This is a genomic window from Pseudoalteromonas distincta (assembly GCF_005877035.1).
Lineage (GTDB): Bacteria > Pseudomonadota > Gammaproteobacteria > Enterobacterales > Alteromonadaceae > Pseudoalteromonas > Pseudoalteromonas distincta.
This window is the reverse complement of the sequence record NZ_CP040559.1, coordinates 692056-749726: the sequence shown is the minus strand read 5'-3', so window position 1 is coordinate 749726 and position 57671 is coordinate 692056. Positions and strand designations below refer to the sequence as shown.

45 protein-coding genes (2 of these 45 only partly in view) are annotated in these 57671 nt (G+C 38.0%); 10 read left to right on the top strand and 35 right to left on the bottom strand.

Annotated elements, in window-relative coordinates; translation table 11 throughout:
* The 3 genes from FFU37_RS20045 to fdxA form a co-directional block, all read right to left on the bottom strand.
* Nucleotides 1-1342 carry the 5' portion of a putative bifunctional diguanylate cyclase/phosphodiesterase gene (locus FFU37_RS20045; RefSeq protein WP_138490426.1) on the bottom strand. 569 nt of this gene lie to the left of the window's left edge, so 1342 of the gene's 1911 nt are visible here — the first part of the coding sequence; it begins with the start codon at nucleotides 1340-1342; its stop codon lies beyond the left edge, outside the window.
* A gap of 411 nt (nucleotides 1343-1753) precedes the next feature.
* Nucleotides 1754-3997: a carbohydrate binding family 9 domain-containing protein gene (locus FFU37_RS20040; RefSeq protein WP_138490425.1), complete on the bottom strand. Its 2244-nt coding sequence runs from the start codon at nucleotides 3995-3997 to the stop codon at nucleotides 1754-1756.
* Nucleotides 3998-4133: 136 nt separating this feature from the next.
* A complete protein-coding gene (gene fdxA, locus FFU37_RS20035) occupies nucleotides 4134-4457 on the bottom strand; it encodes a ferredoxin FdxA (RefSeq protein WP_002958626.1) in 324 nt (107 codons plus the stop codon).
* Between the two features lie 194 nt (nucleotides 4458-4651).
* On the opposite strand from fdxA, the gene FFU37_RS20030 reads away from it, so the two are divergent.
* The gene (locus FFU37_RS20030; RefSeq protein ID WP_002958627.1) at nucleotides 4652-6259 is read left to right on the top strand and encodes an NAD(P)/FAD-dependent oxidoreductase; all 1608 of its coding nucleotides are present in this window, start codon (nucleotides 4652-4654) and stop codon (nucleotides 6257-6259) included.
* 95 nt (nucleotides 6260-6354) lie between these two features.
* Nucleotides 6355-7854: an amidase family protein gene (locus FFU37_RS20025; RefSeq protein ID WP_138490424.1), complete on the top strand. Its 1500-nt coding sequence runs from the start codon at nucleotides 6355-6357 to the stop codon at nucleotides 7852-7854.
* A 30-nt stretch (nucleotides 7855-7884) separates the two neighbouring features.
* Here FFU37_RS20025 and FFU37_RS20020 read toward each other — a convergent pair whose 3' ends face one another.
* Together FFU37_RS20020 and dapA are read right to left on the bottom strand one after the other, a co-directional pair.
* Nucleotides 7885-9189 (bottom strand): DEAD/DEAH box helicase, encoded by a 1305-nt coding sequence (locus FFU37_RS20020; protein WP_002958629.1) that lies wholly within the window; start codon nucleotides 9187-9189, stop codon nucleotides 7885-7887.
* Nucleotides 9190-9318: 129 nt separating this feature from the next.
* Nucleotides 9319-10236, bottom strand: coding sequence for a 4-hydroxy-tetrahydrodipicolinate synthase (gene dapA, locus FFU37_RS20015; RefSeq protein ID WP_138490423.1), 918 nt, complete (start codon nucleotides 10234-10236; stop codon nucleotides 9319-9321).
* Nucleotides 10237-10407: 171 nt separating this feature from the next.
* Between dapA and FFU37_RS20010 the strand changes: the two genes are divergently transcribed.
* Together FFU37_RS20010 and FFU37_RS20005 are read left to right on the top strand one after the other, a co-directional pair.
* Nucleotides 10408-11061: a DUF6058 family natural product biosynthesis protein gene (locus FFU37_RS20010; RefSeq protein WP_138490422.1), complete on the top strand. Its 654-nt coding sequence runs from the start codon at nucleotides 10408-10410 to the stop codon at nucleotides 11059-11061.
* Nucleotides 11062-11157: 96 nt separating this feature from the next.
* The gene (locus FFU37_RS20005; protein WP_138490421.1) at nucleotides 11158-12018 is read left to right on the top strand and encodes a delta-class carbonic anhydrase; all 861 of its coding nucleotides are present in this window, start codon (nucleotides 11158-11160) and stop codon (nucleotides 12016-12018) included.
* Nucleotides 12019-12095: 77 nt separating this feature from the next.
* Here the strand turns inward: FFU37_RS20005 and FFU37_RS20000 are convergent, their stop codons facing one another.
* The 7 genes from FFU37_RS20000 to FFU37_RS19965 form a co-directional block, all read right to left on the bottom strand.
* Entirely contained in the window at nucleotides 12096-12860 is a 765-nt protein-coding gene (locus tag FFU37_RS20000; RefSeq protein ID WP_138490420.1) for a 2-keto-4-pentenoate hydratase, read from the bottom strand.
* 138 nt (nucleotides 12861-12998) lie between these two features.
* On the bottom strand, nucleotides 12999-13403 hold the full coding sequence (locus FFU37_RS19995) for a hypothetical protein (protein ID WP_002958658.1): 405 nt from the start codon (nucleotides 13401-13403) through the stop codon (nucleotides 12999-13001).
* Between the two features lie 294 nt (nucleotides 13404-13697).
* Nucleotides 13698-14042: a hypothetical protein gene (locus FFU37_RS19990; protein WP_138490419.1), complete on the bottom strand. Its 345-nt coding sequence runs from the start codon at nucleotides 14040-14042 to the stop codon at nucleotides 13698-13700.
* Nucleotides 14043-14136: 94 nt separating this feature from the next.
* A complete protein-coding gene (locus tag FFU37_RS19985) occupies nucleotides 14137-14358 on the bottom strand; it encodes a hypothetical protein (protein ID WP_039487563.1) in 222 nt (73 codons plus the stop codon).
* A gap of 450 nt (nucleotides 14359-14808) precedes the next feature.
* Complete coding sequence (locus FFU37_RS19980) at nucleotides 14809-15096, bottom strand: putative quinol monooxygenase (protein WP_024605502.1); 288 nt, start codon at nucleotides 15094-15096, stop codon at nucleotides 14809-14811.
* A gap of 79 nt (nucleotides 15097-15175) precedes the next feature.
* Complete coding sequence (gene dkgB, locus FFU37_RS19975; protein ID WP_024591732.1) at nucleotides 15176-15991, bottom strand: 2,5-didehydrogluconate reductase DkgB; 816 nt, start codon at nucleotides 15989-15991, stop codon at nucleotides 15176-15178.
* A gap of 424 nt (nucleotides 15992-16415) precedes the next feature.
* Nucleotides 16416-17588, bottom strand: coding sequence for an MFS transporter (locus FFU37_RS19965; RefSeq protein ID WP_024593033.1), 1173 nt, complete (start codon nucleotides 17586-17588; stop codon nucleotides 16416-16418).
* A gap of 116 nt (nucleotides 17589-17704) precedes the next feature.
* On the opposite strand from FFU37_RS19965, the gene FFU37_RS19960 reads away from it, so the two are divergent.
* Together FFU37_RS19960 and FFU37_RS19955 are read left to right on the top strand one after the other, a co-directional pair.
* Nucleotides 17705-18592, top strand: coding sequence for a LysR family transcriptional regulator (locus tag FFU37_RS19960; RefSeq protein ID WP_039487554.1), 888 nt, complete (start codon nucleotides 17705-17707; stop codon nucleotides 18590-18592).
* A 107-nt stretch (nucleotides 18593-18699) separates the two neighbouring features.
* Nucleotides 18700-19740, top strand: coding sequence for a metal-dependent hydrolase (locus FFU37_RS19955; RefSeq protein ID WP_138490418.1), 1041 nt, complete (start codon nucleotides 18700-18702; stop codon nucleotides 19738-19740).
* A 74-nt stretch (nucleotides 19741-19814) separates the two neighbouring features.
* On the opposite strand, the gene FFU37_RS19950 is transcribed toward FFU37_RS19955, so the two are convergent.
* Together FFU37_RS19950 and FFU37_RS19945 are read right to left on the bottom strand one after the other, a co-directional pair.
* Nucleotides 19815-20777 carry a sensor domain-containing diguanylate cyclase gene (locus tag FFU37_RS19950; RefSeq protein ID WP_138490417.1) on the bottom strand — a complete coding sequence of 321 codons (963 nt, stop codon included), beginning with the start codon at nucleotides 20775-20777 and terminating at the stop codon, nucleotides 19815-19817.
* A 324-nt stretch (nucleotides 20778-21101) separates the two neighbouring features.
* On the bottom strand, nucleotides 21102-21371 hold the full coding sequence (locus FFU37_RS19945; protein ID WP_039487544.1) for a hypothetical protein: 270 nt from the start codon (nucleotides 21369-21371) through the stop codon (nucleotides 21102-21104).
* 242 nt (nucleotides 21372-21613) lie between these two features.
* Here FFU37_RS19945 and FFU37_RS19940 point away from each other — a divergent pair, with 242 nt between their 5' ends.
* Together FFU37_RS19940 and ykgO are read left to right on the top strand one after the other, a co-directional pair.
* Nucleotides 21614-21880, top strand: a complete 267-nt coding sequence (locus tag FFU37_RS19940; protein ID WP_138490416.1) for a type B 50S ribosomal protein L31 — start codon at nucleotides 21614-21616, stop codon at nucleotides 21878-21880.
* The gene (gene ykgO / locus FFU37_RS19935; RefSeq protein WP_138490415.1) at nucleotides 21877-22011 is read left to right on the top strand and encodes a type B 50S ribosomal protein L36; all 135 of its coding nucleotides are present in this window, start codon (nucleotides 21877-21879) and stop codon (nucleotides 22009-22011) included. The genes FFU37_RS19940 and ykgO overlap by 4 nt, the downstream gene beginning before the upstream one ends.
* A gap of 63 nt (nucleotides 22012-22074) precedes the next feature.
* Here ykgO and FFU37_RS19930 read toward each other — a convergent pair whose 3' ends face one another.
* Both FFU37_RS19930 and FFU37_RS19925 read right to left on the bottom strand, forming a co-directional pair.
* On the bottom strand, nucleotides 22075-22461 hold the full coding sequence (locus FFU37_RS19930; RefSeq protein ID WP_002958670.1) for an OsmC family protein: 387 nt from the start codon (nucleotides 22459-22461) through the stop codon (nucleotides 22075-22077).
* 83 nt (nucleotides 22462-22544) lie between these two features.
* Nucleotides 22545-22934, bottom strand: a complete 390-nt coding sequence (locus tag FFU37_RS19925; RefSeq protein WP_039487539.1) for a cytochrome b562 — start codon at nucleotides 22932-22934, stop codon at nucleotides 22545-22547.
* Nucleotides 22935-23547: 613 nt separating this feature from the next.
* Between FFU37_RS19925 and FFU37_RS19920 the strand changes: the two genes are divergently transcribed.
* The gene (locus tag FFU37_RS19920) at nucleotides 23548-26388 is read left to right on the top strand and encodes a TonB-dependent receptor domain-containing protein (protein WP_138490414.1); all 2841 of its coding nucleotides are present in this window, start codon (nucleotides 23548-23550) and stop codon (nucleotides 26386-26388) included.
* A gap of 327 nt (nucleotides 26389-26715) precedes the next feature.
* Here the strand turns inward: FFU37_RS19920 and FFU37_RS19915 are convergent, their stop codons facing one another.
* From FFU37_RS19915 to FFU37_RS19845, 15 genes are all read right to left on the bottom strand, one after another.
* Nucleotides 26716-28494, bottom strand: a complete 1779-nt coding sequence (locus tag FFU37_RS19915; RefSeq protein WP_138490413.1) for a sugar phosphorylase — start codon at nucleotides 28492-28494, stop codon at nucleotides 26716-26718.
* A 55-nt stretch (nucleotides 28495-28549) separates the two neighbouring features.
* Nucleotides 28550-29770 (bottom strand): glycosyltransferase family protein, encoded by a 1221-nt coding sequence (locus FFU37_RS19910; RefSeq protein WP_002958673.1) that lies wholly within the window; start codon nucleotides 29768-29770, stop codon nucleotides 28550-28552.
* A complete protein-coding gene (locus FFU37_RS19905; protein WP_138490412.1) occupies nucleotides 29763-31508 on the bottom strand; it encodes an HAD-IIB family hydrolase in 1746 nt (581 codons plus the stop codon). Before FFU37_RS19905 ends, FFU37_RS19910 begins: the two co-directional genes overlap by 8 nt.
* Before the next feature lie 145 nt (nucleotides 31509-31653).
* The gene (locus FFU37_RS19900) at nucleotides 31654-32892 is read right to left on the bottom strand and encodes a uracil-xanthine permease family protein (RefSeq protein ID WP_138490411.1); all 1239 of its coding nucleotides are present in this window, start codon (nucleotides 32890-32892) and stop codon (nucleotides 31654-31656) included.
* Nucleotides 32893-32902: 10 nt separating this feature from the next.
* Complete coding sequence (gene upp / locus FFU37_RS19895) at nucleotides 32903-33532, bottom strand: uracil phosphoribosyltransferase (RefSeq protein WP_002958676.1); 630 nt, start codon at nucleotides 33530-33532, stop codon at nucleotides 32903-32905.
* A 146-nt stretch (nucleotides 33533-33678) separates the two neighbouring features.
* The gene (locus FFU37_RS19890; protein ID WP_138490410.1) at nucleotides 33679-34635 is read right to left on the bottom strand and encodes a phosphotransferase; all 957 of its coding nucleotides are present in this window, start codon (nucleotides 34633-34635) and stop codon (nucleotides 33679-33681) included.
* 177 nt (nucleotides 34636-34812) lie between these two features.
* On the bottom strand, nucleotides 34813-37986 hold the full coding sequence (locus FFU37_RS19885) for an AAA family ATPase (protein ID WP_138490409.1): 3174 nt from the start codon (nucleotides 37984-37986) through the stop codon (nucleotides 34813-34815).
* Entirely contained in the window at nucleotides 37976-38509 is a 534-nt protein-coding gene (locus FFU37_RS19880) for an ABC-three component system middle component 1 (RefSeq protein ID WP_138490408.1), read from the bottom strand. Before FFU37_RS19880 ends, FFU37_RS19885 begins: the two co-directional genes overlap by 11 nt.
* A gap of 7 nt (nucleotides 38510-38516) precedes the next feature.
* Nucleotides 38517-39857 carry an ABC-three component system protein gene (locus FFU37_RS19875; RefSeq protein WP_138490407.1) on the bottom strand — a complete coding sequence of 447 codons (1341 nt, stop codon included), beginning with the start codon at nucleotides 39855-39857 and terminating at the stop codon, nucleotides 38517-38519.
* The gene (locus FFU37_RS19870; protein ID WP_024596794.1) at nucleotides 39854-40906 is read right to left on the bottom strand and encodes a ComEC/Rec2 family competence protein; all 1053 of its coding nucleotides are present in this window, start codon (nucleotides 40904-40906) and stop codon (nucleotides 39854-39856) included. The genes FFU37_RS19875 and FFU37_RS19870 overlap by 4 nt, the downstream gene beginning before the upstream one ends.
* Before the next feature lie 935 nt (nucleotides 40907-41841).
* Nucleotides 41842-44097, bottom strand: a complete 2256-nt coding sequence (locus tag FFU37_RS19865; RefSeq protein WP_138490406.1) for an acyl-CoA dehydrogenase — start codon at nucleotides 44095-44097, stop codon at nucleotides 41842-41844.
* Between the two features lie 605 nt (nucleotides 44098-44702).
* The gene (locus FFU37_RS19860) at nucleotides 44703-45731 is read right to left on the bottom strand and encodes a zinc-binding dehydrogenase (protein WP_138490405.1); all 1029 of its coding nucleotides are present in this window, start codon (nucleotides 45729-45731) and stop codon (nucleotides 44703-44705) included.
* Nucleotides 45732-45741: 10 nt separating this feature from the next.
* Entirely contained in the window at nucleotides 45742-47154 is a 1413-nt protein-coding gene (locus tag FFU37_RS19855) for a TolC family protein (RefSeq protein ID WP_138490404.1), read from the bottom strand.
* Nucleotides 47147-50299 carry an efflux RND transporter permease subunit gene (locus FFU37_RS19850; RefSeq protein ID WP_138490403.1) on the bottom strand — a complete coding sequence of 1051 codons (3153 nt, stop codon included), beginning with the start codon at nucleotides 50297-50299 and terminating at the stop codon, nucleotides 47147-47149. Before FFU37_RS19850 ends, FFU37_RS19855 begins: the two co-directional genes overlap by 8 nt.
* Nucleotides 50300-50308: 9 nt before the next feature.
* Entirely contained in the window at nucleotides 50309-51478 is a 1170-nt protein-coding gene (locus FFU37_RS19845; protein WP_002958689.1) for an efflux RND transporter periplasmic adaptor subunit, read from the bottom strand.
* A 119-nt stretch (nucleotides 51479-51597) separates the two neighbouring features.
* Between FFU37_RS19845 and FFU37_RS19840 the strand changes: the two genes are divergently transcribed.
* Nucleotides 51598-52536, top strand: coding sequence for a LysR family transcriptional regulator (locus tag FFU37_RS19840; protein ID WP_002958690.1), 939 nt, complete (start codon nucleotides 51598-51600; stop codon nucleotides 52534-52536).
* A 10-nt stretch (nucleotides 52537-52546) separates the two neighbouring features.
* Here the strand turns inward: FFU37_RS19840 and FFU37_RS19835 are convergent, their stop codons facing one another.
* From FFU37_RS19835 to FFU37_RS19820, 4 genes are all read right to left on the bottom strand, one after another.
* Nucleotides 52547-53584: a GGDEF domain-containing protein gene (locus FFU37_RS19835; protein WP_002958691.1), complete on the bottom strand. Its 1038-nt coding sequence runs from the start codon at nucleotides 53582-53584 to the stop codon at nucleotides 52547-52549.
* A 147-nt stretch (nucleotides 53585-53731) separates the two neighbouring features.
* Nucleotides 53732-54703, bottom strand: a complete 972-nt coding sequence (moaA, locus tag FFU37_RS19830; protein WP_007582018.1) for a GTP 3',8-cyclase MoaA — start codon at nucleotides 54701-54703, stop codon at nucleotides 53732-53734.
* A gap of 185 nt (nucleotides 54704-54888) precedes the next feature.
* Nucleotides 54889-57180: a xanthine dehydrogenase family protein molybdopterin-binding subunit gene (locus FFU37_RS19825; RefSeq protein WP_138490402.1), complete on the bottom strand. Its 2292-nt coding sequence runs from the start codon at nucleotides 57178-57180 to the stop codon at nucleotides 54889-54891.
* A gap of 12 nt (nucleotides 57181-57192) precedes the next feature.
* Nucleotides 57193-57671, bottom strand: partial view of a (2Fe-2S)-binding protein gene (locus FFU37_RS19820; protein ID WP_007582016.1) — the 3' portion only. It continues 10 nt past the right edge of the window; 479 of the gene's 489 nt are visible here — the last part of the coding sequence; its start codon lies beyond the right edge, outside the window; its stop codon occupies nucleotides 57193-57195.

The window sequence follows — 57671 nt, the reverse complement described above, 5'->3', positions numbered from 1 at the left end:
GCCATGCGGCCATTTGCCGACAGGATTCAAGCATAATCCAATCGCCAAGCTCTAATATTAAATTCGACTCTTCTGCTATTGGAATAAATTCTGAAGGTGGGATCATACCTTCAACCGGGTGGTCCCAGCGTGTAAGCGCTTCAAAATAATCAATCATACAATCTTCAACATGCACAATTGGTTGAAAAGATAAGTAAAAATCTTTACACGCGAGCGCTAAACGCAATTCTTCGAGTAAATAATGATAGCGGCGCATTTTGTTACCCATTTCTGGCGAGTAAACTTTAAATATTCCTTTACCATCACTCTTAGCTCTGTACATAGCAACATCAGCTAATTGTAAAAGTGCTTGTGGGGTTGACGCACTTTCTGGGTAAGCTGCAATACCAATACTGGCACTAATTTTTACTATTTTATTGCCAAGCACAAAATCTTTTTCAAGCTCACTTAGCACGTGTTTTGCAATTTCAACAACTCTGTCGCTATCATCAAGTAATTCTATAAATATTGAGAATTCATCTCCACCTAATCTTGATAAGTTTTGCTCTAATTGGTTAGTGCTATTAATATTACTTAACTTATGGTGACGTAAAACATTTGCAAGTCGACTGGCCACTTGAACTAATATTTCATCACCAAAACTGTGGCCAAACGAGTCATTTACTTGTTTAAAGCCATCCAAGTCGATAAATAGAAGCGCACACTTGAGATCTTCCTGATTCGCATGATTTATTTGTCTGTCTATGTGTTCAATATATGCATGGCGGTCAATTAACAGCGTCAGTTTGTCTTGACAAATACTTGTTTGAGTTTGTTTTACATAATTAACTACGTGTGAATTTAAGCTATTTATAGATTGGCTTAAGCTGCTTACACCTAAAGGGTTCTCTGCCGGTTTAACTTGTAAATTAAATGCAGTAAGTAAGCTATTGGCTTGGCGGTTGAGTTCCGCGATTTGATTTTTATAATGACGTTTTCTACGTTCTCTACGTAAGTAGATACCTGAGCCAAATATCAATATACATAAAAATAAAAAGTTCATGGGTGATGCGAGCGTCATCATGATTAACTTATTAGAATCAGCGGCTACAAATTGGGTATCAGTGGTTTTAATAAGTAAAAAATCAGCTGTTGGCTGCTTAATTATATAATGGCCATTTAAAATGGGATTATACCAAGGAGCCATATCAAGGGAGGTATTCGTGATCTCGAAACTTCGTATATCAATATTAGTCTGAAATAGATTTATACGGTTAATCTGATTAGTTAACTCTATGTTTATGCAGAAACAAAATAGAACTATGATTGAGAAAATAAAACCGAGCGGCTTAAGTTTATTCATAAAAAAAATCCATCTATTTTGCTTCTCCTATCAAACCTATTACCAAAAGCGGATTATATAGCTTGCATTTAGTACTACGCAAGCATTGATATAATCCTAAGCCATTAGAATAACAAAAAATTGTAACGATAATGGATTAACTAACTATATCTACATATAGTATAGGTGGGATTAATAAAAATAAACAAAAACGTTTCAATTGTTTAAAATTTAATACATTAGGTATATAAGCTTTGTCGTTTTTTTGCCGCATTAATCTATGCCTCTCCACTACAGCTTTAAGTACTTATATTTACTCAACCTTTATCGCATTTGCTCCGCTGTCGTACATCATTTAAAAATTATTCTTGCGCATTATGCATTGCTACTCAAACTGGTAGGAATTATCGCCAATAAAGTTATTATTAATATTTAAAGCTGCCATGCATAGCTAACTTTTGTAAATAAGGTACGTTGATCCCGCTCAATATTTTTAAGTGAATCGTCTTGGTAACCTCTATCTGAGTAACCCAAATAAAACAGTGTTTGCGCATTAATTTTATATGAGTAAACAAGCTGACTACCATAGTCTTTGTTAATTTGACTCACTTGGTAAAAGTAGGCATTTTCGTCTCTATCAATATCTTCAAATTGTAAAATGAGCTTAAGAATTGAACGCATACTAAATTTATAATGAAGCCTAAAATCAACTAAGTTAGCTGTAAATACACGCTCTCCTTGTGGGTTATCTAATTGGCTATAGTTATGTTTTACATCGAGCTGCCAATGGTCGTTAATGTCCCACACCATTTGGGTTTGGGTGTCAAACGCATCGCCTAATTGCTCATTTGCATAATCAATGCGGCTAGCGTATTCAACATATAGTGATAACTTTAAATCTTTAGTGGGTTTAAAGCCTGTATAAATGTAACCAATATTTTGGTTATAAAAATTGTCATTATAATTTTCATAACGGTGTACTAAACCAATTTCAAAAATAGATTGTTTTTGGCCTTTAAAACTCAAAAAGCCTTCGTATTCTTCTTCAAGTAAGTCGCCATTTTGCGCCCACGTTTTATCCCAGTCAGCTTCGTATGACCATGAGGTAAGTAAATCAGACTCATCTCTGTACCATGTTTGTCCGCCACCAAAGCCTACTTTTTCATAATCGACTTTAGCTTGATAACCTAAATCAGTGCGGTAGTCCTGCCCAATATTTTCATAAGATGAAAATAATTTGTAATCACGTTTATCGCGGGTAAATTCTAGAGCATAAGCTTCATCTGATTGAGTTTCGGATAGATTATAATTTTGAATTAAAAATTCAGAGTTACGAGTATCAGCAGATGATACTTGATACAAAAGAGTATCCGATTGATTAAACCAGTAGCTACCATCCACTGATAATACAGTGTTGTGATAGTCATCACTTTCTCTGTGCGTGCTTGAAATACCAATAGTACCTTGCTGACCTAAGTCATATTGATAACGCCCTGCGGCTGCATTCGTTTTTTCGTTTAAGCTTGCAAAGCCAGAGCCCTGATTCGTTGGCAGTAAAATATTACTATTGTCGTCATCAGCTAGCATTAGCGCATAACTATGATCACCCGTTTTACCCGTCAGCTTTGCACCTAAAGTAGGCTCTGCAATTGTACGTGTATATAAAAGCTCAAATAAGCTACTTTTAAAGTAAGAAGCACCATCTAAAAAGAAAGGACGTTTTTCAGCGTAATAAATTGAAAAGGTTGTATTTACATCAAGCTCTAAAGAGTCAGTTTCTACTTGCGAAAAATCAGGATTAATTGTCGCGTTTAAAACAGCATCTTTTGTTAAACCCCAGCGTAAATCTAAACCCACTTCAGTATCTATATCACCCTTATCCCAATCACCTGGCAACGCAGATTTATTATCGTTACGCAGTGTGGTTAATGTAGGTGTTAATTGGATATTTTTACTTGATTCAATGTCACTAAAGCCAACTAACTTATCAAACTGGCAAAGGCTGCATTTCACATTTCTATCAAACCCCATATTTGATAGCTGATATAGCACATCACGTTGGTAGTTTCTCATTACAGAAAAACCCCACGTTAGCTCATTTTTATTTTCAGGAAAACGCAGTGCTTTAAAAGGAATACGCATTTCAACAACATAACCTTTGTCGTTAATTTGTCCTGCGCTATCCCAAATAGCATTCCATGAGGTATCAGAACTCCACCCATCGGTGTCGGTCATTCGTATATCGCCTTGCGCGCCCAGCGGGTTCACATGGAATTCATAACCACTGCGTTCATCATTAAATGTATCAATAACAAGAATAACTACGTCGTCTTCCCATAGCGTATCGCGGTCACGAAGTGATGCACGAATTTGCTCAGGGTTAGGATCCTCAGCAATAAAACCAACATATAAGTTAGTGCCATCTTCGTAAATAAAGGCATCAGTTTTTACAGGAGGAGTGCCTTTTTCGTTAGGCTCATCTTGGTAGAGTAAAGATACACGTGTTGCATTTTGCCAGTGCGCCTCATCCATAACACCATCAACGGTGATATTTGAATCAATACGGGATAAGGATACTTGCTGTTTTTTAGCCGCTACATCAAGGCTTGAAAGTAATAAAGCAAAACTTAAAAATAGGAAGGTAAACTTTTTTATTATAGTTATAAAGTACTGCATAAACATCCATTTAGACTGTAATTACTCATAAGGAGCAACTTAAGCTGAGGATTGTAATTTATCCAGGTACATTTGTTAATACTTTGAAATGAAAAATTAACTATTTAATGATAAAGGAGTAACTAATTGTTATACATTACGTTTCGAGTAGTTTAAGCTTATCGTCTATGCCATTCCATACATCAGCGTCCTCTGGAGCAGGTTTAACCTCTGTAATGCGCGGCCAGACCAGTGCAAGTTCAGCATTTAATTCAGTAAACTCTTTTTGAGACTCTGGTAGCTCATCTTCTTGGTATATCGCATCAGCTGAACACTCAGGGACACATAAACCACAATCGATACAATCAATCGGGCTAATTGCTAAAAAATTAGGGCCTTCAAAAAATGCATCTGCTGGGCACACTGATACGCAATCGGTGTACTTACATTTTATACAATTTTCGGTGACAACAAACGCCATACTATTTTAATACCTAAGATTTTGAACAACAGTTGTGGATCATACCCATCCACTCCAAAAATACAATAAATAAGTGCCATATCAGGCTATTTTAACGTAAAATGTGCGCCTAATGTTTGCACACTCGTTGTGCCCTGCATCCCCTTATTGTGAGCGGTAATAATACCCCGCTATGACACCTAAAAGAGATATAAATGATACGTTTAACCGAAATAAAGCTGCCACTTGATCATGACGAAGACGCAATTGGTCAAGCAATTGTAAATAAACTCAAAATCCAACCTGAACAATTGCACAGTTTTAATGTGTTTAAACGTGGTTATGATGCACGTAAAAAATCAGCTATTTTACTTATTTATACACTCGATATAGAAGTTGATAACGAAGCCGAGCTACTCGCAGCATTTGAAAAAGACCAACATGTAAAAGTAGCACCAGACACAAGTTATAAATTTGTAGCCCAAGCTAACAATAATATCAAAGAGCGCCCTGTCGTGATTGGTTTTGGTCCTTGTGGTTTATTTGCGGGCTTATTACTTGCTCAAATGGGCTTTAAACCCATTATATTAGAGCGCGGTAAAGAAGTACGTGAACGTACAAAAGACACGTTTGGCTTTTGGCGTAAACGCACACTTAATACAGAATCAAATGTACAATTTGGTGAAGGTGGCGCAGGTACATTCTCAGACGGTAAGTTATACAGCCAAGTAAAAGATCCAAAGCATTATGGCCGAAAAGTCATTACTGAATTTGTAGAAGCAGGCGCACCCGATGAAATTTTATACGTAAGTAAGCCACACATTGGTACGTTTAAACTTGTCACCATGATTGAAAAAATGCGCGCTCGTATAATAGAGCTTGGCGGCGAAATTCGCTTTAGCACACGTGTTGACGATATTCATTTAGACGACGGGCAAGTAACAGGTTTAACGCTTTCAAATGGCGAGCAACTAAACACTCGACATGTTGTATTAGCCGTTGGCCATAGCGCACGTGACACGTTTGATATGATCCACAAAAAAGGGATTTATGTTGAAGCAAAGCCATTCTCAGTCGGTTTTAGAATCGAACATAAACAATCAATGATCGATGAATGTCGTTTTGGCACAAATGCAGGAAACCCAATTTTGGGCTCTGCCGATTATAAACTTGTCCATCACTGTGACAATGGCCGTACAGTTTACAGCTTTTGTATGTGCCCAGGTGGCACAGTAGTCGCTGCAACCTCTGAAGAAGGTCGCGTTGTTACCAATGGTATGAGCCAATATTCACGAAGTGAGCGCAACGCTAACAGCGCTATTGTGGTAGGTATATCACCAGAGCAAGACTTCCCTGGTAATCCACTTGCTGGAATAGACTTACAACGCAAACTTGAAGAGCAAGCGTATGAGCTTGGTGGTAGCAACTACGATGCACCAGCACAGTTAATTGGAGATTTCTTAAAAGGTAAATCATCTGCAGATTTAGGAGAAGTACAACCCTCTTACACACCTGGTATTAAGTTAACTGACTTGAGTAAAGTGTTACCACAATTTGCAATTGATGCCCTTCGCGAAGCGATACCAGCGTTTAATAAACAAATTCGTGGTTTTTCAACTAACGACGGTTTATTAACCGGTGTGGAAACACGTACTTCGTCGCCTATTAGTATTAAGCGTGATAAAACATTCCAAAGTATTAACACCAAAGGGCTTTACCCTGCTGGTGAAGGCGCAGGTTACGCTGGCGGTATTTTATCAGCGGGTATTGATGGTATTAAAGCAGCTGAAGCAGTCGCACTGTCTATGTTAGAAAACGCTTAAACCTCTTTTTTAAGCTGTTTATCGAAAAGCCTCACTTTGTGAGGTTTTTTTGTGCTAAATGTATAGAAAATAATGACAACTCAAGCACCTCAACAATGATCAAAACATTTACCTTTTCGTTGCTTAGTGTATTAGCAATTTTTAATGCTAAAGCACAAGAGCTAAAAACCATCGATGAAATCCACACTGCATATAAAAATAATTCTATTAATGCACAGCAACTCACCCAAAATTATATAGACCGAATTAATAAACTTAATCCACACTATAATGCGGTTATTAGTTTAGAGCCTACAGCTATTGCTCAAGCTAAAACGTTAGATGAACTTGCCGCCAAAGGCTCTTGGGCAGGTCCATTACACGGCATACCTGTACTTCTTAAAGATAATATAGAAACGAAAGGCACACTTCCCACAACGGCTGGCTCTTTAGCACTTAAAAATAACGTTACTAATAATGATGCTTTTGTTGTTAAACAACTACGTAATGCGGGCGCTATAATTTTAGGCAAAGCTAATTTAAGTGAATGGGCAAATTTTCGTTCATCCTATTCATCGTCAGGCTGGAGTGCCGTAGGCGGACAAACACATAATGCGCACGATGTAACACGTAATCCATGTGGTTCTAGTGCAGGCTCTGCTGTGGCAGTCGCACTTAACTTTGCGCCCATAGCATTAGGGACTGAAACAGACGGTTCAATTACGTGCCCTGCCTCAGTAAATGGAGTTTATGCAATAAAACCGAGTATGGGCCAAGTATCACGCTCAGGTGTAGTGCCTCTTTCTAGCAGTCAAGATTCAGTAGGGCCGATGGCGCATTCACTTAAAGATGCACTGCTGGTTTTATCAGTTTTGCAAGGTGAGGACTCCCTTGATGCAACAACTACAGGGTTTGAATTAAAAGCAGGTAATCTAAAATCAAAATCGTCACTTATTATTGGTGCGCTACCTAGCGATAAGTTTACAATTGAAACGCAGCGCCTTTATGCCAAGCAGTTACAAGCATTAAAACAGGCTGGGCACACTGTTATTAATGTAGATATTACTGATAACTTAGATACGCTATTTGTTGATGAATACTATATTTTACTTTACGACTTTAAAGCCGAAATTAATCACTACCTCGCAAGCACTCCCGCACAAGTAGCTGTTAAAAGCCTAAAAGCACTTATTAATTTTAATATTCAAAATAAAAATACAGAAATGCCCCACTTTGAGCAAGATATCCTAGTTCAATCGCAGGCTATTGATTTAACAAACAAACAAAAATACCAAGAGACTAAAGAACGCTATCGCACTTTAGCAACGACAGCCATTGTTAATGTATATAAAAACAACAAGCTTGATATTGTTATAGCGCCTACAGTATCACCCGCCTGGAAAATAGACTTAGTTAATGGTGATAATTTTAATGGCAGTAGTAGTTCGTTATCTGCTATTGCAGGCACAACGCACATAACTCTGCCTGTCGGAAAAGTAAGTGGTTTACCGGTTGGTTTGTCCATAATAGCAAATAAAGAGGGCGAGCAAGCGGCTTATTTATACGCAAATATTATTGATGAGGTGTTATCACCAGCCACAAAAAAACCTGAGTAAACTCAGGTTTTTTAAACTAAACGGCGTTAACTATGACTTTTTAAGTGACAGTTTTTCGCCTTTTAAGCTTTTACGAACGCTTGAAATACGTGAGCGATTTACTGCTCTCGCTTCACCGGTTGCTTGTCCTGATAACTTGTTAGAACGTGTACGGCGTAAATGCGCTGGTTTTTTACCAATTTTATCAATGAGTACTTCACGGTTACTTACTTCGTAACCTTCTAAATATACACGTTTGATTTTTTGACCGATTAACGTTTCAATTTCAAACAAAGTGTTTTCTTCTTCGCGGCTAACAAATGAGATTGCTTGACCTTGGCGACCAGCACGACCTGTACGGCCAATACGGTGAACGTAATCTTCTGCAAGCCAAGGTAAATCAATATTAATTACACGAGGTAAACCATCAATATCAATACCGCGAGCAGCCACTTCTGTAGCTACTAATACACGTACTTTGCCTTCTTTAAATTCACGAAGTGCACGACGACGGTTACCTTGAGATTTGTCACCGTGGCAAACGCCTGCCGGAATACCATCAAGGTTAAGCTCTTTAACAAGCTCATCAGCTGTTTCTTTCATGTTTACGAAGACAAGCACTTGTTGCCAGTTTTTCTTACCAATCAATTCAGAAAGTAGTTCTTGCTTACGACGTTCTTCAACAGGGTAAACAACATGCTCAACAGTACTTGCTGTACTGTTAGTTTGATCAACACGCACTATTTCAGCTTGTTTTAATACTTTAGATGCAAATTGTTTAATTGCTGCAGGGAAAGTAGCTGAGAAAAGTAAAATCTGGCGCTCTTCTGCACAGCTTTTAATCACGTTTTGCATGTCTTCAATAAAGCCCATATCAAGCATACGGTCGGCTTCATCAAGAACAAGGTGCTTAACACTTGCAAGGCTTAAGTTACCTAAGCGAATATGATCAAATAAACGACCTGGTGTTGCAACAACAATATCTACACCTTCTTTTAAAGCATTTGCTTGGCCGGCGGTACTAACACCACCGAATAAACTAACGACTTTAAGTGATGTATGCTTTGCAAAATCTCTAAAATTATTTGCAATTTGTTCTGCAAGTTCACGCGTTGGAGCAAGTACTAACGCATGAGGTGCATTCGTTGTGCTGAGTTCAGACTCAACCAATTTTTGGATGATAGGTAAAGCAAACGCGGCAGTTTTGCCGGTACCAGTTTGTGCACTGGCTAAAACGTCTTTACCTTTACGAACAGCAGGGATTGCTGCGCGCTGAATGGGCGTAAGAGTGTGATAGTTAAGTTCGTCCAACGCCTGGATGATTTCAGGAGCGAAACTAAAAGATTTAAAATTCATGCTGTATAACCTACGGCCACATTATCAAGGGTCGCAAATTATACAGCAAAAACGAGTCAACAGTTAGCTTTAAACTGGATTAAAAGCTAAAAATTAGTTTGTTAAGTCATTAAAATATTGATTATCAACTCAAGAAAGCGTTAATACCTCATTTTGTTTTAATAACTGTGCTTTACCACCGACAACTTCACGTTCGTTAAGCTCATTTATTAATGGCAAACCTACTTTTTGTTGCTCATCACTAAGCGGTAAATACGGTAATCTAAATACTGGATTTACTGCACCTGTCATCATCATCGCAGTGTTAATAGCAATAGGGTTTGGCTCACAGAACAACCAGCTCATTAATGGTTGTAATGACGTATTTAACTCATCATTTTTAGTATCCATTAATTGGCGAAACAACCCAGGAATAAGGTTAGAAGTAACCGAAATAACACCGTGAGCTTTGTGTACATGACGAGCGTCGTGTGATTCATCGTCGTTACCAGACCAACACGCAATGCCTTGCTGCTCATAGCGTGCAATACGCTCATTGCCGCCACATTCTTTAATACCAATTAGGTTCGAGTGCTGTGCTAATGGTTCAATAATATCAGGTGTTAGGTCTTGACCTGTGCGACCGGCTACGTTGTAAATAAAGGCAGGTCCAATATCAAGTACGCGTTTAAAGTGCTCTTTAACACCCGCGATTGACGTACGTCCGTAATATGGGTTAATTTGCAGTGCTGCATCCATACCGCTGGCAAAGCCATATTTAGTTGCTTTAATCGCTTCACGGGTGTTGTTACTACCGGTATTACCAACAATAACCAGTTTGTCACCATATTTGTTTGCACTGTGCGCTATAAGCATTAAATGCTCTTCCCAGTTCATTAACTGGCCTTCGCCTGTTGTGCCACCAACTACAATGCCATCAACGCCCGCTGCAATTTGTATTTCAACGAGTTCATCGTACTTTGCGAGATCAATTTCACCGTTTGCTAAGTATGGCGTTTTAATAGCTGTAATAAGGCTTGCTTGTTTAATTTGGTCTAGGGTGCGCATAAAAATTCATTATTTATAAAACTTGCGCTATTTGTAACATACTTGCCAGTATTTTTGGAGGTATAAGCGCACATTTAATTATAAAATCGCTTGTGTTATTGAGTTTGGTAATACAAAATGAATAACTGTATATAAAAACAGTATTTTATTTTTAACGATACCAGAGGCTTTATGCGTTTATCTGACTACTTAGCAACTCATTTTTATAACACCGATGAACTGTGCCAAGCATTAAACATAGATGCAGATACACTTTTAGCTTGGCAAGAGCGAAGTGTGTTCCCCAAACCAAGTTACTGTATTAAAAGTCAACTTAGCTGCAGCTCATATTCGGGTTTGTATGAATGCGAAGAATATGACGACTATTATCCGCGCGGCTGTGTTAATTGGGGGCAAGGTCTTTTAAAACAAAAAATAGAATCATCAAGCCATGCTTTTAATTATTTTGCGCAGCAATATACTGCAAGCCTAACTAAACTCGCTCAGCAAGGATTTACGTTTAGCGAAGAGCTATTTGGCTGTGAAATAGACGAGCACTTACAGCAAGTTTGGCAACAGTTTTTATGCAGTAAATATGGCGTACTTACTCAAAATGGATTAATAGACGAAATAGTCTCGGTAGACATTGGCAGGCTGTTAGTTGACGACATTACAGAACTGCGCAGTAAAGCGAGTTTAAACCAAGAAGAAAGAGCGCTACTACACCCCGCCATAAAGCTTTTAAACAAAGCGTTAGGGCATGGCGCCGATCATGAAAAACAACATACATTACGCACCCGCTATATAGATGCACTTATTTTAAAATACGATTTATCTATTAAATAGTTTTGCATTAGTCTAATTATTTTAGGATTATTTGACGAAAAACAAGAGCTGTTAACTTAATTGTTACGCAAAAAATAATTTAAAGGCACTGACTCAATGACAATCAAAACACAAATAAGTGTAATTTCTGCTGTAATCACTATCCTATCTTTTAATACACTAGCTAAAGCTAACCACGAAATAGTAAATGACGACATAATAAAAATACAGCGTGCAGCGCTTGCTAAAAACACCGCTAATAAAGGTTTTGGGCCACAATCTCCACGCAATATTGATAATTATAAAGGCGAAAACACGGCAGTTTTCTCTCATGCCCCAACTTCATCAAATATGAACTTATGTAATATACACTTTCATAAAAATGCTGAACATGCCGGTGGCGAATTTAGCAAATATGCAGGAAATGGTAATGGAAAAGGTTTTCAAAGTGGCTACTTATATTCAGGCTCTTTAACTAAAAGTGAAAGTAAACCAGCAAAAATTGAAATTTGTCCAAGCGATCACGGCGCGCTATTAGTTGGCGATACCATTGAGGTTCATAACGTTCATACGTCAGCAATTGTAAAACCAGGCCCTACCTTGGGGAGTTGTTTAAGTGATTCGATTAAAAATCCGCAACTACGTGTTGAAGCTCAAGTATATGTATTAGTAAACGATGCTAACGCACTTGATTTTGCTCAAATAAGCGCCGTGTCATCTGTTAATGGTTACTATCAAGCTATTGCTACACCTACAAATACGGGTAAACCTGTTGTTTATAGCGGTTCAACTACTGGCCCGAGTTACAACGAAGCAGGCTCTCCTTTTCAAGTAACATGGTCAGTTAAACCAAAAGTAGCAAAGGTTGATATAAACAGTGTTGGTAAATGGTGTGAAAGTAACACCTTTGATGAAGATCATGCCCACGGCGTACGAAATCTCATAATAAACCCTGCATTACTCTCTAAAATCAAATAATTAAAATTTAGCCAAATAAAAACAACCCACTAATTAGTGGGTTGTTTTTATTATGACCGTTAAAATGAGTACTTCGCTTAATGGGATAAAAATGTCACATTAAATGTATTTAAATCTTCATATGTAATACATGTTTGCTCATTAGTATTAAGCTCAACAACACCACAGTAAGAACCAGTTATAAACACTTGCCCTGCTTTTAAATTAATTCCCTTTGCTGATAAGTAATTAACTGCCCAATAAAGAGGAAGCTGCGCAAGTTCTGCAGGGTGCACACCTGCCAAGTTTAACTCCAGCTCAGTTTGCTTAACGTTAATATTTACAGTACTTGCGTTATACGCTTTGGTTTTATCTATTTGCGGGCCTAAATACACGCCTTGATTGGATAGGCCATCGGCCAGTTTTTCAATGTGAGTGCTTGGAGTGTCTTCATCAAACCTTTTTTGGATAAGCTCAAGTGCCAAGTGGGCGCTGGCAAATGCAGTATCTACGTCTTCATTTGTATAGGTTTTATTACTTGGTAAATCGCTTTGTAAAATAAATGCAATTTCTGGTTCTATCAGCGCTTTATTGTTTGTTGTACACAGTGGGCAATTTTCAGCTTGTTTTATAGGTGCATGTAAAAGAGGCGCTAATATAATTGAGCCATCATCTAAAGGCAGCATACACTTCCAGCCATATACAGTTTGCTCATTTAAATAAATCATCAACTTTTGTACTTCTATTGCATCGTCAGTCGAGTCTAGTACTAACTCTTTAGGAAAGTTTGAACGCGCTGGGTTTTCTTCTCTTTGTGCTAATAAGTGAGTAGCAATTAGTTTTAGCTGTATTGAGTTGTTCACATAAATCTCTTTAAAATACGTTACTGGTTAAACAGTAAATAGGAAGGATTACATTATTAATGTATTAGCTTAGGCATTAGAACATCATGTTAAATGCCTATAATTAAAATTGTATTTAAAACAAAGCGTGGTAATTATTTAAGTATCAATAGATTTAAGCGAACGTAAAAATAGCCCTAAGCCGCCAAATGCTAAAATTATAATAACAATCAAATCAAACGACGTCATAGTTCGCATACTAAATCGAACACTCGATATAACACCAAATATTAGTGCGGTTAACGAGCCAAGAGATAGCACCCAGCCTAAAATATTTTTAGAATTATAAAAAATCAGACCCACACCAAAAATAAACGGGATCATAACCATGCCGCCTGTAACGCCAAAGCCACCTAAAGCATTAACACTATAAATGCGAGAACTTAGTCCAAAATTAGAGGTCACCGAAATTGCGTTTAGCAGCATATAAAAGCCACCGCACATCATAATTAAACCAATAAAAAAATGCCCAATACCACCAGAGCTTCCACCCGCACCTTTCATTATTAATTATTCCTTTTATATTTTTAACTTAATTGTTTTAGATGGTAATTGCTCGAGTATTAACATTGACCGCAATCTACATAATCAATCAGTGCACACGCGAAAACACTTATCGCGTGATTACATGCCAAATAACATAAAACCAAGACAAAAAACCGTGCAAAATTGCCCATAACACAGACTCATTAGCACTCCATGAAATAGCAATTGCTAGGGCCGTACCAAAAGAGACTCCATATTTTACTATCTCATTTCTTGAGTTTCTCATTAATTATATTCCTAGTTTTTAAATTATTAGCTGCTTGATTTGCTTACTAAAACTGACAGTTCTTTACCATCAATATTAATACTTGCTTCTTTACCTAGTTCAACAACTAAAGAGGGAGCCATATGTTTTCCACCTAGTTTTAGGTCAGTTGCTAAACTAACAGTAAAATCATCAATTGGCGTTACTGTAAGAGCAAAACTATACGAATTATCAACTGAAACTGACGCCTCTTCATTTGAATTGACTACTAAAACAGGTGAACCAATTAAGTTTTTATTATCATAAAATTTAGCATTAACTACAAAACTATCATTAGCTTGTGCAAATGAAACAAAGCCTAAAAACGCTACTATTGCGATTAATTTTTTCATTATTATCTCCATATAAATTATACAGTTTAAAGCTGTTAAGGCTTTATTGGCTGTGATTTTTTAGCTAGCAATTTACCAGCTAATGATTAAAAACTTATGTTTTAGCTCTGATGACATAACCAACGCCCAGCGAACTAATATAGAACAACACTCCAAATACACTAATATCAATGAGTAGCTTTAGAATGTCAAAAGTATCTGTAAACACAAGATACTCAAAAGAAAATAAATGAAATATAACTTTTGATCCAAAATACGCAGTTAATAAAGGAATTACAAAAATAAGAATAGATTGATTAGATTTATTAATTTCCATACCCATGTCTCCATTATTAGTTTAATTAACTCAGCTCTAAAAATATAACACAAAAAAATATATAAATAGTTTGCTATTTTGAGTCTCTTATTAAGTACCACTCGAACTATTTACGGCTGACTAAAATGCCATATTATATTTCTATATTTACACCAGAGAATTTTAATGTAAACAACAAATTAAATAGGCTATTTATTAGAGTGGATTGTGATACCAAAACGACTTTTAATAATGTTATGAACCTCTTTTGATTTCGACGCACTACGCATTAACAAAAAAGAGTCCTAATAGGTTTCATTGGTATATTGGGGAAGTAGAGTATTTAGGCAGGTTAGAGTGTAAGAATAAAAGGTGATGTAGGTTAACAGCACCTATTTGAGTATTTACTTGGTGATATGTAATTTAGCTAAGTATTTTAATACGTACCATAAAAGGCACTGTAAAAAGAATTTAACCAATTGATTTATATACATCAATACTACTATTGGTTAAAAGCCCAGTAACTTGCGTACCAAACGCTTTAAAGTGTGGCTCATTTTTATGCGCTTCAAAGTGCTCGTCAGACGCCCACTGTTCGCTAACAACGTAATCGGTATGTTCATTATCACTTTTTACCGATAGTTCATAACGTAAGCACCCTACTTCTTGGCGCGATGACTTTTGTAAGTTTTCAAGTGCTGTAAGCATCACATCTGCATCAATATTTTTGCACGACAGTGCAGCTATAACCGTTAACATGTGTATTCCTTTTTAAAAGTTAAGGTGTAGATAATCTACACCTTAAAATATTTAGTTTAACTTTGCGTTTGAGGTAAGTTTACTGATCCCACTGCGGCGCAAATTCTGGTGTTGCTTGGCGGTCGCCACAATCTAGGCCATCAATGCGGGCTATGTCTTCATCATCTAATTTAACGTGGTCGTTAAAGTTATCTTCTAAGTTTTTACGCTTGGTTGATGATGGAATTGTCGTCATACCGCTGGCGTTAACCCATGCTAAAACAACTTGTGCTGGACTTGCATCGTGCTTTTTAGCAATGTCGATAATGGTTTGATCTTTTAGTACTTTACCTACTACAAATGGCATGTATGCTGTTACATGAATGTCGTGCTGAGCACAAAATGCGCGTAATTTAGTATTAGTTAAATATGGGTGAACCTCAACCTGATTGGTAAATATTTCACGCGAGTCGAGTGTTTGCATTGCTTCATTTAAGTTTGCAATGGTGAAGTTTGATACACCAATGTGCTTAGTCAAACCAAGCTGCTTCGCTTTTAGTAATTCAGTGAGGTATTCACTCATTGGCTCGTCGTTAGCAGGCGATGGCCAATGAATTAGCAGTAAGTCGACCGAATCAACCTGTAGCTTTTCAAGTGACTTTTTAACGCTTGGGATAAAGTCGCTTTTATTTAATTTGTTATTCCACACTTTGGTAGTTAAGAATATTTCACTGCGCGGAATATTACTATCTTTTATGGCTTGGCCTACTTGCTCTTCGTTGCCATAAATTTGTGCAGTATCAATATGGCGAAACCCAACTTCGAGCGCCATTTTTACTGAGTTATAGGCAGTGTCGCCCTCCAAACGGAATGTTCCCATACCTAGTTCTGGCATTTCTATTACACGTTTTGTCATGGTTTATCCTTATAAAATAATCGGTTTGAAATACAAACTTCACTAGGGCGTGTTGTTCTTTGTGGATTGAAATTTGTTCAATCTAGGGGCGATTTAATCGCGGCGCGAGGTTTGTAACCTAGTGGGCTAAGTAAAAACCGAGCAACAAAGAGTTAATCGCTCCTAGAAAGAACCCAACGGGCAGTGTATGTTTGGTTTTTATGCTGCGTTATCGCCTATTTATGGGGAACAACCACACTACATAGGCTCTGCCTTGCCTAAAAACCAAACTTACTACTGCAAATTCAACAACCAAAGAGCAACACGCCCTATAGTTTTACGAAATACACCTTTTACTTCTTATTACTACTGTCACTTAAAATTCTATGACCTCATAACAGGTATGAGGTCATTAATTTTAGTTTCAAGGTTAACAGAAGATACTTTATGCTTGCTGAATTTCACGTTTATCAAGCATACCGCTGTAGCGTGTAACACCAAGTGCTAAAACAGAGATAACAGCGCCTATCCATGCTGTATCTTGCAGGGTCATGTTCTCTACTACGCTACCGCCAATAATTGAGCCAAGTGCAATACCAATATTAAATGCGGCTATGTTCAAACCTGATGCAACATCTACCGCATTTGGCGTGTGCTTTTGTGCTTGCTTTACTACATAAAGTTGCAAGCCTGGCACATTACCAAAAGCAAATGCGCCCCAGACTAAAATAGTAAGTACAGCAGCAATTTTTGATTCCATCGTAAAGGTAAATATCAGTAAAATAATACTCAAAGCGCTGAATATAATGCTCAGGGCACTAATTGGGCCGCGTTTGTCGGCCAACTTTCCACCCCAAATATTACCTATCGCTACCGATACGCCGTAAACAAGCATTATTAAGGCAATAGCCGAAGGCGCAAAACCTGTTTGTTGCTCTAAAATAGGTGCTAAATAAGTAAACGCTGTAAACGTGCCGCCGTAGCCCAGTATCGTCATTAAATATACGAGTAATAAACGCGGTTTTACGATTACTTGTAGTTGTTCTTTAAACGTGGCTGGTATTGATTGTTTTAAGTTTTTTGGCACTAAAATAGAGCTGCCGATTAATGCAATTAAACCTAATACCGACACAACTAAAAACGTTGCACGCCAACCAAAGTGTTGTCCAATCCATGTACCTAGTGGCACACCAGTTACGAGTGCTACAGTAAGCCCGGTAAACATAATGGCTATTGCACTGGCTTCTTTGTCTTTGCTTACTAGGCTAGTGGCAATCATCGATCCGATTGAAAAAAACACACCGTGGGCAAGCCCCGTTAAAATGCGCGCAAGTATTAATGTTTCGTAACTTGGCGCTTGCCATGCAAGTAAGTTACCTAAAACAAATAAGCCCATTAAGCTTATTAGTACCACTTTACGATTCCAGCGACCCGTTAAAGCCGTTAGCACCGGCGCACCGATGGCAACGCCAACCGCATATAAACTTACAAGCAAACCTGCTGAAGGTAGGCTTACGCCTAAGTCGTTTGCAATGGTGGGTACTAATCCCACTATTACAAACTCAGTTGTTCCTATTGCAAATGCGCTTAAGGTAAGCGCCCACAAAGCCAATGGCATAGTTATATCCTCATTAATATTTGAAGAATGTAGTTTGGCTAAAATATCGTTTGCAAAAAATAGCATTAGTGACAAAATACTTTTGTTAATAATGCAAAGATGGTGTTGGTATATTTATGGCTGTTCATTCAAAAACTGAAGATTTAGAAACGTTTATAACGGTAGTAGATTGCGGAAGCTTTTCGGGGGCGGCTAATTTGCTCGATCAACAGGTGGCTAAAGTGTCGCGAGCTGTATCACGCCTTGAAAATACACTGCAATGCACTTTGCTAAACAGAACAACACGCCGATTAGAGCTTACCGAAGAAGGCCATACTTTTATAAAATATGCGCGCGAAGGGTTAAATACGCTTTATACCGGTGAAGAAGCCATAAAGCTTTTAAAACAAGCGCCAAGTGGCAAGCTGCGAATAGATGCGGCAAGCCCTTTTGTATTGCACCAACTTACGCCTTTAATTGGCGAATTTGCCAAGCAATACCCCCACATAACGCTTGATATAACCTCACACGACAGCATTATTGATTTACTTGAACATAAAACCGATTTAGCCATACGTATTGGTGATTTAAAAGACTCAAATTTACATGTTCGTAAACTTGGCAGCAGCCAGTTACGTATTGTAGCCAGCCCAGAATATATAAAAAACAACGCAGCAATTACACAAATAGATGACTTACAAAATCACAAGATAATTGGTTTTAGTGACTTCCCTAAATTAAACAATTGGCCGTTAGTAAAGCCCGCTTTATTTACGTTTTCGCTTAGCGCAAGCAGCGGCGAAACAGTGCGCCAACTATGTATTGCAAACCAAGGTGTGGCGCTACTTTCTCACTTTATGATTGGCAATGACCTAAAAACAGGTAAATTAGTTGAAGTGTTACCCAGTGCAGTTAGCTCACCTAATAACCGAGAGGTTGTACAAGCCGTGTATTATAAAAATAGTGCTGTATCGTCTCGCATTACAGCATTTTTAGATTTTATAAAACCTAGGCTTAGTTTATAAATTTTAGGCATTGATGTGCTTATCAAATATTTCACATTATTTTTTGACGCTTTTTAATAATCAAAAAGTATAAATAATAAAAGTAGTAATTAAAGGTATTAATCAAAATGGATTCTTTAACGCAGATAGCATTAGGCAGTGCTGTAGGTTATGCGGTATTAGGCAATAAAATAGGTCGAAAAGCCGTTTTATGGGGAGCAATTTTAGGCACACTCCCTGATTTAGATGTATTTTTGCCATATGGTGGCTCTGTAGAAGCATTTACTTATCACCGTAGCTTTAGTCATTCGTTATTAATACATTTATTAATTAGCCCTCTCATTGTATGGCTAATATTAAAAATACACGCGGGAATGCAAATTTATAAAGTACGCTGGTTTTGGCTCGTATTTTTAAGTTTATCTACACATGCCCTATTAGACAGCCTAACGGTATACGGTACACAACTACTCTGGCCTTTTACTGAGTACCCCTTTGCGGTTTCTAGTGTGTTTATTATTGACCCCGCTTACACGCTTCCTTTATTAATTGGCGTAATATGTACGCTAATACCCAAAATAAAAGCAGCAACGGCTTATCGTATAAATGCAGCGACTTTAGTTTTAAGTAGTCTATATTTATTTTGCGCTTTAATTTTAAAAGTAAGTATTGATGACAAGGTAAAAACGGCTCTCAACAACAGACAAATACCAGTAAATGCGTATGTTAGTACGCCTGCTCCGCTAACCACTTTGCTGTGGCGTATTGTTGTGATGTCTGACGGACAATACTACGAAGGTTATGCATCAGTATTTGACGCGCCCAACGATGTTACATTAACGGCTTATCAAACAACGCCTTCACTGTTAAATAATATTAGCGATGAATGGGCTATAAAACGCTTGCAGTGGTTTACTAAAGGGTTGTATTCGGTGCGCCAACAGCAAAGCAATATTGTACTTTCTGATTTACGTATGGGCATGGAATGCAACTATGTGTTTAATTTTGTAGTGGGTCAAAAAAATGATTCAGAGGTGAGCATTGGTAACTTTGAAAAAATAAGTCAAAGACCAAACTTAAACAATTTTCATAAAATATGGGACAGGATTTGGCAACCAAATGTGTCTTTAGCATCACCCTCTGCAAAAAATGACTGCAATAGCGAATAACTGCCTATTATAAGATTCGTACTAGCATGAGGAAGTTAAGTGAAGTTCAAGCAGCAATTAAACTAAATAGCTCACTAAATTGATTGCTGCTTTTTTTGCTGATACATTGCAACATCAGCATCTTGAATCATATCCTCAACCGATTTACCTGTATCGTATTTAAAGTGTGTTACCCCTACACTGTAATCGATTTTATAAGGCTTATTTAAGGTATTATTGGCATGCGCAATTGCATCCGCAAACCTTTGTAAAACAAACTCAGCTTTTGTTTCATCTAAATCACTTAGCATTACTACAAACTCATCTCCGCCAAGTCGACCTATTACTTCACAATCACAAAATGAACTAAGCATAATTTGCGCAAATTTATTCAATACAAAATCGCCTTCGTGGTGTCCATAAACATCATTAATTTGTTTAAACTTATTAAGATCAAACAATATAAACGACATTGATACTTTGTTTCGCCTACATACATTTAGCGTATGCTCAGCAAGGTTCAAAAAGCCACGCCGGTTAGAGATTCTTGTTAACTCGTCAATTGTGGCTAGTTGAATTGATTGAATCTCTTGCTCAACCAACGTGCCTAAATCTCTTAGTAATTGTTTTTCTCCATCATTAAGGTATCTAGGTTTATTATCGGCAAGGCATAAAGTGCCTATAATAACCCCTTGCCTTAATTTTAAAGGAAAGCCAGCATAAAAGCGTACTTTAGGATCGCCTGTAACAAAAGGGTTATCAAAAAACCTTTTATCTTGGACTGTATCTGGGATTATTAAGAGCTCGTCTTGATTTATGGTATGGCCACAAAATGAGGTTTCGCGAGGAAGCTCAGGCGCATCAAGCCCCTGTCTTGATTTAAACCATTGGCGGTCTTCGTCAATCAAAGTAACCAATGAAATAGAAACATTAAACATACGCTTGGCAATACGAGTAACACGATCAAAGCGCTCTTCATGCGACGTATCTAGAATTTTTAATGTTTTTAACGCATGTAATCGCTCTGCTTCGTTACTTGGGATCTCAGGTTTAATCATTAAAGCTCAATTAATTTTAAGTGTTTTATGAATTACGAAATGGGAGCGAATATTTTCGAATATATAATCCGATAAACTTATCTAAACTATAAACAGCATACCAATTAAAACTAGAACATTACTTAAAAATAGCAATAAATGAATACTGATAAATATCAGTAACTAGTGCCTAAATAAAGATAATATTAAATCCGAACTTATGGTGTAAACACGTGGGGTTGTGATCAATAAAGCAGCGCTACTGTTTAATACAAAAAGCAGTAGTGGTTATTTAGTTTTATTTAAATAGCCACTGAACTTGGTATACGTACAAAAATACATACTCTAATTTTGGTGCTCATATTGTCCACGGTAAACTTCAAATACTTTTAAAACAGTATGTTGCTCTTTAGTTAGGTTATCAAACCAAGTATCAAACAATTCATCATCTTCTTGCTCACTTAGTGCCATATACCTTGCTAGTAACTCTACAATATCATTATGGTTGCAGGTTAACGGGTTTACTTGCTGCGCTAAGGTGCTGTGGTCGCGCTCTCTTAGGGTTTCCATCACCCCTTGGTCAATTTGTTCTTGTTGTTGTGTTGCGTCACTCATACATAACCTCTGTAATAACTTTATAACCGTATTTGTTAACGTTTTTAACTCTTAAATATAGTTATAACAGCCTAAACAGCAATAGCCAGCATTTTTAATTTAAGTGCTTATTTTTTGATTTATTTGCACAAATAGCCAGCAATTACGCCCCTTTTGGGGAGCATTTAAATAATTTGCAATGAGAGAATAAATACGTTAAATTAAAATGATACATTATCACATATCATTTATTAAGGCGTATTATGAAACCAAATATTCATCCTGATTACCAAGTGGTTGCTTTTCACGATACTGCTGCCGATTCTTACTTTATTATTGGCTCAACCATTAAAACAAACCGCACAGTAGAAATAGACGGTAATACTTATCCATATGTACCTATTGACGTATCAAGTGACTCACACCCATTTTATACAGGCAAGCAAAAAACAACCGCTACAGATGGCCGCGTTGCGCAGTTTAATCGTCGTTTTAAAAGTTTATCGACTGTTAAAAAGGAAAATCTATGAAAGTATTAAGCTCTCTAAAAAGTGCGAAGCGACGTCCGGGGTGTCAAATTGTAAAACGCAAAGGTCGTGTATTTGTAATTTGTAAAAACAACCCACGCTTTAAAGCAGTACAAGGAATGAAAAAGAAATAAGTTAAGCCGTGGGGCACTATATATAATTAGGTAGCTTGTTAAAGCTACCTAATTTAGGGAGGATTATTTTACCACTACTGAAAACTCTGGCACTGCCTGAATTACTTTTTTTACCGTACAGGTATTAACGGCTGCAATAAGCGCCTTTTTATATTTATCAGGAAAACCGTCTGGTAGGTTAATCTCAATTGAAAATAACTTTTTACCGTTATCATCTACATTTTCATTATTTTGAGTAAGCGTCATACCTTGCGTTGAAATATCACGCTGCTCACAAAATTTACGCGCATAAAAACCTGCACATAAAACCATACTTACTAAAAAGTAATCAAACGGTTCTGGATGCTCTGCGTTGCCACCAGCGTTTACACTTTGATCGCTGATTACTTCTAGGTCGCCAAATTTAGCGCTTTGCTTTTGGCCTTCTAACATTGAAACTGAAATTTCCATTGTGTTTCCTTATATTTATTGCTGCAGATACCTTTAACGCAATTAGCTTAAAAGTAGCGACTAAAGATACATATAGTTTAGGTTTATGAACCGAACAGTAATTCAAAGAACCCTGGAGGCTCATGTAGCTCATGATATTTTTTACGTAAATTATCTATATTTTTTAACGGTTCTTTTGCCGCACTTAGCCCCTGTTCGTTCGCTGCTTTTTTAGCAAGCTCAGCTTGGGCAATCACTTTATCAAGGCCCTGCAATGACTGCTCAGGCTTTTTGTAAAACTTACCTGTTTTACTTACTTTTACTAGTTTTATAAATTCATCAATCGCAGTATTAAATTCACTAAGTTGAGTTGCCTGCACTGCTTGTTTATACGCAAGGCCCGTATTTTTCATATTTATTTCAAGATCGACAGATTGCTGCGCAAAAGACATTGAACTAAACAACAAGGTAAAAATAATAACTAAATACTTCATGGTCAAACCTATTAATTAAAAACAGCTAAATTGTACCAAGTTTACGCGCTAAAGTAACTTAAGGAGCAATTGAGACCCCCAAAACTGTAAAGGGGGTTTACACGTTTAGAGCTTTTTAAAGATTAATAATGAAAAATATTCAAACTTCACTTTATTTGAAAATAAAGGCTTACATTAAAGTCATTTTAAAACGGGATTTACATACATAATACTTACAACTAAGTACATATAACACTCACCACCTGCTCTTTATATAAATTAGAATATTCCTAACTACTTTTAACTAAAAAATAATTGCTATAAAAACCATCTCTAAAATTATAAAAACTACAAACATGTAAACAGCATAAATACAAAACAAACCCACCATGTAAATTAACCATAAATAGCCACCTAATCTCCCCCCGCAAACTAGTGTAAAAAAGGCAATAATAGCCATTCAAATTATTTCAAGTTGCTTATTTAACAGTAAGTTACTTACTTTTAATAAGATTATCAGCATGCAATAATCGCCGCCCTCATAACAAAAGTTATAGGTTTTACCTAATACAAATTGTATTAGGTAAAAATAAATATTGTATTAAATTACTATAAAATGTCCTTTGGGAAACACATGAAACGTCATAATTTACTTTCTACTAGCATTAAATGTGCATTAATTACTGCTGCTGCAACAGCAAGTAATTCTGTGCTTGCACAAGATGAGCAAGCAACAAAAATTGAACGCGTTGAAGTAACGGGTTCACGTATCTTACGTGAAGGTGCTATTGCACCTGCACCAGTAACAGTTATAAGCGGCGAGCAGCTAATTAATACAGGCGCTGTAAACATTGGTGAAGCGCTAAACAATTTACCAGCACTTGGCAATACATATTCTATGGCTAACTCAGGCCGTTTTATTGGTACTGCGGGTTTAAATATTCTTGATTTACGTAACATGGGTACAGATCGTACTTTAGTACTTGTAAATGGCAAGCGTCATGTATCAAGCTCTGCAGGTTCTCAATCTGTAGATACCAACACTATTCCAAGTGTATGGGTTGAACGTGTAGAGATAATTACTGGTGGTGCATCTGCTGTATATGGTGCTGATGCGGTAACAGGTGTTGTTAACTTTATATTAAAAGACAACATTGAAGGCATGGACTTTAGCGTTACACGTGGTTTTGCCGATTTAAGCAGCTACAACAACGAAAAAGCGACGTTCTCATACGGCTCTAATTTTGATAACGATCGTGGTAATGCAGCTTTTGCTATTGAATACTCAGGCCAGGATTCATTAAACGCGCTTGATCACCCTTGGACTAGCACTTCGTTTAGTAGTTTACGTAATCAAGCCCAAACAGATGCAAACAAAGATAGCGCAGCTTTCCCTGATAAAATCTTAACACCTAATGCTGGTTATTACGCTATTAATAACGCCGGTGTTTATGCACTTGAAGATGGATATACTAATAGCTTTAACGCCGACAGCAGCGCTCGCGACTTATACATAGGTGATAATGTAGATGGCTTGTCGTGTGCAAACTGTGATTCGTTTAACCTTGGTCAATTTGAAGAGATTCAACCTGAGTTTGAGCGCTACAACGTAAACTTTAAAGTTAACTACGATGTTACCGACGACTTAAACGTTTACTTTGATGCAAAATACGTAAACAGCCAAGGCGAAAGCATAGGCCAACCTGCGTTTTTCTTTTTTGACAGCGACAATAGCATTAAAATCGACAACCCTTACCTGGACCCAGCCATCAAAGCACGTATGGAAGAGGAAGGTGTTGATTCGATCATGGTTAACCGCATGATGACCGACCTTGGCCGCCGCATTGAAAACAATACGCGTGAAACAACGAGCTTTGTTACCGGCTTAAAAGGTACTGTATTTGAAGATTGGGAATTAGATACATCAGTTGTTTATGGCCAAACTGATCTTGAGCGTGAAAACGGCGCTAACATGATTTTAGCCAACTACTTTAATGCACTTGATGCCTTTGAAGATACAAATGGTAACGTAGTATGTCGTAGTGCTGCTGCACAAGCTGACGGATGTGTGCCTGTAAACATTATGGGTTTTGGCGCACCATCTCAACAAGCTATTGATTACATAAATACAGTATCAGTTGGTACCTCAACAATTAAGCAAACGGTTGTTTCTGGCTCACTTGCTAATGGCGCTATTTTTGAATTACCAGCAGGCTATGTAGGTGTTGCATTTGGTGCCGAGTACCGTAAAGAAGAAAGCGAAACAAAAGAGCCAGATAACGCAGAAGGTACTTTCTTTAACGCACTGGGCGAAGATAAAGGTTCGTTCAACGTACGCGAAGTATTTTTTGAAGCGACGATGCCAATTTTAACTGATTTGCCGCTTATCCAAGATTTAGTATTTGACACTGCAGTACGTCATGCTGACTACAGTACGATTGGCGAAGCCACTAGCTGGAAACTTGGCCTTGATTGGACTGTAAATGATGAGCTACGTGTACGTGTAACACAATCTGCAGCACTTCGTGCGCCAAACATTAGTGAAGTATTTGGGGCAGCAAGTCAAACTTTCTACAATGTAGACGACCCGTGTCGCGCTGAAAACTTAGGTGACTTATCAAACGGTGCAACACGTACTGCAAACTGTGCCGCATTAGGCGTAGCGAGTGACTTTAATTCAGATTACGATTCAGCCTCTTTAGACGGTTTAAGCAGTGGTAACCGCGATGTTAAAGGCGAAGAGTCAACAAGTACAACTGTAGGCATTGTTTACCAACCAGAGTTTTTAGAAAACGCGCTACTTACTATTGATTACTGGGAAATTGAACTTGAAGATGCGATTGACACAATCGACGCGCAAGACATTCTTGATCGCTGTGTTGATAGCGCAACAGGTATAAACAATCAGTACTGTAACTTAATTACACGTAATGCTAATGGTGAAATTACTTTAATACAAAACTCTGTATTAAATGTTGCTGGCCAAAAAGCATCAGGGATAGATTTTGAACTAGGTTACGACTTTGACGCGCTTGAAGGTAGCTTTAAAACCCGCTTAATTGGTACTTACTTAATTGAACGTAAAGATTACCCGTTCCAAGACGACCCTAGTAACTACATTGAATACGCAGGTACTACAGGTGAAGCTAAGTGGCAAACTAACTTATCTGTAAGTTATGTTATGGATAACTTTTTCTCAACAGTTGAAACACGCTTTTTAAGTGAAGTAGATTTATATACAAATGTTGAGCTTGAAAATAACCCGAACCCAAGTAATCAAATGTCTTACGGTAAATACTTTATTACCGATATGACTGTTGGTTACAACTTCGATAGCGGTTTAGGCGTTAAAGTAGGTGTTGATAACGTATTTAACCGTAAACTTCCGTACGGTTCACGTGGTACAAGCGCGGGTAGCGCAAGTTACGATAACATTGGCCGCTTTGGCTACATTAACTTAAGCTACAGCTTATAATTAATAAAATAACTTATTAGGGCGTGTTGATCATTGGTGGGTGAATTTGCAGCAGTATGTTTGGTTTTTAGGCAAGGCAGAGCCTATGTAGTGTGGTTATTCCCCATAAATAGGCGATAACGCAGCATAAATACCAAACATGCGCTGCCCGAAGGGTTCTTTCTAGGGACGATTAACTCTTTGTTGCTCGGTTTTTACTTAGCCCACTAGGTTACAAACCTCGCGTCGCGATTTAATCGCCTCTAGATTGAACAAATTTCAATCCACAAAGTTCAACACGCCCTAGTTAAAACAAAGGCTCGCAGTGCGAGCCTTTTTTAATAGGTCTTATTTAATATTACTCAGCCACACGCTTTGGTATGATTCTAGCTCTATTGTTAATTGGCTTTCTTCAATCGTTTTATCTGCCACCAAATCAAACCACTTTTGGGTGTTAATTAAGTTCAAGTCGGCCAATGTGAGTGTTTGTGGTTTATCGCTAATGTTATAAACACAAAATATGCTTTGGCGCCTGTCAATGCTTTGTCTCCAAAAACCAAACAATCCACCTGCTAAATGCAGCGTAAACTGTGTAGCATTTGGGTGGAAGGCACTTTGCTTTTTGCGTACTGCCAATAAACTTTTTATGCCGTTAAACACTTTATGATGATGACTGTACTTTTCACCAATTGCCGCCAGTAGCTTTGACTCTTGCCAACGATGGCGGTTAATAGCACGGTTATGCTGTGAATTTTCAAATCGGTCGTAATCGTTAGTTGTACCCAACAAACTATGAATATAAAGCCCTGGGATACCTTCAAGCGCAAACATAATTGCGTGAGCACACATAAATCGCTCAAGGCCAAACTTATCGGGGCCATTGTGCGTCCCTTGGAGAGCATCAAATAAAGCAATATTTAGCTCGTACGGTGTATGCGTTCCATCGTTACTGGTTCGCATAGATACACGACCACCAAATTGCATAGTGGTACTTACAAGTGACGCCACTTCACTGGGTTGCAATAAACCTTCAATTGGTCTGAGCCCTATTCCATCGTGCGAGGCTATAAAATTAAAGTATGCCGTACCATTTTGCGCAGGTGGCATGCTCATCATCCAATGCTTAATTGCAGTGCTATCGCCACTAAGTAATGTATGAAGCAATAAAGGCGGCAGTGCAAAGTTATAAATACTGTGCGCTTCGTTGGCATTACCAAAATAAGACAGGTTTTCTTGGTTTGGAATATTGGTTTCGGTAATTATAACTACGCTGGGCTCTGCGTGCTCAATAAGTGTTCGCATTAGCCTTACGGCTTCATGTGTTTGCGGCAAGTTAATACAACTTGTATTAAGCTGTTTCCACAAAAATGCGACCGCATCGAGTCTAAATAAACGCACGCCATTGTCTAAATAATGGCGAATTATTCCCACAAACTCTTTAAGTACCTCGGGGTTTGCAAAATCAAAATCAACCTGATCGTGACTAAAGGTACACCACACGTGTTTTTCGCCGCTTGGCGTAGTTACAGTATTTAATAACGATGAGGTTCGCGGGCGTACAACTTGGCTTAAATCATCCGTTAAGCTCGCCGTTTTGAAATAATCTTTACCCGGGTGTAAATCATTTAAAAAGTTCTCAAACCATACACTTCTGCTTGAGCAATGGTTAATAACCAAATCCGCCATTAGCTTTACATCTTTAGCGATATTTTGAATATCTCCCCAATCACCCAAGGACTCGTTCACTTGCACGTAGTTCATTACGGCAAAGCCTTCGTCTGAGCTGTACGGGTAAAATGGCAATATGTGCAGCGCATTTAACTGCATATCACATTGCTCTTTTATAAACCTGTGTAGTGTTTTAAGCGGTGCCTCCATTGGGCTCGATACGGCAAATTCGCTATCATCGTGTTTAATAATAGAGTCGCCATAAGCAATCAATACAATATCTTGTTCATCCCATCGGTTTGTATGGGGTGTCGGGTCGCGCAGTGCATTGCTACCTAATATAATTTTAATGAGTTGCTGAGCAAGCTCAGTAACCGATAAAGGCAGCTCAACACCCTCATAAATAATATGAAGATGTTGCTCTACTCGTTGTAAAAATAATTCGCTAACTGTGCTCACATGCGCCCCTAATATTTATTGTTTAGACTTATAGGCTAGTTAACCTGCACGCAGGTTAACTATATTCTTCGTTATCTAGCTCTACGGCTTCTTTTAAGCGCTCAAGTACGTCTGGCATTGCTGATACAACACGGTTCCAACTTGGCACAAATGGCGCTTCCATTGGGTTTTCTAAAAAGTGTTGCCCTGCTTCCATAATATTTTGTGCAAACATTTCCACTGCTTTTTCTTCTTGGTGTACATCAAGCGTTAACCCGTTCATTAGCGCGTCGTTATGATACGTTTCTATAAAATCTAAACCGATACGGTAATAAGTCGCTTTTAATGAACGGATTGTTTCGCTGGTAAAAGTAACACCTTGAGTCGCCAGCTTTCTAAACAATGCCTTAGTAATATCAATCGACATTTTAGACAAGCCTGCACTTTGATCATCAAGTGAAAGTTCTTGGTGTTTATGATCGTAATTATCGGCAATATCTACTTGGCACAAGCGGTTATGCGAATAGTTACGATACATTTCACTCAGTACACCTATTTCAAGGCCCCAATCACTTGGGATGCGAATATCGTTTAATACATCGCGTCTAAACGAAAACTCACCTGCAAGTGGGTATCTAAAAGAGTCCATATATTCAAGGTAGTCGGTATTGCCTAAAATTGTTTTAAATGAGCGAAGCAGTGGCGTTACTAATAAGCGCGATACACGGCCATTAATTTTGCCATTAGCAGTACGCGGGTAAAACCCTTTACAAAATTCATAGTTAAAACGCGGATGCGCAACGGGGTAAATTAACCGAGCAAGTAGGCTTCTGTCGTAAGTTAAAATATCGCAATCATGTAGCGCGATAGACTCTACTTCTGCTGTTGCTAATTTATAACCCATGCAATACCACACATTACGCCCTTTACCCAGCTCACGTGGGGCAACACCTAGCTCTTGTAATTCTTTATCAAGTGCTTGTAAGCGTGGGCCGTCGTTCCATAATACTTTATGGTTTTGGTTTAGCTCTTTAAAAAAGCCAAGTGCATGGCGGTACTGTGCTTCGTCGGCTCTATCTAAGCCTATCGTAATTTGTGATAAATATGGTACTTCACGCAACTCGCTAACTATATTTTGCAGCGCAGGGCCTTCAAGTTCACTAAATAACGAAGGAAGTATTAACCCCATAGGGCGCTGCTTGCTAAAAGTAAGTAGCTCTTTTTCTAGGTCTTCTATTGGTCTATCGGCAATATTATGTAATGTTGTAATAATGCCATTTTGGTAAAAATCAGCCATGAGATGTTTGCTCCTCAGAAATACTTAAAATACTGCTAATACACGGCAACGACGTTATTTCTTCAATCCATCCCAGCGGTGCTGGTGATTGAGAGTATCGTGCTTTATTGTGCGACAATTTAACCGGCTTTTTACTCGCCGGATTGGCAATAATAATGGCGATATTTGCGTGCTCTAACATTTGCTTATCGTTATCGCTATCACCCAGTGCTATAACCGTGAGAGGCTTTCTGAAATGATGGGTAAACTGTTTAACTAACCACTGCTGTGCAGCGCTTTTATCGGTATTTTTGGCAATATGAATGAAGCGTCCGCCAATTTTTATATCGTAGCCGAGTGCTTCAACATCGTTAACAAAGGCTGTGAGTAATTCGTCATTGCCATACCAATAAAGAGGGTCTGAATAATCGCGAGTTTGTGCGCGCCTTGCTTGTGCATCGTTTAGCCCGGTAAGCTCTGATATTTGCTCACTCGATAAGTCACTAAACAATTTGTAATGCGCTTTATAATCCGCCTTTAAAGTATTTAAATCATTTAATAAACTCGATAACGGCTTTGCCATTGCGTAGCACCAATAAGCGCCTACTTTTTTACAACCAATGGGTTTTAATTCAAAATAGTCTTCTGGAATAAATACCGCTGCACCATTTTCGACAATAAAAGGCTGTTGAATATTTAAATCGTTTTTAAGCTCTATAACTTCGCAAAAAGTTTTACTGGTATTAAACACCACAGGAATATGCGCATTTTGCAGCTGCTGTAATAACTCACTGATATTATTGGTATTGTAATCGGCGTGATCGAGTAATGTACCGTCTAAATCTGTAAAAATAATAGGTTGAAGGGTGTCATCACTCGTTAGGTGCATACCGCTAATATCTCGGTTGCTATCAAGTTCAATTAAAGCATTTGCTTTAGCGCTCAGTGTGTTTAAGTTCTCACGCGTAATGCGCTCAAAATGAGAAATAAAATACACCAATTGCTCGTTAGTCATGGTGCCTGAGCCTTCACCTTTTTTGGCTATTAGCTTTTGTTCTTGCTCTTGTCGCCATGTAAAAACATCACTAAAACTCGGTGCTTTTAGCATAACTGTATAATCAATTAGGTTAAAAACGGCTTTATATTCATTTGCCAAACAGCTATTTACACAGCGGCGCCAAACGCCTTCTTTATCAAATTGTTGCTCTAACTCGTTAAGCGGCTCACTCAATGAAAACAGCGGTTGTGGCTCACTGCCTACACACCACCCTTCTAAAATAACAATATCAACTGGCTTTTCGTTTGTTAGCCAATCACTTGCTGGCACGCAGTCGTCTTCGTGTTTATTAAAACGTGGAAGCGGTACGTTTACCTCTCCTGCCAGTAAGTTAGTTATTGTGCTATTCATTAACGCTACATCGTGAGTACCCGGTACTCCGCGAGTAGTAAAAAGAGGATGTACGTCTTTGGCAAGCTCAGTACGTGCTTGTTTTGCTAAATAAAAGTCATCAATTGACAATGCTACACTGTTAAGTGGTGTGTTTTTAGAAAACCACGTAACTAAAAAATCTGCGAGTGTTGTTTTTCCTGAGCCCTGGCATCCATTTATGGCAACAAAAATAGGAGTATTTGTTTTTTTAGATTCGAGGATGTCATGCGCAAGTGGAACAAAATATTGCTCACTCAAATATTGATACTTTAAAGGCAGTTGGTGTTTTGCTAAAAACGGGGTTATATCCACAATATTGGCCTCTGACATAGTAACTCCTTTGCATACGATGCGTTCTGGAAATTAAATGCAGGTAATAGACCATTATTATTTTTGCATATTTATTAGTAGGTTAAAAAAATAGCGCATTAAAAATGCGCTATTTTGGTGCAATATTTTTAACTTACGTGCACTATTAACTCTCTTGAGGCTGCGCCTTAGGTAATACAAGGTTGAGTACAATGCCTAAAATAGCGCATAAACTTACGCCCTCTAAACTAAATTGGCTACCACCAATATGCATACCGCCAATACCGCACACCAAAATAAGTGCAACAATACTTAAGTTACGTGGTGCTGTTAAATCATCGCCCGACTTAACTAATGTATTTAAACCCACTACAGCAATAGAGCCAAAAAGTAGAATCATAATGCCGCCCATTACAGGTACAGGTATAGTCTGTAAGCCAGATCCCATTTTAGCAACAAAGGCTAAAATAATGGCGATAATGGCTGTCCACATCATTACTTTAGGATTGAAGTTTTTGGTAAGCATAACTGCTCCCGTTACCTCTGAGTAAGTTGTGTTAGGCGGGCCGCCAAATAATGATGCAGCAGACGTCGCAAGGCCATCACCAAACAAAGTACGGTGAAGCCCAGGTTTTTTCAAAAAGTCTTTATTGGTTACTTGGCTAATAGCCATCATATCGCCAATATGCTCAATTGCAGGTGCTATTGCTACAGGCACCATAAACAAAATAGCCTGCCATTTAAACTCCGGCCATGTGAAGTTTGGTACAGCAAACCACTGTGCGTTAGTTACTGCGTCAAATTGCACAACGCCCATTGCAAGCGATAAACAATAACCCGCAACAACCCCTGCCAGAATAGGTATAAGCTTAAATACGCCTTTACCCCACACTGCAAAAATAAGCGTAACCACTAACGAGAACAACGAAATATAAATAGCGCTGTTGTAATCAATAATTTGAATACTGCCGTCGCCACTTTTACCCATCGCCATATTTACAGCAACAGGTGCAAGCGCTAAACCAATAACCATAATTACAGGGCCTACAACCACAGGCGGTAAAATTTTATGAAGCGTTGCAACGCCCTTAAATTTTACTAATAAACTTAAAAGCATATAAGCAAAGCCCGCTACCATTAAGCCGCCCATAGTGGCTGGCACGCCCCACATTTGCACAGCGGCAATAATGGGTGCAATAAAAGCAAATGATGAAGCTAAAAATATAGGCACTTGGCCTTTAGTCACTACCTGAAACAGCAAAGTACCAATGCCAGCGGTAAAAAGCGCAACATTAGGATCCAAGCCCGTTAAAAGTGGCACTAATACCAGCGCACCAAATGCTACAAACAGCATTTGCGCGCCTGTTAAAATAGTTTTTATTGAAAAGGTGTCATTATTTTGCACTTAAAGACTCCTAAACAGTACCGAATATTTTGTCACCCGCATCGCCTAAACCAGGGATAATATAGCCCTTTTCGTTTAAGTGGCTATCTACAGAGGCTGTAAATATTTCTACGTCGGGATGTGCTGTAAGTGTTTTTTCCACACCTTCTGGTGCAGCTACTAATACAATTACTTTGATTTCTTTACAGCCTGCTTTTTTAAGCATATCGATTGTGGCAATCATTGAGCCACCCGTTGCAAGCATAGGGTCAATAACTAAGCTTAAGCGCTCATCAATATTACCTACGAGCTTTTCAAAATATGGTACTGGCTCTAGCGTTTCTTCGTTACGTTCAAGACCAACAACACTTACTTTAGCCGCTGGTAATAACTGCATAACACCGTCCATCATGCCAAGACCAGCGCGTAAAATAGGCACTACGGTAATTTTTTTACCTTTAATATGCTCTACTTTTAATTTATTGCCATCCCAGCCTGTAATTTCGTTATCTTCTAACTGTAGGTTTTTAGTTGCTTCGTAAGTTAATAAGGTTCCAACTTCAGAACATAATTCACGAAAGCTTTTAGTACTAATACCATGCGCTCGCATTAGGCCTAGTTTATGTTGAACAAGAGGGTGTGAAATAACGTGAATTGCCATGATATAAACCTACTGATACAAGAATTTGCAGTATTTTATATTAAAAAAGGTCATTTGACCTGTAGTTTTAAAGAGATTTTCATACATCGTGCCAAAATGTATTGTTTTGCTTGATATTTATGCAAGCAATCAACCCGTTGTGTTTATTAAATGTTACTCGCTAACCAGCTGTTTACTTGCTGTTGCATATAACTATTTATTTTTTGGTGCTCGGGGCTCCAGCCAGCTAAAAATCGATAAAAGTCAGCCCATGCAGAAGGCCATAAAGCGAGCCAATCGTCAGCTATTTTACTTGCTGGTGCTGTAGGATGATAAGTAGTAATAGCAGCCTTTAAATTGTCAAAATAATACGCAATGTACTCATCAGCGCACTCGTGTAATTGTGCATCACTTAAGCAACTGGTCATAAAATACATTACATCAATAATCCCGCAACCTGCACCTATATATTGAAAATCATAACCGAGTATTTCATCGCGCTCATTTGCTGCAAAGTTAGCAAGTTTTGCATCGCCATGAATCAGCGTTTTATACGCACAACTTTGTAGCTGCTCATCTATTTTATGTGCAGCATTTTTAATATCGGACTTTTTATCAAGGTTATCTTTTAGTTTATTAAACTCATCTGGGCGCGTGCTTAAATACCAGTAGTTGCCTTGCTGCCATAACCCTTCAGCGGGTTTACTTAAGTTAAACGCATGAAAGTGTGCAAGCCACTTTAATATAGCTTTAACATGTTGTGCCCCTGCTTGAGCAAACCCATGTTTGGTGAAATCCTTAAACACCAGCGCATATTCATCATCTTTATTAATTGCACCTATACATTCAATACTTTGCGCATGTACTGGTAAATGCTGGCTATAAAGCTTATAAAATGTGTATTCAACACTATATGAGTGCTGCTTTCTTTTAAGCGCAAATTCGCTTTGTTTAATTTTAGGATGGTGTATATAACTGGGTATTTTAATCGCTTTAATAACACATGGCTCATCATCAAGCTGGCACTGCACAATACTGCCACATCCACTCCAAAGTGATGTAAGCGTATCGCCAATTTCAATGTGCTTAAAGTGAGGTTGTAATAAAGGAATGTAAAATGCCATAGCTATATTAAGTAATTAAGTTTTTTGTAGTTTAACATTAGTGGACGTTTTTAATAAAACTAAGGCATAAAAAAGCCCCACTTGGTTTTATACAAGTTTGTATGTAAATAGTCGCCAAAATCACTATGCCACTACACCAGGTTATTTCTTTCTCTTATTTATTTCTTTGTTTATTTTCTACAACCCTGATTTAACCTTACCATGTGATTCAAGTTCTAAAAACTTAGAAATATTTCTTGGAGCTTTGGCTTTGAATAAATTGTAAAATCGTTCATCATGAGTTGAGATTATGATCTGTTTATTAAACATTACGGCTAAATTTCTGAACAAATCGATTACTGACAGAACGTTTATAGAGTCCATTGATTGCACTGGATCGTCTATTAAAATGCAGTCTACTGCATTCCCTTTGTACTCTTCGGAATTTAAAGCTCTAGCCATGAAAATACTTAAGCTTAGAACGCTAATCTGTGCTGAGCTGAGGTAGATATTAGGCGAAATAAGAGCTGAACTTTCGTCATTAGAAAGGTAAACGTTAAGCTTAGGTTTGTCGTTATCACTGAACGTACATTCAAATACAACTTTCTTAAACCCTGGGTGTGGATCGATCTTAGAATATATTTGATTTACTAACTCAGAATAGAAGTAAGAATCAATTTTTTTCTTCAGACGTGTATTTATCGACGATACATCATCATTTAAAATACTAACAACAGAAGAGATGCTACTTAATTCTTCTTCTTCATTTTTTATCTGTGCATCAATATTAATTACTTTTATATATTTGGAGTAAACTTCAAGAAGATTTAATAAACCTCTGAGACAAAAAGATATTTTACTACTGTTATCATATTCAAAAGATTTCTCATTAAACTGGTGATTTAGAATAGAACTCAAGTCATCCTCATTCATTTCAAAAACATCACTTTGAATGTTTATTGGTAGAATTGAGTAGAGACTATCGATGTTCTCTTTCTCTCTGTTGATTTTAATATTAATATCAGTGAAAATTTTGTTGAAAGATTCAATCGCATCATCTTCAGATAATCTTAGATAAGTTTCAATCGGTTGAGATAGTTTATCTTTCTCTAACTCCAAATTAGCAATATTTTGTTTCTTAGTGTCGCTGCTTTCGTTTAATATTGATAGAGTGTTGTAGAAAGTGGTCTTAACATCATCTTCAATTGTACTATTCAATTCAATAGAAAGCTTAGCAATCAAAAACTCTTCAAACTCTTTAACTAAACTTAGCTCTTTTAAATCCTCATTATTATTAGAAATTAGTGACTCAAGAGCAAATATTTCTTCTTTATTGTTTATTATTGTTAAGTTGTGAGTATCTATAACTTCATTTAATCTATTATGAGAGTTTTCATAAAGATAAATTTCATTGTTAATATCTGCTATATTTGTATCTTTATCTTTACCTTGTGTTATTGAATGTAGATTATTTATCCGTTTTTCAAAGTCATGTAGTTCATTTGAATCCTTAGATAAAATTCCTTTTATTTTTTCTTGTTCACTGAGTAAATCATTTAATTTTAACTGCTTATCAGAAAGGTGCTGTAGTACTAAAAGTTCGTAGCGTTGTGCGATCTCATTTGTCGATGAGTTTATAGCTTCCTTATTTTTTCTAAACTCCAAGTTTTTTTGATAAATAGGATCAATAAAGTCTTTTAAATATTCATTATTTTGTATGCTTTCACATAGTTTGTCATGATTTTCAAAGGGAGAATAACATAATGGGCAGTTTGAGATACTCGAATTTGAAACTTTACTTAAGTAAGTCAATCCATAACCTTGGAGTTTCTTTAATTCTTCTTCGTTTTCTTTAAGGTTGGATGCACTTTGCTTAAGTTTATTCTCTTCTTTTTGAATGTTATGTAGTTTTATCTTATTACTTAGTATAAGTTTATAATCATCAGAAGTTATAAGACCTAATTCTTGTAGACCATTTTCCCAACCATAGGATACAAAATCAATGTTTTTTGTTTTACTGATGATTTCATTAATTTCAGAAACTCTAGTTTCATTTACTGATAATTCTTCTTTGTCTTTATTTGATTTTTCAATTAAATGAATTTTTTTATTCGTTAACTCTTCTAATTGTAGATAATTACCATCTAACCCGTCTCTTTTCCTTTGAAGAACATTAATATAAGATAAACCGCTGTTTATTATTTCTTTCGAGTTCTCTATTGTTTTACTAAGTTTTAAGTTAGACGCTGAAAGTTCTTTAACCTTATGATATTTGTCTTCATTAGATTTCACTAGAGAGTTAACATTGAGTTTTGCTTTTATGTATGCAGGGATTTTTTCATAGTATTTGAAAGCTTCATTCTGTAATTTTATTTTAAAATCTAACTCTTTATTTTCATTAAAGATCTTCTTTATCAATAACTGGTGGTTTTCATAGTTATTTTTATTGGATAGTATTGCACCTTTTTCCAATGAAAGCCTTTTAATCTCCCTAAATGACTTTCTATACTCAGCATGATATTTAGATATCTCTTTTTTTATAATGTCTTTTTCTTCATTTAGTGATTTATTTTTTTCTTCTATGAGATAAAGTTTATTATTCAAAACCATCTCAATTTGTTCTTTTATTTTATTTTGTTCTACTCCATCAAAGCTAGGTAATTCGATACCAAGTTTAATAAGTTCGCTCACATATTTCGTGAATTTTTCTTTAACAATTGAATCTTTATGAGAATCTATAGATTCTTTCTTAAGTAAAGTCAGCTTATCTTCGATAATAGTTTTCATCGAGTTAATATCTGAAAGAGCCTGATAAAGTTCAATACGACTTGACTCTAATTCTTTTATATCATCTGATTGACACTCAATAAATTCGAGATACCTTTGCTCTGGTCTAGACTCTCTTATGTAACCATCTATAGCTTCTTGAGATAAAATGACTTTTTCAAAAAACTTCCTATCTTTAGGCGTTTTATTCGGATCGAATACATAATCTCTAGTCGCTTTATCTGCACTGATTGAAGCAGTAAAATTTTCGATAGTCGTATCAACGGTTACAGTCGTATTCAATTTATCTGGGTTGTTTATATTTCTTAAAATCAGCTTACTACCAAAATCATTACCAGAATCATGTATTTGGTCTGAAGACAATTTATTGTTGAGTGTTTTTATTGATGGAATTCTTATATATCTGTGAATATTATTTGTTATGGCATAATCAATAGCATCATAGAAGGATGTTTTTCCATATCCATTTGGAGCATGTATAGCAACTAGCTTTGCTGGTTCGTCATTAATCATAAAGTCGAATGTACTATCTTCTTTTTTTAGATATCCTTTAAAAGCTTGGATTTCAACTTTTTTAATTTTCATGTTTATTCTCGTTTATGATTAGTGAAATAAAATTTGCTTTATCATCCTTATTGAATTTGGAGTATCGACTAGATATTATTTTCTCTGAAATGTTACTTAATATTAAGCTATCATCAACATCCTTTTTTCTAGAAGTATCTATATCAAAGCCCAATAAAATCACATTTAGTTTTTCAACTACATGAATATTAAAGTTACCATCATCTGATATTATTTTTCTTACGAAAATTTTATTGTTTTCTATTTCACTACGAACATCCTGGGAGATTTTTTCTTTAGAAATGAAAACAAGGTATGTATTCCATCTAGAGAAGTCACTAGATTGTTCACAAATAAACTCTGTGCCGATTACTTGCGTTAGATCTAACCAACTAGACTCCAACTCATCATGAGTTGAGATAGTTTTAACAAATGAAAATATTTTGTTTTCTTCATCCAAATCAAAGCTATATAACTTTAGGTTTTCTTCTTCTTGAAGTAACTCAGGTAGTTGTTCTATTTCATAAAAACTATTATTAATCATAAGCCCTCTAAATAATCAAATATTTACTGTAGTTACTTTTTATTTTATCTTTTATGTGTTCACTTCCAGTAACTATGTTAAAGCTCTCTAATTCTTCTTGCTGATCATAAATGCACTTATTATTTAAAGCATCTAAGTCAATCAAGGTTTTCTTCAGATTTTTGTTATTTTGGACATTATCAATATTATAGTCATCACCAGAATTAGTTACTTGATTAATATACATATGTGAAATTGCCCCTGAATTATATTTTACTCTTTGTGAGGGGCTATTTGTCTTGACGATGAAAAAACCATTTTCATCGTGATTGATATATTCATTATCTAAAATACTTAAAAGGTGTTTCTGCCATGTCTTATTACTATTTATATATATAATTCTTCTTTTATTTAATATGTTACTAAGATAAGTTTTATCAAACGTTTCAGGTTCATCAACCATCACAGATATTACGATTAACTCGAAAAATGCAGCCCAATACTTCGGTTCATTTACTTCAAAATTCTCATAGAATTCACATTCTAATATATGTTCAAGCTCTTCTTTTACTGTTATGGGGGTAATACCTATCGCTGTAACTTTTGTCTGCCCTATGCAGATAAGTAACTTGCGAATACTATTTAGTAGTGCAGGTTGATCCCAGCCGTCAGAAAATTTAAATGCTAGGTTTTCAAGTGTTTGAAACGATTGCAGCTCTACTGGTAGAACTATTGATAATTTTTCGCTTCTCGATTCATTAATGTGATGAATTATGTCATCAAATTTGTTAATGTTTACAGCAACAACACATCCATCATATTCATTCTTAGAACCTGAATACTTTGTCTCAATCGCTCGCAAAACCACACCGTCGCCATCAGTAAAAACTCCACCTCCAGACATCCCAACTATCCAACTGAATTCGATGTTCATTGATGTTTTTAATTTAATGTGTTCAGTGTACTTAACATCAAATTCATAAGAATGATTTCTATATCTATTTAGTATTACTGGAGCATCTCTACTACGTCCAGGGTAACCACAAAATCTAACCTTTTCAGAAGATGATATTATTTTTCTCGAAATTACCACATCAGAATTTATTTGTTTTGATGTTCGTAATATTGCTATATCTAGGGAATTACTGCTATTAACTAAAATTTCTAAAATTTCAATAGGTTCGTTATTGTAATCGCGTACTATTAGGTCTCTGATTGGAAGTAAATCACTATGAATATCTTCATTATCAATACATATAACATGCTTAGCTGTGTATATATATGAATAGTCAGAAGTCAAAGAGTTCACTATAACTCCAGATCCCCCATTGATTGTAACTATATTCTCAAAATATTGGTCTTGGTTCATAATGGGATTGTATCAATTTCTTTGGCAACAAAATCAAAGTGTTCATAATCATCTTTCTGGAATATTTTATCTATTAATTCAGGGTGATTGAATAAAAATGACGGTTTATTTCCACTACACTCAATAATTCTTGCAAACACCTCTTTATCTGGATGCCCGTGACCAGTTCCATCGGTTGTTACAATATAAGATTCACAATCAATATAATTCAATAGCTTCTTACTTGTATTGTTCTTACTACCATGGTGAGATAGCTTCATATAGTCCACCTTAATTTTTTTAGTAGTAGTGTAACCAAAAGATTTCAGACCACGAATAACTTCTATTGCGTGAGCGTCACCTAACAACATTAGTGTTTTGCCACCAAATTTAAAATTGAAAGCGATTGATGCACCATTACTAGGGGAGCCATCTGAAGCGCCTGTTTTTCCATTCATCAAAGATCTCAGGTCTGCTTTCTTTCTGGCACTTGAAGTCAAATTACTAGGATATTTCTCTGCCCACTTTGCATTTCTTTTCTTCAGCTTTTTAATAGATGGAGAGAGTATTTCAAACTCACAGCCGTATTTTTCTATTCGGTTTCCATTTTTTAACCTTGAATGGATAATTTGATCATGTTTTATTTTTTTTTGATTTAGGAGCTCTTCTAGAGTAATACCATCATTGATGCTTGTCGCCGTTGAATTAGAAGTAGATACCTTTTGCTTATCACGCTCTTCAGTAATAGCTAGTTTTTCAGACAACAGCTTTCCTGAGTTAAACCAAACCTCTGTAGTAAGATCTGATAGGTAGCCCTCCTCTTCAAAAGCAGATATTAATCCACAAATATGATCTTGATCTTCATGGGTTATGATTAAAAGGTCTATCTTTTCATCGGCAGATTTAACTTGGTCAAGATAAGTTTTTAAACTACCAGGGCGTACTCCTTGCTGAAAAGTTTCCCCTGGCCCTCCATCAATAAGAATATTACGCTTCTTTCCATCAAAGTCCCCTGAAATCACAAGGGAGTCACCATATGACGCTTTCAATACTGTTAATTGTATAGACATAATTTTCTCAAGCTATTCTCTGCGGGTTAGGTGAAACATACACCACTCTCTTACCGACTAAGCTATTAATAGTTATATAATTAGTGTCCAATAATAGTGCCATTAGAATAGGAAGCTTACAACTAGTTTTAATCGTATAAGCTCATTTGAAGAAAGCTAGTACAGTTCACATTTGACATAATATGATTATCATTCAAATGATTTAAAAATTTTCTAATGTTTTTATGTATTCGAGGTGAGAACTCTAGCCAGCTAATTCAGCTGTAGATTTGAACTATAGCTACATGGTTAGCCAATATTGCGGAAATACTTCAAATTAGTTGAGTGCAGCAATTAGCTGTGGTGCGACGGACATCTAGGTAGTAATTTTGTCAAAAAGCATTGCTACCTCTTTCCGATAAGGTCGTTGGTTAACTTAATTGCCTAAACCATAAATAAACTAGACACATATGGACGCTCTGCCGCTATCAAGCCCTAATGATCCTTCAAGGTTGTTTTTTACGATCTTAATCTATTCTTTTTTAAACATCGCTCCAAATCAGCTGATAAACCGCAGTATTCAGTAACCAATAAAATGGGGCTGCTCTGGCATATATCCGGGCTTAACTGATTTTCAGCGTCCCTAATGAGTTTCGAACCTACCCCTACATAAATCGTAAACACCCATTCTGTATCTAATGCCGAGCCTTCGCCGGGTTTGAACTAGGTCGGCTTTGCCTATTGTTCATCTTTTTATGGAAAATAAACTAAACAGCCACTCTAGTTGAACAAGCAAAACGACCATATAATGAGCCATCATTACTCCAGTCTCGATATTGCAAACATAAAAAAGCCCCGCTTGTTTTTACACAAGCGGGGCTCCACACTAATACTTTTCAAAAATAAAAGCGCCGATACTGCGGGCGCTTTGCATCATTGAATTTAATTACTTTAACTTACTGATTAACTACGCTTTTAAGCGGGTTAATTGGCTGTGCGTTATCGTCTAGTATGTTCATATCAAAATCGAACTCATCTACACGAATCGCTTTTTCACGTTTGATGTTGTAATCAATTAACTGAACGTGTTCAGCTTGCGTGATTACGTTTGCCGCTAGTGCGTTATCAAGCGTGATGCTAAAACGTGCACCTGGCTTAATTACTTTAGCACGTAATGCTTTTTTAACTTTAGCCAGCTCGCCAAGTGATGCCATTTTAGCTTTGTAAGCTTGCTCATTAATATGATGGCCATCGCCCACTACTGGTTTAACTAAATGCGTGATTTGCGCTTTAAATGCGGTATCTAGCTGAGCTTGCTTAGCTAGTTCGCGGATTAAATCGTCGCTAATTTTTGGCATTTTAGTTGAGTAGTTCATTGTAATGAAACGAATAAACTTACGTGTACCACTTGCAGGGAAGTTATCTAAAAACTTATGCAATGCTTCTTCAGCACTTTGTAGTGCAAAACGAGTCGCGTAATGGAAATACGGCGCTGCTTGCTCACGGTCACTACTTGATACTTTTTGCTCGTAGTATTTAATTGATGCCATAGCTGCATATAAGAAGCTCATTACATCACCTAAACGTGCCGATAGCATTTCTGCTTGTTTTAACTTACCGCCAAGTACAAGTAACGAAAAGTCTGCGTACACTGCAAGTTTTGCAGATAATTTATGTACTGCTTTTTCGTAGTCGCGTACTTCTGGTAATTCAGAGTTTGCACTTGCTGTAAATGGTAAAACACCTAAGCGAAAAGCACGTAAGCTGTTTGCTGTGCTGTAGCCGATTGTTTTACGCAAAATGCCGTTAAATTCTTTATCTGCGCCTTTGTCTTCACTGTGAATTGACTCAACCATAGATTGTAAATATGGATGACAACGCATAACACCTTGACCAAAGATCATTAGGTTACGTGTAAGAATATTCGCGCCTTCTACCGTAATGGCAATCGGCTGAGCAACATAACCACTTGCTAATGTATTTTGTGGACCATTTTGAATCGCTTTACCTGCTTGAATATCCATTGCTGAATCAAGTACGTCGCGACCAAGCTCTGTCATATGGTATTTAGCGATTGCGGTTACTACTGATGGTTTTAAGCCCATGCCTAAGCCTTCAGTTGTAAGTACGCGCATTGCTTCTTGTAGGTATGTTTTACCTGCAATGTCGGCTAGTTTTTCTTGAATACCTTCAAACTGACCAATGGCTAAACCAAACTGTTCACGCACTGCTGCGTATTCAGATGCTGATTTAAATGCAACTTGTGCTGTACTAACACCTAGCGCAGGTAATGAAATACCACGGCCAGCACCTAAACAGCTAACCAGCATTTGCCAACCACGGCCGATGTTTTTCTGTCCACCAATAACAAAATCCATTGGTACAAATACTTTGTTACCACGTGTAGTACCGTTGTAAAAACGAATACCCATTGGGTCGTGGCGATTACCAAGCTCAACACCTGGGTGCTCTTTGGGAATAAGTGCACAGGTAATGCCTAGGTTTTCTTTACCACCTAGCAGACCATCAGGGTCAACTACTTTAAATGCTAAACCAAGTACGGTAGCAATAGGTGCAAGTGTAATGTAGCGCTTGTCCCAAGTAATTTCTAAACCAAGCACTTCTTCGCCGTTGTACATACCTTTAGTTACTTTACCAACATCAGGAATACCACCTGCATCAGAACCCGCTTCTGGGCTTGTTAATGCAAAACATGGAATGTCTGTACCATTTGCTAGGCGTGGTAAGTAATGTGCTTGTTGTTCTTGCGTACCAAAGTGAAGTAATAACTCACCTGGGCCTAACGAGTTAGGAACCATTACGGTTACCGCAACTGCTGAGCTTTTAGTCGCAATTGTGCCAACAATGGTAGAGTTTGCATAAGGGCTAAACTCTAAACCACCAAACGACTTAGGAATGATAAGCGAGAAAAAACGCTCTTTTTTCAAAAATTCTAAGATGTCATTTGGTAAATGAATGCCGTTTTGAATCACTGAATCGTCAATCATGCCCAGTAGTTCTTTTACTGGACCGTCTAAGAATGCTTGCTCGTCTGCGCTTAATGTAGCAGCAGGTACGTCGCGAAGTGCACTGAAATCAGGTTTACCTTGGTAGATAGAACCTTCAAGCCATACATCACCCGCGTCTAGCGCTTCTTGTTCTGTGATAGAAATACTTGGTAATACTTTTTTTAGTTTTGTACGTAAACTCATGATTGAACTCATCCGACCAGCTAAATAATACCTACATTACGTCATAAAAAATCGTTTAGATCAATTACTCTATTCAATTAATTAACAGTTTTTTCAATTTATTTTCTTTACCTGAACGTAAACTGTTGAAACACAAAGGCTTACAGTTGTACGCTGAAAAAAAGTATTTTAGCTAAAATGATGAATAAAACAGCAAAAGCTCTAGGGTCTGTTGATCTTTGCGGATTAAAATTTGTTCAAACTAGGGGCTATTTAATCGCGGCGCGAGGTTTGTAACCTAGTGGGCTAAGTAAAAACCGAGCAACAAAGAGTAAATAGCCCCTAGGAAGAACCCCTTGGGCAGCGCCTGTTTGGCATTAATGCTACGTTATCGCCCATTTATGGGGAATAACCACACTACATAGGCTCTGCCTTGCCTAAATACCAAACAGACTGCTGCAAATTCAACCTTGAAAGATCAACAGACCCTAGCGCTGTATCTATTTTTTGATGGGCATAAAAAAACGCAGCACAAATAGGCTACGTTTTTATTCAATTTGTAGAGGCTACATTATCAGTTAATCTAGCTAAAACTACTTAAATTTAAATCAAATTGTATAAGCGCTTCAGTTAGCAACTTTAACAATTTGCTTGCCGGTAAAACCACCAGCAAGTTGTTTATTAAGCGCTTGCGATACTGACTCTGCACTAAAATCTACGGGCGTTATTTCTGGGTGTTTAATGTCGCCACTAACAGCTCCTTCAAGTAACAGGTTGCCCATAAAGCTCAAGCGTTGTTGTGCACATAAACTATTAGCAAGCCATGCACCACCAATCGATACAACGCTAATATTCGGCGCTCGGTGATACATTAAGTCTTGATCAAAACAAGGGAGTGGATTTAAGCAGGCAATACGTCCGCAAAAACGCATTAACTCAATATTACGCTGAGTACACTCACCACCTATCGTATCAATAACCGCATCAAAGCCTTGCGGGCCAAGTTCTCTGCGGATTTTTTCGCATAGCTTTTTATCGCTATAGTCAAAAATCACATCAGCGCCTAGTTGCTTAACCAATTTATGGTTACGCTTTGATGCGGTGGTAAATACATCTGCACCACGCTGTTTTGCATATTGAATAGCAAACTGCCCTACCGCTCCGGCTCCGCCTTCAATAAAAATAGTATCGCCTTCACTAATGCCTATTTTATCTAAGCTGATAAGTGCTGCCATACCGGCGCATGGAAGTGTAGCTGCAATGGCCGGATTTAAACCGCTTGGCACAACCGACACTGCAAAGTTAGGCACTTTGGTGTATTCGCTCAAAGCACCTTGCTCACCAATGTTGGCATGCCACATAACCCGCTCGCCAACATTTGGAAACACACCTTTGTTAGCTTTAACCACAACACCTACAGCATCTAAGCCTAAAATGTGTGGATACTGCCACTTGCAAAAGCCTGTTTTAGCAAATTGACCATCAACTGGATTTAAACCAACGTACTCTACTTTTACAAGCAGCTCGTTATCTGCACAGTCTGGAACAGGCAGCTCAGCATCCGCTAAGTTAATTGCTTCATTTGGTTCTGGCAGTACAATAGCGCGCATTGTTTGCGGGATAATGTATTCATGTAAATTTTCAGTATTTGGCATCAATATAACTCTACTTATTAGTGTCGTTTAACGCATAACTCCATTGGCCATTAAATGACTGGTAAGCATTTACTTTGGCAAGCAGTGAAGAAATTGTTGTTTCAACAGCATTTTCTTGTGCTATTAAAACATCCTGACGCGCATCTAACAACTCAAGGTAAGGAATTTGGCCTTCTTCATACATGGCTTGTGCTTGTAAAAATGCTTTATTAGCAAAGTCATAGCGTTCATCGGCAAAGCGTTTTTGCTGTGCTTGATTGACCAACAATTGCAGTGAAAGTTCACTTTCACTTAATGCAGTTAATACCACTTGTTGATAATCGCTGTATGCGGCTTCACTTAAAAACTGCTGCGCGTCGCGCTGTGCTAATAATGCTGGGTAACTTAATAACGACCATTGTAACTGCGGCGCTACTTGCCACTGCTGATCGGTATTTTTTAAGCCTGTGCTGTCTATACTCACAACCCCTGCAAATGCAGATAAGCTAATATCGGGTAATAACGCTTTGCTAGCTGCAACACTTAAACTATTTGCTTGGCTAAAATCAAACAGCGCGCGGCTAATATCAGGGCGTAAGGCAATAGCGTTATTAGCATTTTTTAGTGCGACGCTAAAGTCACGTTCAAGCACGCTTTGCTCGTTTTCAATAGCAATATTTTGCGCTAGCTTACCGCTTAGTACTGCAAGCGCAGATAAATCGCTGTATTTTGCATATTCAATGGCAGGCATTAGTGCTTGTTGCTGCCTAAGCTGAGCCATCGTACGGTTTAAATCAAGCTCGTTTGCGACGCCTTCGTCAACACGGGCTTGAAGAACGTCAATACTTTGCTCAAGCGCTTCAATTTGAAGTGCTACAATGTGTTGTTTTTCAACATTACCTTGATAACTTACAAAGCCTTTAACAACTGACGAAACAACTTCAATTTGCAGTAAACGTACTTGCTCTGCTTGGCTCATGGCCGATGCATTTGCAGCATCAACCAACGCTGTTATGCGACCAAATAAATCTAGCTGCCAATCAAGTGCAACGTTTGCACTTGATTGACGGTCATAAACGCTTGGTGCATCGCTTCGAGCTGCGCCAACATTTACGCCACCTTGCGGAAGGTACTGGGCTTTTTGCTCTCCTAATCGCGCTAATGCACTTTTAAGTGTTAGCTGGCTTGTTTGCAAATTATAGTTATTTGCAAGCGCACCAGTAACAAGCTCATTTAGTTGATCAGAATTAAGCTTGTTCCACCAGTTTGTTTCATCAGCAACGCTAACGTTACTAGCAATATTAGCTTTGGCAACAAATTCGTTAACGGCTTTTTGCTCACTCATGGTGTCTATTTTACTCGCACACCCGGCTAAAAACGCAGCGACTAATACTGCACTGACAGTTAGACTTGTTTTAAGTCTTTTTTGCATTAATTTAGTCATGAGTATTCTCCTGCGCTTTCTCTTTTTTGTTAGTCACTAACATATAAAATACCGGCGTAAACAATAGGCCAAACACGGTTACACCTATCATGCCTGAGAATACGGCGTTACCCATTGCGTGTCGCATTTCGGCGCCCGCACCGGTGGCAAGTACTAACGGTACAACACCTGCTGTAAATGCAATTGACGTCATTAATATTGGGCGCAAGCGCATACGACATGCCTCAAGTATTGCCTCTAAGTGCGATAAGCCTGAGTCGTGTCTATCTTTTGCAAACTCAACCATCAATATCGCATTTTTAGAAGCCAACGCGACCAGAACTATGAGCGCTATTTGGGTGAATATGTTGTTGTCAGAGCCAACAAACCACACACCTAACAAGGCTGAGAAGATAGTCATTGGTACAATTAATATAATTGCCAGTGGTAAACGTAAGCTCTCGTACTGCGCTGCAAGTACCATAAATACAAGTAATACAACTAACGGGAATACATAAACCATGGTGTTACCGGCAAGTACTTGTTGGTACGTTACTTCAGTCCACTCATACTCAATACCTGTTGGTAGTGTGTCTGCGAGTACTTTTTCAATAGCAACTTGTGCTTGATCAGAACTATAACCTGGCGCTGGGCTACCATTTAGTTCTGCACTTGGGTAACCGTTATAATGCATAACACGGTCAGGACCAATTGTTGGTGTTACTGTTAATACAGAGCCTAATGGCACCATATTACCTGAGCGATTACGTACTTTTAAATTAAGTATTTGATCAGGGTCTAAGCGGTAGTCAGCATCAGCCTGTGCATTTACTTGGTACGTACGGCCAAACATATTAAAGTCATTTACGTACACAGAGCCTAAGTAAATTTGCAGTGCATTAAATACTTCATCAAGTGGAATACCTTGAATAAGCGCTTGTTCGCGGTCAATATCAATATCCATTTGTGGGACTTGGATACGGAAACTTGAGTACAGACCCATTAATGCAGGGTCTTGTTGCGCTTTACCAATAACGGCTTGCAGGCTATTAAATAATGCTTCAAACCCTTTATTAGCTCTGTCTTCTATTTGCAGTTTAAAACCACCGGTAGTGCCTAAACCTTGAATTGGCGGCGGTGGAAATACCGCTACAAATGCCTCATCAATGGCAGCAAAACGTTTATTCAACTGCGCCGCTATCGCCATCGCTGATTGGCTCGGATCGCTACGTTTGTCAAAGCTCTCAAGTGGTGTAAATACAATGCCGCTGTTAGGGCTATTCGTAAAACCGTTCACTGATAAGCCAGGAAAAGCAACAGTATGTGCAACGCCTGGGACTTCTAATGCAATTTGCTGCATTTGAGCAAGTACATCTTCAGTACGATCAAGGCTTGATGCGTCAGGTAACTGCGCAATAGCCACTAAATACTGTTTGTCTTGCTGTGGAATAAAGCCACCTGGTACGGTATCAAATAACTTAATTGTGCCGCCAACAAGTGCAATATAAGCCACCATTACAACAACGGTCATACGGATTAGTTTTTGTACCAGTTTTTCGTAACCTTTAGCACCACGATTAAATACGCGGTTAAATGGTTTAAACAACCAACGACCAAACAATTTATTAAGTAAACGCGTGAACGCATCTGGTTTTGCATCGTGCGATTTTAATAACAATGCAGCAAGCGCAGGCGATAACGTTAATGAGTTAAACGCTGAGATAATCGTCGAAATTGTAATTGTAAGTGCAAATTGCTTATAAAATTGACCTGATAAACCGGTAATAAACGCAGTAGGAATAAATACAGCACTTAGTACTAGCGCAATGGCAATAATAGGGCCTGTTACTTCGCTCATTGCAACGCGGGTTGCTTCAAGTGGCGATAAGCCTTTTTCAATATTACGCTCTACGTTTTCAACAACTACAATCGCATCATCTACAACTATACCTATGGCCAATACTAAGCCAAACAACGACAAGGTATTAATTGATACACCTAACCACTGCATTACGGCAAATGTACCAATAAGTGAAATAGGCACAGCAATTAGCGGAATAATAGATGCACGCCACGTTTGTAAAAATACAATAACAACAATAACTACCAGTACAATTGCTTCAAGCAAAGTGGCAATTACCGCGTCAATTGAGCCGCGAACAAATACCGTAGGGTCGTACACAATGTCGTATTCAACACCAGTAGGGAAATCTTTAGATAAGCGCGCCATTGTTTCGCGTACTTGATCAGAAAGCTCAATAGCGTTTGAACCTGGACGTTGGAATATTGGCATTGCAAGTGCTGGTTGATTATCAAGCTCTGCACGCAGTGCGTAAGTGTCTTGACCTAGATCAACACGGGCTATATCAGATAAACGCGTTAACTGGCCTTCGTCGCCTACTTTAATAATAACTTGTTCAAATTCTTCAATACTGTTTAAACGACCTTTAACGTTTAACAATATTTGAAATTGACTGTCGTTTGAAATTGGTTGCGCACCTAAGCTACCTGCAGCAACTTGCTGGTTTTGCGAGCGAAGTGCTGTTACTACATCTGTTGCTGTTAATTCGCGTGCAGCAAGTGCATCTGGGTTTAGCCATACTCGCATTGAGTATTTGCCAGCACCAAACATGCGAATATCACCTACGCCTGGTAAGCGCGCAATTTCATCTTTAATGTTTAAATCAGCATAGTTAGATAAGTAAGCTGTGTCGTGCGTTTTTTCAGGTGAATATAAATGCACTACCATGGTTAAATCGGGTGATGACTTTTCAGCCACAACACCTAAGCGTTGTACCTCTTCTGGCAAACGCGGAAGTGCACTGTTTACACGGTTTTGTACTTGTACTTGAGCACGGTCTAAATCGGTACCTAACGCAAATGTTACCGTTAGTGTCATACGGCCATCACTGGTACCTTGCGAAAACATATACAACATGTTTTCAGTGCCGTTAATTTCTTGCTCCAGCGGTGTTGCCACTGTTTGCGCAATAACGGTAGGGTTAGCACCTGGGTAGTTGGCGGTAACAACAACTGTTGGAGGAACTACTTCTGGGTATTCACTTACTGGTAATTGGAATAGTGATATGCCACCAGCAATTAAAATAACCAACGACAGCATAGCCGCAAATATTGGGCGCTGTATAAAGAAATGCGAAAATTTCATCAATAAACCTTATTGCTTAGCCACAAGTTGTGCGTTGTCATTTGACAATGTAAATGCCACACCGCTTGTATCAATTGTTACTGTTTGAGGAGAGATTGGCATACCAGGACCTACGCGAGCAGGACCATTTACAGCAATTACATCACCTTCGTTAAGGCCTGAAGTAACCGCACGTAATGCACCGTAACGCTCACCAATAGTAATTAGTTTGTATTCAAGTACGTTGTTTTCGCCAACGGTTAATACAAAGCGATTTTTTAAGTCAGTACCAATTGCACGTTCTGGGATAATAATAGCGTCGCTAATAGAATTGGCTGCAAGCTTGATACGTGCAAACGAGCCTGCGCGTAATTGGTTGTTGTCTTCATTAAATACCGCACGTACACGTAATGTGCCCGTTGATGAATTAATTTGGTTATCAATAAAGTTAATGTAGCCTTTGTATGCAAAATCACTTTGACCGACTTTTTGCATTACAACAGTTTGGTGGCTCGCAGCAGTAACGTCATTAAAAGAGCTATTCCATGTGCGCTCATCAACATCAAAATAAGCGTACATAGCTTGGTTTGAAACAATCGATGTTAATACGCTTTGACCCGCAAGTACGTTATTACCTTTAGTAATATTTGCGCGAGAAATAATGCCATCAATTGGTGATACTACTGACGTAAACTCTAAATCAAGTTCTGCTGAGGTAAGTTGTGCTTGCAGTGCAGAAAGCTGTGCTTCGCGTTGGCGCAGTGTTGAAGTGCGCGCTTGTGCTTGCTCTGTAGAGATTGCCTTACGGTCTAATAAGCGTACCGCACGTTTGTCTTCACTTTTAGCTTGTTCAAGTGCGGCTTCTGCACTTTTAATTTGCGCTTTTAAGCTTGCAACAACCGCTGCAAATGGGCGAGCATCTAATTGAAATAAAACATCGCCTTGCTTAACCACGTCGCCTTCTTTAAATTCAATGCTATCGATGATTCCTGATACACGCGGCATTAAAGCAACTTCTTGTGGAGACTCTAAACGAGTTGTATATGTGTGCCAGCTCTGTACCGGCTTAACAAGCACCTGTGCTACATCAATTGGTTGAAGTTGCTGTGCAGGTGCTGATTGAGCTGTGCTCTCATCAGCACAACCCGCAAGTGTTAAAGATGCCGCAGTAAGTGCAGCAGCAATTAGATGTTTGTTCATGAAGACGCTCCATTGTTGATTAGCCTCGCATAATACGGATTAAACCCGTGTGTAAAAACCATAGATTTTTAAATTCATTAATGCCAAAATGGCATCAATAGATTAGTTAAGGTGTAATAATGGATACAACAAGTCGACTTTTAATGTTACTTGAAGTAGTTGAGCAAGGCTCTTTTGCTAAAGCTGCAGAAATACGCAACATAGATCGCTCTGTTATATCTAAACAAATTAGCCGTTTAGAGGATGAGTTAGGCGTTAGGTTACTTAACCGTACTACCCGTTCATTTTCGCTCACTGCGGCAGGCGCCGAAATGATCAAAAAAGCCGCAGAGCTTAGAGAGCTGCTCGGCGAAACCGTGCGCATGGCTGAAAACTACCATTTAGAGCCGCGCGGCGTTTTAAAAATCACTTCATCAACACTTATTGGTCGTCGTTATTTACAACCTGTACTTAATGATTTTCAAAAACGCTTTCCGCAAGTAGAAGTTGAACTGCGTTTAGACGATAGATTAGTAGACATAGTCTCTGAAGGATTTGATTTGGCTTTTCGTGTAGGAGAGCCTAAAGACTCGTCACTTATTGCACGTAAAATAGCGCGTAATCGATTATTAATTTTAGCTGCGCCACAGTTTATTGAAACTTATGGTATGCCAAAAACAATGGAAGAGTTAGCGAAATTACCAGCAGCAAGCTATGCCAGTAACTCTATTCGAGTAGAAGCAATTGATTATTACGATAGTAAAGGTGAGCGCTGCGAGCAAAAAATAAAAAGTGTGTTTCGTGCTAATGATGCCGAGTCATTGTTAATGAAAACATTGTCGGGCACAACTTACTTTGTCGCCCCTGCATTTATTATTGGCGATGAAATAATACAAGGTAAGTTAGTGCCTTTATTGACCGATGTAAAACTGATGGAATTTAGCGCGATGTATGCCGTATATCCGCATCGAGATTTACCAGTAAGAACCCGATTATTTTTTGATGCTGTACGCGAGCATTTAGGAAAAGATAAACCGATTTGGGAAAACGGGATCCCTAACTTTGAACAAATGTACTAAGAAGCACGATTTACGCAACGACTGCCTGATAATCATTTTCTTTTTTAAACTTACAATACACTTTATTGCGACCAAATTGCTTTGCTTTGTATAACTGTTTATCAGCTTGGTTTACAAAGCTTTCCAATGAATTGGTACTTTTAAATTTTGCGACACCAATACTGGTTGTAACATTGATTGCAAGGCCGTCAATGTCAAATGTGGTACTTTCAAAACGTGCCCTTATTTGTTCGGCGGTTTTCAGCGCGGCCTCATCATTTTCAAAAGAGCTAAATAAAGCAAACTCCTCACCGCCGACTCTAAATACATACCCTCTAGCGAGTATAACTCTTAGTAAAGTTGCTACTTCAATAAGCACTTGGTCACCCACACCATGGCCATACTCATCATTTACTTGTTTAAAAAAATCTAAATCAAGTAAAAATAAATATAACTGTGATTTATCTTGTAGTTCTACTTCAAAGTAGTGGTTCATTGAAAGGCGATTGCCTGCACCCGTTAGTGGGTCAAGTAACGCTAAATTTTTAAGTCGCCTTGAAAAGTGTGAACGACTCCCTTCAAAAACGTGAGAAATCGCCCAAATACTTAAATAAGCACAGAGTAGATTAAGGGATAAGTTAAAAGTCTCAAAAGGGGCAAGAGTAGACTGACTACCTAAAATAAACACTTGGATCACTAATAAATTTGCAGAGAAAATTACACCATATTGTTTACCCAATAGTAGGTAGTACAAAATAGGTAATGCAAACGACCATACATACACACCGTTACGAGGCGACGCCAAAGATGTACCCAAAATAACGATGAATGTGATAAGTGCGCACATTACAACGGATTGCCAAAACTGTAATGGGCGGCGTATAAGTGTAATGTAAGTAAATATACAATAAATGGAAAAACAGATTTCGATATAGCCAAGCAATGGAAAGTTATTTACAGTTAAATTAAATCCCGCAAATCCAACCGATAAAACACCAAAACAAAGGCACATTCCTCTTAGAACGTCCTTTCTTAATGATTTAGTGCTATTAAGGGCTGCGATATCCATTCTAATCACTTAATAAAAATAAAAAGTAAGTTTAACGTGAAAATACAATTTAACAAGCTTTGTTGCTCTAAAACCATGTAAACACACCCTTTTATTGGTGATTTAGGGACACGTTTGGTGTTTTTGTTTACAAATTAGCTCTAAAAATTAACCACCTAACATAGATAAATTAGTGGTGATGCCCGTATTACCTTGATGCAAAAGATGAGTTGGCTTTTTAGTTTTAATATAACGAGATAACAATGCCATTAATTCACTATTCGAACTGTCGTTCATATATTCTCTTAGCGAAATACCCTCTTCAGAAAACAAACACAAGTGCAGATTTCCTTTTGCTGTAACCCTTAGTCGATTACAGGTACTACAAAAATCATTGCTGTAAGGCATTATTAAACCAATTCTGCCTTGATAATCAGGATGCGCAAACTCTTGAGCAGGACCTGCTGATGCACTTCGAGCAACTTGCTGCCAGCCCGTTTGTAGTAGCTGAGTTTTTAAAACTTGCCCAGAAACATGGTTCGCATCAAAAAAGGCTTTGTTGTCGTTTGTTTGCATCAATTCTATAAAGCGGATAGTAACGGGGCGGTGTTTAACCCAATTTAAAAATGTATCAAACTCTTTTGCGTTGTATTGCTTCATCAGCACGCTGTTTATTTTTACCGAATCAATACCCGTTTCAAGCGCAGTATCAATACCTTTCATTACTGAGGTAAATTTGTCATGCCCAGTAATGGTGTTAAACATGCGCGAATCTAAGCTATCAATGCTTACATTAATGGCGTTTAAGCCTGCATCTACCCAGTCATGAATATTCTTATGAAGAGAAAAACCATTGGTAGTCATTGCAATTTTTTTTATGCCCGCAACATCTTTTGCCGCGCGAACAACATCTATAAAGTCTTTTCTAAGGGTTGGCTCTCCGCCAGTGATCCTTACTTTTTCAATACCATGGTGTGCAAACGCTTTAAGCGTATTGCTAATTTCATCAATTGTGAGAAAGCCACGGTCATGACCGCCCTGATAACCATCTGGTAAACAATAAACACACTTAAAATTACATACATCAGTAATAGACAAACGTAAGTAACTAAACTCTCGCCCTGTTGGGTCGATTAGCATAAATAAACCTTAACTAATATCAACACGTAATAACAACCTAATACCAATTTGCACTAATACTTAATCGTTTAATTAAGCAAACTGGTATAAACAACGCTACCTATTGATACATAAATAATAATTACATAAATATATTTAATAACTTAAAGGGGCAGCCTAAAGCATACCCCTTTAATTATTTTGTTTTACGCTTCTAAGCCTTTTTTAAGTTCGCTTGGCTTCATTGGTAGGTCACGTAAACGCACGCCTACAGCATTAAACACTGCATTACCAATAGCAGGAGCAACTCCTATCACCCCAGGCTCACCTAAACCAACTGGAAACTCATCGCTTTGTAAAAACTCGATGTCCATATCTGGCACATCTTGCATTCTTAGCGGTAAATAAGTATTAAAGTTAGTCGCAGATACTTGCCCATCTTTATACGTATTTGATTCATGTAATGCAAGGCTGCTGCCCCATAGTAACGACCCTTCAATTTGCGCCAGTGCGCCATCTGGGTGAACTATTAAGCCCGCATCTACAACAACATAAAGCTTTTTAAGCGTTATTTTACCACTATCACGGTTAACGTGAACATGCGCTGCGGTTGCAAGCCATGCTGGCATAGTACGTTCTTGCCCTGAGCTTACAGAAAAACCAATGCCTTCGTCTTTCGCTAATTTTACAGAAGCTACTTTGTCAGACACCGTTTTAAGCACATTACGTAAGCGCAGTGCTCCGCCAACGCTCTCAGGTGCTTTACCCGCTTGCTTGCCTTTACCATCTAACATTTCAATTCTAAATTGAACTGGATCTTTACCTTGCTTATGGGCAATTTCATCAATAAACGACTCAAGACTCCATGCAATCCAACCTGGCCCTACTGAACGTAACCAACCTGGATTAAAGGTGCTTTGTGCAACTTCGTTATTAATAGCGCGAGCACGATGACTGCTCATGCTATACCAATGATCAGCGCCTGATGCTGAAAATGCATCAAATTTACCTTTGCCATCAACACCCGGTGATAAAAACCCTGGTGCCATAGCTTTAGTAGGCCAACCAGCGGCAAATGCATGTTCCATTCCTGTGAAGGTACCATTTTTATCAAACGACGCCGTCATTTTTGCAGCAGATGCAGAGCGAGACTGATCGAATAAACTATCATCTGCTCGTGTAAATACCAGTTTTACTGGTTTACCTACTGCTTTTGCAGTTAGAGCCGCAGGTACAGTCCAATCACCAAATAATCGACGACCAAAACCACCACCTAAATAATAAGGACGAATAATTACTTTGTTTTGTTCTATATCGAGTGCTTTAGCAAGCGCTGGTAACGTAAGTGACTGCCACTGGTTACCTGTATGAATAATCCAATTTCCATCTTTAAACTCTGCAACCGCATTTAATGGCTCTAGCTGATAATGACTCGCTGTCGCTGTGGTATACATTGATTCTAACGACTCACTAGCGTCTGCTTGGGTTTTCTTTATATCGCCTTCATCAACAAACAAAGTGCCCGAGTCGCGTTGCTCGCATAATCGCTTACCTTCTTTTTGAATATCAGCTTCAGATATATTTGCCGACTCACCCTTTTTGTAACTCACCTTTAAAGCATCTACTGCTTTAATGGCACTTGGGTAACTATCAGCTAATACAACAACCCAGCCTTGCACTGTGTTACTAGGGTCATTTAAAATTTCATAGCCTTTGTAACCTTTAATTGCTTTTGCTGCACTATCGTCAACGTTTGTTACTGTACTGCCATAACGAGTTGGTGGAATAACTGGGCGCGCGTACAGCATGCCTTCAACTTCTACATCTATCCCGTACACTGCTGTACCATTTGTTTTGGCTGGTATATCAAGCGCTTTAAAATCTTGTTTAAGCCCTGTTAAATGACGTTTATTAGCCGGTTTTAGTGGAAGGTTTGCAACTTCATCACTGGTAAATGTACGATTAAACTCGCCTTTTTTAACTATGTCTGCGTAACTAACCGATTTTTCGCCTGAAATAATATAGCCCTTTTCTGCACGACATTTATCTGCAGGCACGCCGAGCATTTTAGCTCCGGCTTCTATTAATGCAATTCGACCCGCAGCGCCGGCTTGAGATAATGGCTTGAAGCTTTGAAATACAGACCATGAACCACCCGTTACCATAAAGCCCCATTTTTCATGAGTATCTACGTAGGTAATTGATACTTTATCCCAATCACATTCAAGCTCATCAGCCACAATGCGCGCAAGAGCAGTACCAATATGTTGACCCATTTCAGCTTTAGCAATACTCACTTCTACGGCGCCGTCGGTGCTCATAGTCCACCAAATAGTGGGTGAAAAAGCTTGTTGCGCAATTGATTCTTTTGCACTGAGCGAACCCGAAAATAACGCAGGGGCAAACGCCATGACTAAGCCTGCGCTAGCAGTGCCAATCATAAACGAGCGACGATTTAAATTAACGGTTTCGCTATTTTTTTGAAATAATTTTTTCATTATCGGCTCCAGTTAAGCGTCTTGTGCATTTGGATCAAATATATTTACTACACTTTGTGACTCATCTGCAGCGCGTTGAATAGCAGTTTTAATACGTTTATAAGCCATACAGCGACAGTAGTTACCATTCATATGGCTTACTATTTCTTCATCTGAAGGACTTGGATTAGCTGCCAGTAATGTAGCAGCTTGCATTATTTGCCCCGACTGACAGTAACCGCACTGTGGTACTTGCTCTTCAACCCATGCTTTTTGAAGTGGGTGTTCGTTATTAAGCCCTTCAATTGTGGTAATGTTTTTTCCTGCAATTGCGCCAATTGGTAAAACACATGAGCGAGTTGCTTGCCCATCTAAATGCACCGTACACGCACCACACATTGCAATACCGCAACCAAACTTCGTACCTTTTAATCCAATTTCATCACGAATAACCCATAACAATGGTGTATCTTCACTTGCGTGTGATTCAACCACCTTGCCATTAATTGTAA

Excerpts from the sequence above, each read along its gene's own strand:
- FFU37_RS19945 (WP_039487544.1), bottom strand. The coding sequence starts at position 21,371 with ATGAGTGACGCAACACAACAACAAGAACAAATTGACCAAGGGGTGATG.
- FFU37_RS20030 (WP_002958627.1), top strand. The coding sequence starts at position 4,652 with ATGATACGTTTAACCGAAATAAAGCTGCCACTTGATCATGACGAAGAC.
- FFU37_RS19860 (WP_138490405.1), bottom strand. The coding sequence starts at position 45,731 with ATGCCAAATACTGAAAATTTACATGAATACATTATCCCGCAAACAATG.
- FFU37_RS19920 (WP_138490414.1), top strand. The coding sequence starts at position 23,548 with ATGAAACGTCATAATTTACTTTCTACTAGCATTAAATGTGCATTAATT.
- FFU37_RS19940 (WP_138490416.1), top strand. The coding sequence starts at position 21,614 with ATGAAACCAAATATTCATCCTGATTACCAAGTGGTTGCTTTTCACGAT.
- FFU37_RS19870 (WP_024596794.1), bottom strand. The coding sequence starts at position 40,906 with ATGTCTATACAATTAACAGTATTGAAAGCGTCATATGGTGACTCCCTT.
- FFU37_RS19825 (WP_138490402.1), bottom strand. The coding sequence starts at position 57,180 with ATGAAAAAATTATTTCAAAAAAATAGCGAAACCGTTAATTTAAATCGT.
- FFU37_RS19955 (WP_138490418.1), top strand. The coding sequence starts at position 18,700 with ATGGATTCTTTAACGCAGATAGCATTAGGCAGTGCTGTAGGTTATGCG.
- FFU37_RS19905 (WP_138490412.1), bottom strand. The coding sequence starts at position 31,508 with ATGTCAGAGGCCAATATTGTGGATATAACCCCGTTTTTAGCAAAACAC.
- FFU37_RS20040 (WP_138490425.1), bottom strand. The coding sequence starts at position 3,997 with ATGCAGTACTTTATAACTATAATAAAAAAGTTTACCTTCCTATTTTTA.
- FFU37_RS19965 (WP_024593033.1), bottom strand. The coding sequence starts at position 17,588 with ATGCCATTGGCTTTGTGGGCGCTTACCTTAAGCGCATTTGCAATAGGA.
- upp (WP_002958676.1), bottom strand. The coding sequence starts at position 33,532 with ATGGCAATTCACGTTATTTCACACCCTCTTGTTCAACATAAACTAGGC.
- dkgB (WP_024591732.1), bottom strand. The coding sequence starts at position 15,991 with ATGACAAAACGTGTAATAGAAATGCCAGAACTAGGTATGGGAACATTC.
- FFU37_RS19865 (WP_138490406.1), bottom strand. The coding sequence starts at position 44,097 with ATGAGTTTACGTACAAAACTAAAAAAAGTATTACCAAGTATTTCTATC.
- FFU37_RS19960 (WP_039487554.1), top strand. The coding sequence starts at position 17,705 with ATGGCTGTTCATTCAAAAACTGAAGATTTAGAAACGTTTATAACGGTA.
- FFU37_RS19855 (WP_138490404.1), bottom strand. The coding sequence starts at position 47,154 with ATGACTAAATTAATGCAAAAAAGACTTAAAACAAGTCTAACTGTCAGT.
- FFU37_RS19930 (WP_002958670.1), bottom strand. The coding sequence starts at position 22,461 with ATGGAAATTTCAGTTTCAATGTTAGAAGGCCAAAAGCAAAGCGCTAAA.
- moaA (WP_007582018.1), bottom strand. The coding sequence starts at position 54,703 with ATGCTAATCGACCCAACAGGGCGAGAGTTTAGTTACTTACGTTTGTCT.
- FFU37_RS19925 (WP_039487539.1), bottom strand. The coding sequence starts at position 22,934 with ATGAAGTATTTAGTTATTATTTTTACCTTGTTGTTTAGTTCAATGTCT.
- FFU37_RS19995 (WP_002958658.1), bottom strand. The coding sequence starts at position 13,403 with ATGAAAGGTGCGGGTGGAAGCTCTGGTGGTATTGGGCATTTTTTTATT.
- FFU37_RS19875 (WP_138490407.1), bottom strand. The coding sequence starts at position 39,857 with ATGAACCAAGACCAATATTTTGAGAATATAGTTACAATCAATGGGGGA.
- FFU37_RS19950 (WP_138490417.1), bottom strand. The coding sequence starts at position 20,777 with ATGATTAAACCTGAGATCCCAAGTAACGAAGCAGAGCGATTACATGCG.
- FFU37_RS19885 (WP_138490409.1), bottom strand. The coding sequence starts at position 37,986 with ATGAAAATTAAAAAAGTTGAAATCCAAGCTTTTAAAGGATATCTAAAA.
- FFU37_RS19840 (WP_002958690.1), top strand. The coding sequence starts at position 51,598 with ATGGATACAACAAGTCGACTTTTAATGTTACTTGAAGTAGTTGAGCAA.
- FFU37_RS19985 (WP_039487563.1), bottom strand. The coding sequence starts at position 14,358 with ATGGAAATTAATAAATCTAATCAATCTATTCTTATTTTTGTAATTCCT.
- fdxA (WP_002958626.1), bottom strand. The coding sequence starts at position 4,457 with ATGGCGTTTGTTGTCACCGAAAATTGTATAAAATGTAAGTACACCGAT.
- FFU37_RS19880 (WP_138490408.1), bottom strand. The coding sequence starts at position 38,509 with ATGATTAATAATAGTTTTTATGAAATAGAACAACTACCTGAGTTACTT.
- FFU37_RS20020 (WP_002958629.1), bottom strand. The coding sequence starts at position 9,189 with ATGAATTTTAAATCTTTTAGTTTCGCTCCTGAAATCATCCAGGCGTTG.
- FFU37_RS20025 (WP_138490424.1), top strand. The coding sequence starts at position 6,355 with ATGATCAAAACATTTACCTTTTCGTTGCTTAGTGTATTAGCAATTTTT.
- FFU37_RS19890 (WP_138490410.1), bottom strand. The coding sequence starts at position 34,635 with ATGGCATTTTACATTCCTTTATTACAACCTCACTTTAAGCACATTGAA.
- FFU37_RS19990 (WP_138490419.1), bottom strand. The coding sequence starts at position 14,042 with ATGAAAAAATTAATCGCAATAGTAGCGTTTTTAGGCTTTGTTTCATTT.
- FFU37_RS20010 (WP_138490422.1), top strand. The coding sequence starts at position 10,408 with ATGCGTTTATCTGACTACTTAGCAACTCATTTTTATAACACCGATGAA.
- FFU37_RS19845 (WP_002958689.1), bottom strand. The coding sequence starts at position 51,478 with ATGAACAAACATCTAATTGCTGCTGCACTTACTGCGGCATCTTTAACA.
- FFU37_RS19980 (WP_024605502.1), bottom strand. The coding sequence starts at position 15,096 with ATGTTAACGGTTATAGCTGCACTGTCGTGCAAAAATATTGATGCAGAT.
- FFU37_RS19835 (WP_002958691.1), bottom strand. The coding sequence starts at position 53,584 with ATGGATATCGCAGCCCTTAATAGCACTAAATCATTAAGAAAGGACGTT.
- FFU37_RS19850 (WP_138490403.1), bottom strand. The coding sequence starts at position 50,299 with ATGAAATTTTCGCATTTCTTTATACAGCGCCCAATATTTGCGGCTATG.
- ykgO (WP_138490415.1), top strand. The coding sequence starts at position 21,877 with ATGAAAGTATTAAGCTCTCTAAAAAGTGCGAAGCGACGTCCGGGGTGT.
- FFU37_RS19910 (WP_002958673.1), bottom strand. The coding sequence starts at position 29,770 with ATGGCTGATTTTTACCAAAATGGCATTATTACAACATTACATAATATT.
- FFU37_RS20005 (WP_138490421.1), top strand. The coding sequence starts at position 11,158 with ATGACAATCAAAACACAAATAAGTGTAATTTCTGCTGTAATCACTATC.
- dapA (WP_138490423.1), bottom strand. The coding sequence starts at position 10,236 with ATGCGCACCCTAGACCAAATTAAACAAGCAAGCCTTATTACAGCTATT.